Origin of the sequence: Fervidobacterium sp. (assembly GCA_026419195.1) — a bacterium.
Lineage (GTDB): Bacteria > Thermotogota > Thermotogae > Thermotogales > Fervidobacteriaceae > Fervidobacterium.
The window spans coordinates 173,014-230,684 of sequence record JANZZV010000001.1 but is presented as its reverse complement, the minus strand read 5'-3'; the positions used below and the strand labels follow the sequence as shown (position 1 = coordinate 230,684).

Below are 57,671 nucleotides of genomic sequence, written 5' to 3'. Positions count from 1 at the left end.
TGGTGGTTATTACATAGCAAGACCGTACAGTAGTGTTATACTTATATCTAAATAACAAGTCACATGAGGTGGTAAGATGAGTACACTGATTGCAATTTTGACTATAATAACTGGATCTTACTTATCAACAAGACTTGATAACCTTTTGATTTCACGTTTAACTGTTGCAGGTTTTCTTATAATAACCGGCTTTTTAGTACGAAATCCGATACTGTCAATATTTTTAACTATCTTACTATTATTTTCTAAAACATTACACTCACCTATAAAAAAAGATGTGATAAAAGATCTTCAATCCTACCTTTTCAATAAATTAATGGTCAGAAACCAAACATACCTAATGCTTGTCTTCACAGGAGGAATCTTTCTTGGTTTGTCGTTACCTGCCGTGAAAAACTACCCAGTGACTATAAGCATCTTCATTGTGCTCACAACGCTACTGATATACTTAGTCGAATATTCGAATAAGAAGAGCTTTGAAGAAAAAATAAGAAAATTCCAAAAAACGTCCGACCACTTAGAAGCTTTAAAAGAAGCATTTGAATTGATGTCACCTTTTAAACAAATAAACACAGAAGAGTTAATCAAAAACAGGTTAGAAGTTTGGAAAAACTACAATCAAAAACAGGCAAGCAAAAATTAGATGTTATTAAATTCAACACTCTACGATAAATTCCATTTCAACGGTAGCATTTTTTGGTAAACTTTGAACACCAACAGTACTTCTTGCTGGATAATTCTCTGTATAAGACTTAAAGAATTCTTCATACGCTTCATTTATCTTCGAGAATTCATCAAGTTTTGTTGTAAATACTGTTGTTTTTACAACATGTCTTGGAGAAAGTCCGATCTGTTCTAACATAACCAAAAGATTCTCTAAAATTTGCTTTGTTGCTTTCGCAATATCGTTTGTAACCACTTCACCTGTTTCTGGTATTATTGGAAGTATGCCGGAGAAAAATATCAGATTACCACTTTTAACAGCCGATGAATACGGTCCAATAGCCTTCGGTCCCTTATTGAACCTCAAAACTTCCATTAACACTCCTCCTTTCAATTTGAGATTTTTCCAAAATATAACGATTTTTGGCACTTTCTTTGTACAACCTGATTCCGTCTTTTACATCACCTTCAAACAATATCTTACCATCTTCCATGAAAATACATCTATCACAGATAGGAGCATATAAGTTAAGCTCATGTGTCGCTACGACTATACCTTTACCTATACTCTTCAACTTTTCTATAGCCATAAGTACCTCGCGCTTACCGTTTTTATCAAGCATCGCAGTAACTTCGTCAAGTAACAAAAACTCCGGTTCTAAAGCAAGTACAGAAGCTATTGCTAATCTTTGCTTTTGCCCTCCTGAAAGATAATAAGGATCATACTGTCGTAAATGATCCAGTTCAAGCAATTCAAGTACATAGTTTGCACGTTTTTCCATTTCATCCTTAGAAAGTCCTATGTTCTCAAGTCCAAATATAACATCTTCCCACACTGTGCTACCTATTATCTGTGTTTCAGGATTTTGAAATACATACCCGGTTAAAGCTGATAGGTCATTACTACCTGCAGATACCAAAATACTTCCAGAATACTCGAGTATACCTGCAAGAACTTTAAGCAACGTGGACTTACCTGAACCGTTGGGACCGACTATTAAAACTACTTCCTCACTCTTAAAATAAGTTGAAATAGAGTTTAAAATAATACGATTGTAAAAACTCACTGTAACATTTCTTAATATAATTTCCAAGCTTCATCACTCTCCAGATGTTATAATATCATACATGGGAATACAAAGCAACTTCAAACAAAAACTAATCAGAAGAAGGAGGGAAGTAAAAAATGAATATCAAAGAACAGATTAAGGAGTATATCCTATCAACTGTAGGGGTATTTTTGACAGCTCTTGGACTTGTCATATTCTTCATTCCAAACAACATAGCAGCAGGCGGAGCAAGTGGTATAGCTATGATATTACACAAATTTATCACAACTGTACCTGTTGGTGTATGGATGTATATTATTAACATATTATTATTCGTCTTAGGATTCATACTTGTTGGAAGAGATTTTAGTTTTAAAACAATTTACTCGACTTTTGCACTAAACTTTTTTGTGGATTTATTTGACAGGGTACTAAAAATACCAAAATACGGTGGTCAAGACCTTATGTTGGCGGTGTTTTTTGGTAACATCCTCGCGTCTATCGGAATGGCTATAGCCTTTGCAAACAACTCGTCAACTGGAGGAACGGACATCATTGCCAAAATAATATCCAAATATTTTCATACCCCCATTGGTACAACATTACTGATGGTAGATTTTACTGTGGGTATAATTGCAGGTTTTACATTCGATGCACACATAGGTATGTACGCATTGCTTGCCATAATAGTTAATGGAATTACTATCGATTTTGTGTTGAAAGGTCTTGAACTTTCAGCAACATTGCTTATAATATCAAGCAAAGTTGAAGAGATAAAAAAATACATCCTTGAGTCTATGGAACGTGGTGCAACAATACTGAAAGCAAAAGGAGCCTATTCTGGAAAAGACTTGGATGTACTTTACGTCGCACTAAAACGAAGAGAATTAGGAGAAGTTTTAGCTGCTATAAAGCACATAGACTCGGATGCGTTCGTCATAGTAACTGAGGCAAGGTACGTACTCGGTGAAGGATTCAAAAAAATAGATAAATTAATATAAAAAGCCCGAGAACTCCTCGGGCTTTTAGGTACTTTACATTAATTCTCAAACCTTGAATTTCCTTACCGATTCAACGAGTCTTTCAGCAACTTGATCAAGAGTTTCTGCTGTCTTTGCAACTGTACTAATTGCATCAACTTGCTGCTTAACTGCTGCTGTAACCTCACTCATTTGCTCTACCACACTTACCATCGATCTACTTGCACTGTCCATTGCACTGCTCATCTCTTGTGCTGCCGCACTTTGTTGTTGCGCACTCGCTGCTAAGTTCTCTACCATCTGTGACATTTTGTGAATACTGTTCATGATCTGTTCAAACTGATTCTTCACAAGACTTGACTGACCAGCTGCTTGATTTACTATCTCTACCGTCTCCTTTGTCGCTTCACTTGCCTTGACACTTTCATCTAATATACCTTTTAAAATATTGGCTATATTTTGAGTTGCTTGTTTACTTTCTTCCGCAAGTTTCCTTATCTCATCTGCAACCACAGCAAATCCTCTACCTGCTTCTCCTGCCCTCGCTGCCTCAATAGCTGCATTTAGCGCTAGCAAGTTCGTCTGCTCTGCTATTGAATTTATGGTATCCACTATCTCACCTATATTCTTTGCACTATTTGACAGTTTTTCAACTGTTTCGTAAGTAGCATTTGCCTTTGCCTTCGTTTGAACGATAACATTTGTGATATTATCAATAGCCTTTTGCCCTTCGTTGGCAAGATTCGATACCTTTTGTGCTTCCTCACTCAACTTTTGAGATGCGTTGGCAACATTCTGAGCACTAGCTGCAACTTCTTCTATTCCACTTGTGAGTTCTTCTATAGCTGCAGATGCATTGTTGATATTTGTGCCAACATTTTCAACCTGAGCTGTGAGTTCTTCTATGGTAGCACTAACTTCTTCAGACACCGCAGCAACTTGACCCGCTTCTTGTTTGACAGTACTTGAATCACCTTGAATCTGCTGAGCCATTCCTCTTAAAGCTGTTACCATAGTTTCAAGTGTTTTGCCAAGTATACCTATCTCATCGTTGCTATCTACTTTAAAACGAACTGTCAGATCTCCAGCTGATATTTGTTTTGCAACTTCGATTAGACTGTTGATAGGTTTAACAACGTAATTTCTTGATATAACGAAAGCTATCACCGCTGCCAATAAAACAGCAACTGCTATCACAACAGAAAACGTTAAGGTCATTCTGTTCACTTCTTTCATTAAGTCCTTTTCAAGTACTAAGCTTGCATAAATCCAGCCATTTGGTAAACGTTTGTAGCCTGTATGCCTTGCCTTTCCATCAAATATATACTTAAAAACACCACTTTCTGCACCGGATTGCCATTTTTTAAAAAAGTCCGTATCCTTTACGTTTTTACCAACGTACTCCTTTACACTGTGTAATATGATTGTACCATTGTTACTCACAACCGCGTTGAGATATCCCAGTTCTTTACCCTTTTGTAAGAGCTTACTTGCTAATTTTGAACACTCAAAATCAAGTCCAACTACACCCGTTATTCCCTCGTCAGTTTGTATTGTTTTCGCAATAGTTATTACAAGCTGACCAGTTGAAGCGTCTTCATAAGGTTCCGTAATGATTATTTGACCTGGATTTGAAACGGCATCTTTGTACCACGGCCTTGTTCGCGGATCATAACCTTCCGGCAACTTAGTTTCTGGTACAAGGTACATGCGACCATCTTTTAATCCAGCGTAAACGAAGAGTACGTTTGGGTAACTCTTGATTACTTTATCAAACAGCTTTTTCATCCACTCTTCTTCGTTGAACTCATTTTTAAAGACACCTGTCACGTTTGCATCTTTTGATAGTAAATCAACTAACTGAGTGTGAGCTTGTATGAAATTCCAAAACTCATCCGCACTGCCTTCTGCAAGAGATTTCAGGTTCTGTTCTGTTTTGCTGATAGTCTTGTTTCTAAGCTGAACCACAGCCAACACACCTATACCTACCATAAAGATAATTAGCACAATACTAATAAGTGTTATCTTCCAAAAAATGGGAACGTTTTTCATACAAAAACCTCCTTTCTTAATTTTTAGTGGTTTTACCTTTTAAATAGTTTGCAAACCGCACAATTTTCTTAAGTTGAGTTACGTGAGTATTATATCACAAATTCACGAAAATTAAGCAAATGTAGTTATTTTGGCGAAAGTCATAAAGTAGGATTTTTTAGAAAATTTGTTCGAAAGCCTTATTTACAAAGTGGATTCTTTTGTAATTTAAGTTATATTTATTTTACCTTATGTTTTATTACTTTGACATGGATACATACGAAATGATTTAATATGTATAGCAATAATGTGAAAGGTGATTCATGTATTATTTTAGTAATTGTGTGTTTGGACAAAACATTGCGAAACGGGAGGTGCGGTTATGGTCTATATTCTTGGTGCGAAAAGAACAGCCATAGGTACATATGGTGGTTCGTTGAAAGATATCCCAGCGACTCAACTTGGAGCGATAGCATCCAAAGCTGCGATGTCTCAAGCCGGTGTATCAGCAGAGGATGTGGATGAAACAATTATAGGTTGTATACTCACAGCAGGTCAAGGAATGGGACCAGGTAGGCAAGTTTCAATTTATGCTGGTGTTCCTGCAGAAAAGCCGGGATATACGGTAAATATGTTATGTGGTAGTGGTATGAAAGCTGTCATGATTGGAGCTACCGACATTGAATTAAACGAAGCTGATGTTGTGTTAGCAGGTGGAATAGAAAGTATGTCGCAAGCTCCTTTCATGTTAAGTTATAGGGCAAGATTCGGGTTAAAGTTTGGTTCTCAAGAGTTACAAGATCATATGATACATGATGGTCTTACAGATGTGTTCAATAAAGTGCACATGGGGTTAACTGCCGAGGCTTTGGCAGAGGAATTTGGTATAACCAGAGAAGAACAAGATGAATTTGCTTACAACAGCCAGATGAAAGCAAAAGCTGCCATTGAAGCAGGTAAGTTTAAAGATGAGATTACTCCTGTTGAAATTCCTGATAAGAAGGGAGTTAAAATATTTGATACCGATGAACATCCCAGATTTGATACAACACTCGAATCACTTGCAAAGCTGAAACCGGCTTTCAAACCAAATGGTACAATAACTGCCGGTAATGCAAGTGGTATCAACGATGGTGCGAGTGCGATTGTGATCGCAAGCGAAAGATACGTAGAAAAAAGAGGTTTAAAACCCATCGGAAGGATTGTAGCTTGGTCTCAAGCAGGCGTTGATCCGATGAAAATGGGAATTGGACCTGTGCCAGCTACCGAGAAGGTACTAAAAAAAGCAAACTTGTCGTTTCAAGATATAGAGCTTATAGAACTCAACGAAGCATTTGCCGCTCAAAGTCTCGCCGTAATTAAAGGTTGGGAAAAATTGTTTGGTGTTACAAGAGATTGGATATTACAAAGAACAAACGTTAACGGTGGAGGTATAGCACTTGGTCATCCCATTGGAGCAAGCGGAAACAGGATAATAGTAACCTTGCTTTATGAGATGAAAAAAAGACATGCAAAATATGGTCTTGCAACGCTATGTATCGGTGGTGGTATGGGCACAGCAGTTATTGTTGAAAACATAGAATAGTTATGCTTTCCATATACAACTGATGAAGGGGGAGTTTGTATGAGGCTCGAAGGTAAAGTATGTATTATAACAGGCGCAGGAAGTGGTATCGGAAAGGCAGCAGCCGAGTTATTTGCCAAAGAAGGTGCTACTGTAATTGCTTGTGACCTTAATGAGACAATTTATGACAATCCAAACATTCACTTTTATAAACTTGATGTAACAGACAGGGTAAGAGTAAGTGAAGTGGTAAAAGATGTGGTTGATAAGTTTGGAAAAATAGATGTACTTGTGAATAATGCTGGTATAACAAAAGATGCGTTAATTCAAAATATGACGGAAGAGGATTGGGATAAGGTTATAAACGTAAATTTAAAAGGTGTATTCAACATGACACAAGCGGTTGTACCACACATGCTCGAAGCCGGAAAGGGTAGTATAATCAATACATCTTCTGTTGTAGGAGTTTACGGGAACATAGGTCAGACGAATTATTCTGCGACAAAAGCAGGTGTGATAGGTATGACAAAAACGTGGGCTAAGGAATTTGCAAGGAAAGGAGCACAAATAAGAGTTAACGCAGTGGCTCCTGGTTTTATAAAGACACCTATGACGGAAAAAGTACCAGAAAAGATATTAACCGCTGTGGCCGAAAAGGCTGCGTTGAAAAGAATGGGAGAACCTATCGAGGTTGCATACGTTTACCTATTTCTTGCATCTGATGAATCATCTTACATCACAGGGCAAGTGATAGGGGTAGATGGAGGACTGGTGCTATAATATTCAAAAAATCGAAGAAACTCCCCGTAATCGGGGAGTTTCTTTATCTTATGTTTCCCACGTAACTCACAATAACTTGATTTATATAATTATTTTTAAGATTTCTTATCGTTTCGTTGATTTTTGTACTCAAATCCTTGTTCAAAATTATATAACCAACGTTTATTTTGTAAACAAGCTCTTTGTAAACTGTAAAACCATAATTTCTCGATAGATATAATGCGTTTATATAATCGAAAAATGCGGCGTCTATCTTTTTGGTCATCAGATTTGCGATTATCTCTTCGTTTGAGACAAAAGATGTATATTTGACATTCTTACCACTATTTATCCAATCTTTAACTATCCTTTCACCGGTGGCACCTTGTTTTACACCAAAAACAATCTTTTCAACATTACCGTTCCATTGCAGTCCCTTTTTAAGAACTATAGCAAGTCCAGATTCGGCGTATGGTACAGAGAATGTGTATAACTTTTGCCGCTCATCTGTCATGTGAATACCTCCAGCTACTATGTCTAATCCCAGTTTGTTCAAAATATCGGGTGCAAGCGCTGAAAAGGGTAACACATATACTTCCAATTGATACCCCATAACTTGTGCCACCTTTTTTAAGATGTCGTAATCTATTCCTCCGAAAGATTGCGCCTTCCAAAATGCATAAGGCAAGCCCAAAAGAAAACCAACTTTGAGAAATTGTGAAAAAAACTGACTCATCAACACTACTACAATTATTAAAATCATTAGCTTCCTCATATTTTCAGCCCTTTCCGCAAGATCGTAGTTATCACAATATTTTAGACCATTGCTTCTTAGAAATTGTTTTAAACAAATGCTAGAGATTTCTTCCTAAAAATAAACAACGAAAACCCCAGCACAAAACCTGGGGTTTTCATTGTTTGGTTAATATTTTGCTATGTGTCTATCAACCTATAACTGCTTTTTCCCATTTTTTCAATATTTCGTCGAGTCGATCGTTCACAGCAGGATTAACCTTTAAGATTTTTTTGAACGTTGGAACATATTTGAAAACTTCTGGCAGATCCACATTTATTACAGGTAGCATCCATTGGTTGAGAGGTACTTCTTTTTGGAAGTCAGGTGTAAGCATAAATTCAAGAAAGGCTCTTGCAAGTGCTGAATTTTTTGAACCTTTGATTATCGAAGCATATTCTTCAAGTACGTAGGCACCCTCTTCAAATATAACAGGCATGTATTTTATGGTACCATATCTGTACATACTGTATGCACCGTCGGTTGCGTAGCTAATGATCATTTCAGCTTCTCCACTTTCTAACATTTTAAACGCTGCACTCCAACCACTTGTAAACGTGAGAACGTTCTTTTTCAACTCTTTCCAGTATTCCATAGCCCCGTCTTCTCCCATAGCGGCAATTGTCCACATGAGAAATGTCAAACCTGTACTTGAAGTACGTGGATCTATCAAAACTATTTTACCTTTGTATTCAGGTTTAAGTAAATCTTTAAATGATACAGGAGGATTCTTGATCTTCTCAACATTGTAAATCATAGCAAGTGCACCATAATCGTATACAGTCCCATAATCTGTTACAAGTGCCCTGTAGGTTATGTTTTTTGAATTTACAGGTCTGTATTTTTCCAGTATACCTTCCTTTATAGCCTTTTGAAGTTGCTGAGGATTCAGCCCAATTATAACATCTGCCTTAGGTGCATTTTTCTCTGCAATTGCCCTTGCTAAGACATCCCCCATGGAACCAAAACTTACAACCTTCACTTTACACTTGTACATCTTCTCGAATTTTGGTATGACCACCTTCGCAATTCCACCTGCAAAACTATCCGATGTGTAAATCACAAGCTCAGCAGCAAACGAAAAAGTAAAAAGAGAAATCAAGAATACTATAAGGAAAACTCTTTTCATACTCCCACCTCCAAAAAATATAAAGCGTCCCTTTTGGAGGGACGCATTCTTATTGTAAGTCTTACGTTTTCCATCATCCAGTACTCATTTCGAGTAACCTGGTCCCTCCGCCGGCATTATCCGGATCAGGTTCGAAGGGTCGAAGGATTGACTCCTTCCTCTCAGCTCCGCGACATGGAGCTCCCCTCCAGGTATGAATTCTGTTTTCTAAATTTAATTATAACTCTTCAAAAACTATCACGTCAAGTGTTTAATTCCCAACGTAACCCTTCGTTGTCCCAGTAAAATCTCACCTTTTTTCCTTGTGTGATCTGTTCGTCTATTATGAGCTCTGCAAGTCTAAACTCTATTGTATTTTCAAAAAACCTTCTAAGAGGACGAGCTCCCATCGAAGGTACATAACCTTCCGTTGCTAAGTATTCCATAACTGATTCATCAAGGCTAACAACAATATTTTGATCCGATAATCTTTCGTTTAGCTCTTTAAGATATATAGATAAGATTTGCTTTATATGATCTTTTTTCAAAGGTTTGAAAATAACGGCTGCGTCTATTCTGTTTATAAGTTCGGGCTTGAAGTACCTTCGCATCTCTTCTTCAATATGTCTTGGTATAGCCTCCTCAATTCCTTCTTCGATATCCTGCATAATAACATCAGAACCTATATTGCTTGTCATTATTATGATTGTATTTCTAAAATCAACCGTTGTTCCTTTCCCGTCTGTTAACCTACCGTCGTCAAAAAGTTGTAAAAGTACATTGAAAACCTCAGGATGTGCCTTTTCTATTTCGTCAAGTAACACAACACTATATGGTCTCCGTCTAACTTGTTCCGTAAGTAGTCCTCCTTCTTCATAACCAACGTATCCTGGAGGTGCACCTATAAGTCTGGAGACGGAATGCTTTTCCATATACTCACTCATGTCTATTCTAATTAGAGCCTTTTCACTACCAAAAAGCACGTCGGCAAGACGCTTTGCAAGTTCGGTCTTACCAACACCGGTAGGTCCAAGGAATAGGAAAACACCCAGCGGTCTTTTTGGATTCCTTATGCCAGCCCTTGACATCTTAATAGCATTCGCAACTATCTTTACAGCTTCTTCTTGATCAACAAATTTTTCATGAATTATCTTCTCTAAATTTTTGATCTTTTCTTTTTCATCACCCATAATCTTCCCAACGGGAATACCAGTCCATCGTTCGATAACTTTCCCAATGTCTTCTTCGGTTATTATACTCTTTCCATCTATTTTAGCTCTTGCGGAGGCTTCGTCTACCAAATCAACAGCCTTGTCAGGTAAAAATCTGTCAGATATGTATCGAGCCGACATCTTAGCGGCAAACTCTAATGCTTTATCAGTTATATTGACTTTGTGAAACTCTTCAAATTTTGTTTTTAAACCCTTGAGAATTTCTATAGTTTCCTCAACTGTAGGTTCTGAAACGAATATGACCTGGAATCTACGGGCCAGAGCTTTATCTTTCTCTATGTGTTTTCTGTACTCTTCCACGGTTGTGGCACCTATTACCCTTAAAGTACCTCGTGCCAGTTCCGGCTTAAGTATATTTCCGGCATCGAGTGCACCTTCTGCCGCTCCAGCACCAACTACAGTATGCAACTCATCGATAAAGAGAATTACATCAGTTCTCTTCTTTAATACGTCGATAAGTTTCTTAAGTCTTTCCTCGAACTCTCCTCTAAACTTGGTACCAGCCACAAGTCTTGCAAGGTCAAGCTTTAGAATAGTTTTTCCTTTCAAAAATTCTGGCACTTGACCTTGCACTATCTTTTGTGCTAAGCCTTCAACTATGGCTGTTTTACCAACTCCAGGATCACCTATTAGTACTGGATTGTTCTTGAGTTTTCTACCTAAGATCTCTACCATTCTATCGATTTCGTTCTCACGCCCAACAACGGGCATTAACTGATTATTCTTTGCCATTTCAGTTAAATTTTCCGTAAATTTTGCGAGGATATCAATATTCTCTTCCTCGGAATAAGTTCGCTGCATTCGAAGTTGTTTTATTGCACTGTAAAGTTTGTCTTGAGTAACACCATACTTGGCTAACAATCTGTACGTTGTAGTTTCCGGGATAAGGGTCATGGCTAAGAGTAGATGATCTGTCCCTACTTTTTCATCTCCCATGCGCTTTGCCTCACGCTTTGCTTCGTTTACAACTTTTATTGTCTCAGGTGTAGTATAGATCTGGCCTGTGCTGGAAGTTCCAGCATAATAATAATATCCTCCCTTAGATGATATAATTCTCTCCAGATCTTTTCTGAGCGAATCAGTGTCCGTGTTAAGATACTTCAGAATATCTATCGCAGCGTTTTTCGGATTTTCGAGCATGGCTAATAAAATATGTTCAGGTGCAAGTTGGTTTTGCCTGTATCTACTGAGTACATCACTAACGGATTGCAATATTTCTTGAGCATTTTCAGTGAATTCTTCCATATTGAAATTCATGAGAATCACCTCCTCAATTTTGTCTAAGTGTATCATATCATATTAGCACTCGTTTGTCAAGAGTGCTAAGTTGATTGTACAAAAGATTGACAAAGAGTAAGAAAAAAGTCAAATACGAAAGCATTGTCAAACATTCTTATCGTGGTAAAATGAAACTGAAAGTTAGTAATGCGAATAATTCTTGTTCGAAGAAAATTTATTTTTGGCAGGTGGTAAGAACGTGTCGCAGCCTTTGCTTATAACCTTATTTACGTTTATGGACGGTATAGCACAGAGTGTTTATGGAACTTTGTTTAATTTAGCACTCCGAAAAGGTGGTATACCGACCAATGTTGTTGGTAGAATTACATCTTCTAATCTTTGGGGAGCGGCTATCTTTGGCTTGTTATTTGGATTGATAGCTGACAGATTTGATAAAAAGAAACTTATAATTTTGTCTCAATTGCTAAGTATTTTCTTTGGTAGTTACAGGGTTATTGTTAAATCGAGTTTTCAATTGAATATTACTTCTTTTTTCTTTGGAGGCTTTTCTTCTGCTGTTGCCATAGTACTCTCCACATTACTCGTTTTGAAAACAAATAAAGAAAATAGATCCAAATTCTTTGGGTTGAATTTTGGGGTTGGTATGTTTACTGGCGTCCTTGGGAACATAGTTGGCGGTATGTTAGGTGATGTATTTAACATAAGGTTGGTGTTGATTTTTTCAAATTTGACACGATTGTTTGCTCTAATTCCATTGATAAAGGTAGATGTGGAAACTGCAGCCACAGATTCGAATAGGATCAATATTCGCGAATTTTTCAGTACTTTCTTGCCAGGTAAATCTAAGGTGGTGTTTTATTATCTTATGTCTGTAATAAGTGTTGGATTTGGTGCAGGTTTGTTTGTAACATTTGGAAATGTGATATTTTACGATCTTTTCAAGTTCAGTTCAACGATTATAGGGACTATACTGTCACTTGCACAGCTGGCTACAAGCTTAGGCGCTGTTTTTTCGCATAAACTTGGCAAGAAGTTTGGAGATATGAACATTCTTGTTTTCTCCTACGTGTTTGTACCGATATTGATTGTTTTGCTTAGTTTCATCAGGGAACCAATTACATTTACTTTTGTGTACGTGTTGAGATTCGCCGTTATGAATATGGTTAGCCCTTTACTCAGCGCACTCATTTTTTCAAACGTACGAAAAAGTAGGCTGGCTACGGTTAACGGCGTAAGCAATTTTGTTAATAACGTTGCCAGAGCTCTGTCAGCTGAGTTATTTGCGTTTCTGACAGTGTTTCAAAACGGTTATACACTTATATTTGTTATAAGTTCCGTTTTTTACTTTTTGAATGCGTATGTGATGATAAAAATGTATAAACATTTAGGATATACTGGCTGATATGAGAGGAGATATTTATGGTATAATTGGTAAAAAGTTCTCTTGGAGGGTAAGTTTATGCAAATGGAGATACTCGTCATTGGTGGCAGTATCAGAGTACCGAAGAATGTCGAAGTAGCCTATTCAACCGCTTGTCTACTCACTACTAAAGATCGGCTCGTTCTTATAGACCCTGGAGACTATGTATCTTTTCACGCACTTGAAACTGAACTTGAAAAGAGGGGTATCGTTCCTGAAGACATTACAGACATCCTCTTAACACATCTTCACCTTGACCATGCCTATGCAACCAAGATTTTTTCAAACGCCACTGTATATATTCATCCTGCTTACAAAAACAAGCCGTATAGTAAATTTGGGATAATTAAAGGCAGGTTGTATACGGAGATCCTCCAGTCGTGGAAGGCTGTTTCTGAAATAAAAGCTGGGGATTTTTTATTTGAATGTGTAAAAGTTTTTCATACACCCTGGCACGCTAAGGAACACTGTTCATTTTTGATAGAGACCGAAAACATGGGGAAGGTGCTTTACACTGGTGATATAGTTATGAATAAAGTAGAATTTTATGATATAATAAGATGGTTAAGAAAAGATGACTGTGCACGGTTTATAAATAAAGTTGGGCGTGAATGTGATTATATAATCTTTACACACGATGAGTACGTGAAGGCAGCTGATTATCTTAGGGGGTGAAAATTATGAAGATTGCCATGGTTTCTTACGAAGTCTATCCATTCGCCAAAGTGGGTGGGCTAGCAGATGTTGTTGGGGCACTTCCAAAGTATCTTGAAAAGCTTGGAATAAATGTCGACATTTATATGCCATTTCACAAGAAAGTCAGACAAAATGCGGAAAAGAATGGATGGATTATTGAAAAGATAGCTTGTAGTGTTGATACGCCTGTTTTGAGAACAGATGAAAAATTTGATATCTATAAAACAAATCTACCCGGTTCTAAATCGGTAAATGTTTTCCTAATAGCAAATGAATATTATTTCAGCGCTGATGATGTTTACCAAGGTCCGAATCTTGCCGAGCAAGCGATATATTTTTCTTGTTCCGTACTTGAAGCAATAAGGAAATTGGATTTTGATTATGACGTAATTCATGTAAATGATTGGCAGACTGCTCTAATACCGGTCTACTTGAAGACCGTGTTCCGCGACGATCCTGCTTTTTTAAAGATGGCAAGCATTTTAACTATACACAATCTTGGCTATCAAGGGTTGTATGAGCCTGAGTATCTCAAATTTGCAGGATTGCCAGATTATCTTTACAACATTGATGGGCTCGAATTTTATGGAAAGATCAATTTTCTAAAAGGTGGTATAATATTTGCCGATATTATTAGCACCGTGAGTCCGACTTACGCGCATGAGATCCAGACAAAAGAATACGGTGAAAAACTCGATGGGGTTTTGAGGGTTAGATCTTCGGATCTATATGGTATACTGAATGGGATAGATTATGAAGAATATAATCCAGCAACTGATGAACGAATTTACGTTAAGTACGATTTGGAGAATATAAATAAGAAAAAAGAAAATAAAAGGATGCTTCAAAAAGAGCTCGGGCTACCCGAGAAAGATGTTCCACTGATAGGTATGATCAATAGACTTGTTGACCAAAAGGGACTCGATATCATGGCAGAGATTATGGATTATGTTTCTTTGTTTGACTTACAGTTTGTATTGCTCGGTACAGGTGATGAAAAATACGAGCAGATGTTCAGAAAGTTGGGAAGCAAATATCCAGAAAAATATTCTGTAAATCTAAAATTCGACATCGTGCTTGCACAAAAAATATACGCTGGTGCGGATATGTTCCTTATGCCGTCACGATACGAACCTTGTGGGCTTGGTCAAATGTACAGTTTAAGATACGGGACGATTCCAATTGTAAGATACACGGGAGGTTTGGTTGATACTGTAAAAGAGTATAACCCAGAAACAAAAGAAGGAAATGGATTTGGATTTGAAGGATTTGATCCTGCTCACCTACTAAAGGCTGTCGCAAAGGCACTGTATTTTTACAACAGTCCCGAGGATTGGAATCAGGTTGTAAACAATGCAATGAAGACTGATCTGAGTTGGGAAAAATCAGCAAAAGAATATGTAAAACTTTACCAGAGAGCAAAATCAAAAGTTCATAAGTGAAATGTTTTGATGTTGAGATAAATCGCACAAGGAGGAACTGATATGCCCGAGTATAGAAAGGATCCTGTTGTAAAAAGGTGGGTTATTATCTCCACCGAGCGTGCAAAAAGACCACACGATTTTCAAGTTCAACCTGAAGAAGTAAAAGTGGCATTCTGTCCGTTTGATTATGGCAACGAACATACGACCCCTCCTGAAATTTTGGCATTTAGACCTGCTGATACGCAGCCGAATACGCCTGGATGGTGGGTTAGGGTTGTTTCGAATAAATTTCCTGCAGTCGATCCAGAATTACCAGTTGACAGGTACGGACACGGAATGTACGATGCGATGACTGGATTTGGTTATCACGAAGTAATAGTAGAAACACCCGATCATAATTCAACATTTGCACTTTACGACTATAGGCAAACAGAGGAAGTTATTTGGGCATATTTGACGAGATACAGAGCTATGGCGCAAGATGAAAAAGTGAGGTATATACTCATATTCCGAAACCATGGAAAAGAAGGTGGTGCCTCGCTTGCTCATCCTCATAGTCAGATAATTGCAACACCTGTCATACCCAAGACAGTTCAAGAAGAACTTGATGGTTCAAAAGACTATTATTCTTATAAAGAAAGATGTGTTTTTTGTGATATGATAAACCAAGAAAGGATTGAATCAAGAAGAATAGTTGAAGAAAATGAGCACTTCATTGCATTTGAACCGTATGCTGCAAGGTTTCCGTTTGAAACATGGGTACTTCCAAAAAGGCATGCACACGATTTTGGAAGTATCACAGAACCAGAAGTCAGATCTTTTGCTCAAATTATGAAAGATACACTTCATAAGATTCATGTAGTATTAAATAACCCGCCATACAATTTCTTGATTCACACAGCGCCGGTTGGCGAAGAAGGAAAATTTCACTATCACTGGCATGTTGAGATAATACCAAGACTCACAAGAGTTGCAGGGTTTGAATGGGGATCCGGATTTTATATCAATCCTGTACCACCAGAAGATGCTGCTAAGTATTTAACGGAAAATTACAAAGAGATTCTCGAAAATCAACGATAAAGACTTAGAAAGGAGATTTAAAATGAATTTGAGGCTTCCAGAAGATCAGAAGATTAAAAGACTAAAAGAAGATGTTAAATATTTTGTAGCCGTGTTAAGTGGTAAGGGAGGAGTTGGGAAAACCACGATTTGTGTAAACTTAGCTACAGCACTTGCAGAGAGTGGGTACAACGTTGGAATACTTGACATAGATATTCACGGACCAGATATTGTTAGGATGCTGGGTGTTAATGCTAGCCCTTCTGTTGATGAGAATGAACGTCTGATTCCAGCCCATATATTCCCAAATTTGAAAGCACTTTCGATATCCATGCTCGTTGAGGAAGGTAAACCAATAATTTGGAGAGGACCATTAAAACACTCAGCTATAAAGCAATTCTTAGGTGATGCAGAATGGGGAAAACTTGATTTCATGATTTTTGATTTGCCCCCAGGAACAGGTGATGAAGCGTTAAGTCTCTTTCAAACGATTGGAAAAATAAATGGTGTGCTCATCGTTACAACACCTCAAAAAGTAGCATTAGACGACGTCAGAAGAGCTATTACTTTTGTCCAAACAATGAATCAACCAATACTTGGTATCGTTGAAAACATGTCTTATATGAGGTGTAAAGAAGAAATCATCTACCCGTTTGGAAAAGGTGGAGCTGATAAGCTATCAGAAGAATACAATGTACCTGTGCTTGGTAGAATACCAATGGATCCAAGAGCACTTGAACTTCTTGATGAGGGAAAACCTATAACTATTTATTACAGAGAAAGCGAGATAGAACACGCATTTAAACAGTTAGCAGAAAATGTAGCAAAAAGTGTTGAAAAAGTACAAAAGTAACTTTAAGGATGTGAAAGTGTGCGTATTGAACCACCTTCCAACGATCCTAAGTTAAAGAGCGGTGCTATCAAAGGAAAAAAAACACATAAAAAGGAAGAAGTGTCGCATAAAAAAGAAGCGGCATTTTTTGGTATTTTTGAAGAAGCCGAAGAAGAAGCTATTAGAAAAACCATTGAAGAGATGGTTTCTGATGTAATCGAGGCTGGAAATGACTTTGTACGTTCCCCTACACCAGACAATCTTAAAAAATACAAAGAACGTATTAAAAACGTACTGAAATACATAGAGAAAAACTTATATAAGATATCTGGTAAATATGATTTCTCTCTTTCTCAACCTAGATTACATATTGTTGCAGAACAAATAGATGAAAAATTACTTCAAATTTCCTCTTTACTTATGGAAGCTGAAAAAGATACGATAAAGCTCGCACAAAAAGTTGGGGAAATAAACGGACTTTTGTTTGATCTTTATAGATAATCGAGCAATAAAAAGGAGTGAGCTTTTTGAAAGAATTTCTCTTAGGTGTTGTACAAGGGTTAACAGAATTTCTACCTGTTTCAAGTTCTGGTCATCTTGGACTTTTCTCAAAACTTATGAGCTTACCATCTGATTTGGCACTCTTTGCGTTTTTACATCTTGCTACTTTTTTGGTCGTCTTGATCTTTCTGTGGAATGATGTCTGGACTATAATCTTAGGGTTAATTAGATTACAAAAAGATTCTTGGCAATTGGCATTTAAAATTATCGTTTCTTCTGTTCCAGCAGGTGTGATTGGATTGCTTTTTGAAAAAAAAATCAATGAGGCATTGTCGTCTCAAAAGTTAATTGGTCTGTTCTTCATCATAACTGCCGTCGCACTTTGGTATTCCGATAAATTCTCTGGAAAAAAGACAATGGAGACATTGAGTTATATAGATGCACTAACAATAGGACTTTTCCAAGCAGTAGCAATTTTACCAGGTGTATCAAGAAGTGGACTTACACTTGTGGGAGCGTTAATTGTAGGTATGGCAAGAACCGACGCGTTTAAGTATTCTTTTTTAATGAGCATACCAATAACCTTGGCTGCAGGACTTTTTGAGATGCGACATATTACGTTCACTCCATTGATCTTCTCTGGATTTGCAGGTGCGTTTTTCTCAGGTCTAATTGCGCTTGTTATAGTAAAAATGTTAACAATTTCTGCTCACTTGAAATATTTTTCTATTTACCTCATAATACCTATTCTTTTAAGTTTTTTCCTATAAGTAGATTCAATTTAGTAACAAATTATATTTAACCTTGCTTTCCCGGGATTTTCCCGGGATTTGTTCTTTCTCCGAAACTTATCTTATGATATTGTGGTATAATTATAATTTAGAAGTGCATCATTTTTTTAAGGGGTGATGTGTTTGAGAAATTTACAGATAACGGCTACATTAGTGTTTTTACTCATAGTAATCATTCCCCATCTCAATTTTCCAGTGCAGTTTTTCTTCAACACAAAGGAAGGAATGGGAATATATGGAAAAATAGACGCAATCGAGTATATTGTTGGATATCCGTATTCTGAAATAGGATTCGCAACCGATATGGATAAAGATGGATATTTGAGAATAGGAATTTACAGTGGAGTTGACTTTTTAAGTAATTCTTACCAGCTATCAGTAAAACCAACGGTTGATATAACCACATTTGAACTGAGCTTTCCACTAACGATGATCGTACGAAATACAATAACGAACGAAGCAACAGAAGTTGGAAGAACGTATATATCCATTGTGCCTTCATGGACGCTCCAGAATAAGTTTAAGGTACAGTTTGCTATGCATTACTCAGCATTGTATCTTTGGTACGATCCAGCTTTTGGAGTTAGTATCCCCACCGTGAAAACCGATCAGTTACTAAGGACTAAAATTGATTTTAAACTAACTTATTTTAACGAATTTCTATCACTCTCAATTGGTTACAGTGCATTAATTAGGTGGTTATCTTATAGGAGTACTTTTATAACTGGCGACAACACAGTGTATTTTGAGGGTCGATTTAAAATTTCGTTCTAAAGTTGATTTGATCGAAAGGTGGAGTACGTTTGAAGATCGACGATAAAATAGACAGTGCTTTGGGAAATCTGATCAAAAAGAACGCCTTTTACGCTTATTTGCTAATGGGATGCAAATTCAAAGAAGCTAATGTTAAAAATATTGCACTGACAATAACAAGAAATGGAGACCTTCTTTTCCTTTACAACCCAGTTAGTTTGTACCTTAAAAATCCATCAATTATTGAAGGACTCCTTTTGCATGAAATAATGCACGTTATCAATAGACATCACCTTATAAGACCAAAAGACAAAAAGGATATGATGATCTGGAATCTTGCAAAAGACGCGGCCATAAACCAATTTATTCCAGAAATTGATGCTTTAAGCGTACCTTTGAATGTACTGATAGAAGAAGGACATGGAACAGATAATGATCTTATATTCGTAGGTCCTCCCGCAAATATGTTAAATAAAAGTGTTGAAGAATATTATGAATACATTTTAAACGAATTCATCAAAAAGGGGAACTTTGATGTTGAAGCGGTTGCAGAAAGGTTGCCAAATAATCATACTTTTGAAAGTGATGTACCCATTGAAATGATTGTTGAGATTACCCAAAAAAGGCTTGAAAAGGCGTTCAACCTATTTGGCAGTGAGTTACCCTCTGGACTCAGACAAAATGTGAGTCTGAGCATATCGAATCCTATTATAAACTGGGAAACAGCGTTGAAAAAATTTGTTGGTTTATCTCAACGTGGTGATAAATATTCCACACCTTTAAAGCCAAACAGGAGATATGAAGATCAGCCTGGTTGGAAATTCGTATACGAACCTAAACTTGTAGTTATTTTGGATACAAGTGGAAGCATAATTGAAGAGGAATTAAACTGTTTTATAAGCGAAATAGACTCAATTGCTAAGAATGGAATAAATTTCACGTTGATTCAAGTTGACAAATCAGTGACTTTTGTAGGGGAATACCGATTTGGAGGTTGGAGAAACTTAGAGATTTTCGGAGGAGGAGAAACAGATTTACAACCTGCAGTTGATATAGCTCAAACAAAATTCAGATGTGAGGGTATGGTAATTTTCACAGATGGCTACGTTGATGTACCAAAAATACAACGAAGGGTTTTGTTTGTACTAAGCAAAAAACATAACCCAGAATTTTATTTAGATGCCAAGAAAATCTATGGTAACGTATTTGTGTTAAGGTAAATAATTTATAACTAACGGAGGAATACGAATGGAAAATACAACAGACAAAAAGCTTAATTACTTGCAAAACTTAAGAAAAAAAATCGACTACAATGAAGTATTAGAAACTTACAAACGCTATTGTTACTCTTCCTTAGGAAAAGAATACCTTGAATCTTTGAATCCTTACAACTTAAATGTGCAGCAAGAACTGACTTATCTCTCCGAACTTACAGATTTTGTTAAAAACAACGGATTTCCAGATCCTGATGGATTTGCTGATGTGCGACCTTTATTACAAAAAGTTGAAAATGGACTTTTATTGGAAGGCACTGAGTTCTTGCAGATACTCAAATTTCTTGAAGGTATAAAACGAATTAAGCTCATGTTCAAAGAGCAGAGAAATTCTATTTTTCAATCTGGCATTTCCAATCTTGTGTACAAATTAAACACCTACGAAGAAATTATAGAAAATATAAAAAAAGTCATAGATGAAAATGGAAATGTTAAAGATAGTGCTTCTATTTTACTCAGAAAGATCAGAACCGAACATACGCAGCTAACAAAGGAATTAAGACACAAAGCAGAGCGTTTTATTTTGCACAATCAGAATCTCTTACAAGAATTAAGCTATACTATAAGAAACGACAGATATGTGTTCCCTGTTAAATCAACTGAGCGCAGTAAAATAAAAGGAATTGTACATGGTACGTCCTCTTCAGGTTCTACAGTTTACCTCGAACCCGAGGAATTTATTCAGTTGAACGACAAGATAAAGATTTTAACTGAAGAGGAAGCAAAAGAAATTTCAAGGATCCTCAGGGAGTTAACAAGCAAAGTTTTTGATAAATTACCAACGATAAAGAATGATATAGAAGTTCTTAAGCGATTGGATGGATTGTTTGCAAGAGTCAAGTATATCTTGGAAAAAGGTGCTTCTATAATATTCCCCGAGTCTAATTACCTTAAACTTTCAAAAGCAATGCATCCGCTGATACCGGAGGATAAGGTTGTACCTATAGACGTTGAGCTACCATCAGACAAAGTAGGGATCGTTATTACAGGACCCAACACAGGTGGTAAAACTGTCTCTTTAAAAACTATAGCACTTTCGATATTGTTAGCAAGGAGTGGTTTCCCATTACTAGTTGGTGAAAGCTCACGAATTCCGAACTTCGATGTTTATGTAGACATTGGAGACAGTCAAAATATATTAGAAAACTTGAGTACATTTTCTGGACATATAGTTAATATCGTCAAGGCTTTGGAGCTTGCCGACGAAAATTCTTTGGTGCTTATAGACGAGTTAGGTTCAGGTACAGACCCTTACGAGGGTAGTGCTATAGCACTCGGAATAATAGGTGAGTTGATCTCCAGAAACATAAAATTCATAGTTACAACACACTTAACACCTGTAAAACTTTACTCAATGTCTCACGATAAGCTAATCAGTGCATCTATGGAATTCAATCCAGAAACTCTTTCACCTACATACAGAATACTTATGAACATCCCTGGTGCATCCCATGCATTTGAAATTGCAAGGAAATACGGGCTCTCGGAGAATATACTACAAGAAGCACAAAAGCATCTTGATGAAGAACACATAAAAATAGAACAGCTTATAAAAGATTTAAATAAACATGTTAGTGAACTTGAGATAAGAAAAAGAGAACTTGAAAACACGCTGAGGGAATATCAAAAGCAAAAACGTGATTTTGAAGAAAAGTATAAATTATTAAAACTTAAAAGGATAGAACAGTTTGATAAGGAACTTAGAGAAGTTTACAAAGATATTCAAAAAGCAAAGAGAGATTTACAGATATCACTTTTAAGTAAAAAATCTGAAAGCGAGGAGTTGATAAGGAAGCGCTTGAAAGAAATGGAAAGTGAAGTTAAACAACTTGAAAAGATCCAGGAGAAAGTCGAAAAGGTAATTTACGAAGCTAAAGTGCCCCGAGAAAGTCGTTCAATTTCCTTAGGTGATCATGTTAAGTTGATCGAAGGAAATGCAGTTGGAAAGGTTATTGAAATAAAAACAAAAGGTTATTTAGTCGACTTTAACGGTATAAAGATAGAAGTAAAACCAGAAAAGCTTGTTAAAATATCACCTACTGATAAGCGTGAAGATTTAAAAAACTCAGAAAACAACACAAACATCTCGACAAAAGTTATAACCAGTAGTATATCAAAAAATGAAATCGACGTAAGAGGGTTAACAGTTGAGGAAGCAGTTGAAAAGATTGATGAGTTTATTGATCAACTGATTTATTCTGATTTTTCAACAGGTTACATTATCCACGGTAAAGGCACAGGAAAATTGGCAACAGGAATCTGGAACTACCTTAGACATGATAAGAGAATAAAGAACTACCGCTTTGGTCGACCTGATGAAGGCGGTGTAGGTGTGACTGTTGTGGAGATTTGAAGCAGTTGAGGTGAAAAACGTGTGGAAAAAGGAAAAACTAAGATAATTAAATTAGGTAATTATGTATCAAGGTATTATCTGAAAACGGTCTTTATCGTTGTTGGAATCTCGCTAAGCATTCTTGCAATTTCAAGTTACCTTGTCTTTCAAGTTCTTTCAAACTCGATAACAGGTTCTATCTTGAGAACCGTATCTTCAATATTCTCAAACATTAACGAAAAAACAAAACTGATTGCATATAGATACAACGAAAAATTCATACAGACCATCGATCTTGTGGAAAAGCTGATAGAAAAGGGAGACAAAAACGCCGTATCCGATTTCCTCAGTCAAGAACTGAAAATGAATTACGAACAAGATTTTACAAGGATAAATTATTACATAATTTCCCGGGATGGAACTATTATAGAGACAGATTATGAAACAGACACAGGTTTGAATTTATCTATTTACGAGACTTTTTGGAAACTGCTTAACAAAGAGCTTGATCAATCGAAATATTACGTACAAAGTGTCGGAAGTGAACTGAAGACAGGAAGTAGGAGGATATTTGTTTACAAAAAAATGACGAATGGTCAAATTCTTGAACTGGGATTTGCAATTAATCCTGATCTATTTGAAAATGATTTCAGAATAGTTAAAAGTATTTCAACTTTTGTTGAGCAAGTAAGCATATTGTTTAACGGAATACCGATTTCTCCTATATTTGAAACAGCTTCAAACAAGAAAGCATCCGGATTTTCTTACTCAAGGTTGTACAAAAAAGAACATTTGATGACGTACTCTATTATAGATGGATTAATTTCACAAAACTTTGAGATTTACGTTCGTACGAATTTTCGTGGAATTTTCTTGGTTATAGAATTAATAACTGTCGTCGGTACGTTAATTGTTGTGTCAATATTGTTTTTTAACGCAAAACTTTCAAAAACGTTAGCTAAGGAAATTGACAAAATAGAGGAGGCTATAAACGAATATGGAAATACAGGTTTTTACAATACTCATAGGGAATCTTTCATTGAAGAAGTTAACGACACCTTAATTGCCTTTTCAAACCTATCGGAAATCATAACCGCAAATGTTCAAGAAATCAACGCTTCGAACCAAGAACTGGAAGCCTCTTACAAAGAAATTCAAAAACTTTCATTGGAAATAAAAGAAGCTTTCCATGATTTTTCATTGAGATTATCTTATATCGTCGAAGGTTTCGAAGAAGGAACAGGAAAGCATCTTCATCGAGTCAAATTTATCGTTGAAAAGCTGTGTGACAAACTTGTTGGAGATGCTTATCTGAAAGAAGATATAATTTATTTTTCATCCTTGCACGATATAGGCAAAGTCTTTATTCCACAAGAAATACTTAACAAACCTGGTCCTTTAACTCCAGAAGAATGGGAAGAAATAAAAAAACACACCATTTATGCAGAACGTATACTTAGTCATCCGAGGTTCAAAGTAGCTTTGAACATAGCAAAGTATCATCACGAAAATTACGATGGCACGGGTTATCCGTTTGGTTTAAAAGGTGAAGATATACCACTTGAGGAAAGAATAGTAAAGATAGCGGATGTGTACGATGCTTTAGTATCAAACAGACCTTATAAACATCCTTATAACAAAGCGGAAGCACTGAGAATAATATTCGAAGGAGATGGAAGAGTTAATCCTGAACATTTCGACCCAAAAGTACTCCAAGCTTTTAAAGAAATTATCGATTATCTATGAGCAGCCAATAGAATTGAAAAAGATGTAGCCAATTCATATGCGGAGGTGTGAGTATGGTATTTGCGCTTGATATTGGAACAAGAAAAATAGCTGGACTACTTGTAGATTTAGACGAAGACGATAAAATGGTTGTTCACGATGTTGTAATAAGGGAACACGAACATCGTGCAATGCTTGATGGTCAGATACATGATGTTGAAAAGGTTGCAAAGGCAGTTTCGATCGTTAAGAGGCAACTAGAGGAGAGAAACAACATAAAGTTGGATAAGGTGGCTGTAGCACTTGCAGGTCGATTTTTGAAAACTTATGTGGGCGAAAACACCGTTGAATTTGATGAACCTGTTGAAATAACAAAAGATATGGTAGTGCGCATGGAATTAGATGCGGTAGCAAAGGCAACAGAGAATATTGAACCAAATATGTACTGTGTCGGATATTCTGTTATCAGGTACGAGCTGGATGGTATGTGGTTTAAAAAACTTGAAGGCTTGAAAGGAAAAAGTGCATATATAAAGGTTGTAGCAACATATTTGCCAAGCCATGTAGTTGAGGCTATGTTATCGGTACTCAAAAAAGTCAACCTTACGATAACACATCTTACGCTCGAACCTATCGCTGCCGTTAATGTAACAGTCCCTGAAGATTTAAGAATATTGAACTTGGCATTAGTTGATGTTGGAGCAGGCACGAGTGACATAGCTATATCAAAAGATGGTACAATAATTGCTTATGGAATGGTACCACTTGCGGGTGATGAAATAACAGAAGCAATAACAAAAAAGTTCTTACTCGACTTTTCGACAGCAGAATATGTGAAAAGAAACATAGAAAATTTCGAGGTAATCAAGGTAAGAAACATTTTAGATAAAGAGAAAGAAATCACTCGTGAAGAACTAATAAACACAATTTCCGATCCTGTGGACAAGATAACCAAAAAAGTAGCCGAAGAAATAATACAGCTAAATGGAGATAAACCTCAAGCTGTGCTTATTGTTGGCGGTGGTGCCAAAGTCCCTATATTTGCAACATACCTTGCGAAAAACCTCGGAATGGATGAAGAGGTAGTATCACTTAAGATGGCAAAAAATTTGGATTTTATTGATAACACAAATACAATACACGGAAGTGAATTCATAACTCCACTTGGAATAGGATACACTGCCTTACACAAAACAGGCGCTGTTTTTGAATCGGTAACTGTGAATGGTGAAACTATACAGCTAATAGGATTTAAAGGTACGTACACAGCATGGGAAGTACTTGTCCAATCTGGAATAGAGATGAGAAAATTAATTGGGAAACCAGGAAAGTCTATAGTTGTAGATTTAAACGGTGAACCGGTTGTCATTAAAGGTAAAATGCCCGTTCCTGCTTTGGTGAAGATAAATGGTAAAGAAGGCACTTTACGGGATGCCGTTAGGCATGGTGATACCATTGAAGTCGGGCAAGCAATTGATGGAGAAGACGCTAAAGCGACTTTGTACGATGTGATAAAACCTGTGAGGTTGAAATCTATGGAAAGCGAGCAGATAATTGAATACTATCCAAAGGTCTTACTAAACGACATAGAAGTCAAGGGAAACGTTGAACTGAACGACGGAGATAAAATAAAATTTGAGAAGATAAAAATCAAGGAAATTCGAGAATTTCTCAGTACTGATCTAATAAAGATTGAGTATTCCATAAACAATGTTTACAAAGAAACAATTGCTGGAGAGGTTAAAATTTTTAAAGGTGAGTTGGAGTTATCAGACGAAAACATCGTAGAACCAGGTGACGAGATCACATACGCCTTAGTTTTCAAATATCCTAAAGTAAGGGAATTACCTGAAATGGAGAAAATCAGTATTATCGTTAATATAAATGGTCAACCGACTTTAATTACAAAAGACGGCACACTCGTCTGGGTCAATGATCAACTTGTTTCTCCCGAATACGAAATAAGAAACGGAGACAAGATAAGAACTCAACTTACTGATGACCAAGGGTTCATCGTAGCTGATATACTCAAAGTAATTAACTTTGACCCAAGAAAAATTAAAAATTACACACTTTACAAAAACGGCAGAAAAACCGGATTTACAGACTCACTTGAAAACGGAGATGAAATAGTATTTGAATATGAATTAATGGAGGAAGAAGCTTAAAATATATTAGAAAGCATCCGATTACCAATCAGAGCTTTTAAAAGGTAAGGAAACCTTTTAAAAGCTCTGATTTTTTTACTTGGGTTAATTTTGAACTTTGGTTATATAATTAAGACAAGCTTAACAATGATGTTGTAACATTAAATAAAGGCTCTCAACGACCACAACTTTCTGGGGAGGTGTTGTTATGAGAAAGCTTTTTATCTTCTTGCTAATTTTTGTTACGGTTATTTCCCTTGCAAAAGTCAAGATTCAATTTTGGCATGCAATGGGAGGCTGGAGAATCGAGCTAATCCAAAACATGGTCAATGAGTTTATGAAGGCTAACCCGGATATAGCCGTTGAAGTTCAATACGTTGGCAGTTACGAGGAGATCTTAGCAAAGACTGTGGCTTCATTGCAAGCTGGTACACCACCACATGTTGTACAACTAAATGAAATAAGTACCAAGAAGATGATTGATAGTGGAGTTATTGTACCAGTTGAAGATCTTATAAAAAAAGATCCATCTTTCGATAAGAACAAATTATTACCACAAGTAAGAAATTATTACAGTATCGGTGGTAAACTGTACTCAATGCCTTGGAACAGTTCAACACCACTTCTTTTTTACAACAAAACCCTTTTCAAACAAGTAGGTTTGGACCCAAACAAACCACCAAAAACTTTCAGTGAGGTAATAAATTACTGCAGAAAACTCGTTAAGAAAGATGAAAAAGGCAACATAATAAGAACAGGCATTACATGGCCACTTTATGCGTGGTTTTTTGAACAGTGGATGGCTGAGCAAAACAAGCTCTTAGTTGATAACAATAACGGAAGAACAGGAAACCCAACAAAGGTTCTCTTTAACAATGATGCTGGACTGAAGATTATGGAATTTTGGAACACGCTTACAAAAGAAGGACTAATGATTAATACAAAGAAAGGTGATTGGACTGCCGCACGTCAACTCTTCATTTCACAAACTGTGGGTATGATTATTACTTCTACTTCGGACGTTGCTTTATTAACATCGGAAGCTCAAAAACAAGGATTCGAAATAGGAGCTGCTTATATACCTATTCCAGATGGTGTCCAAAGAGCTGGTGTTATAGTCGGTGGTGGAAGCCTTTGGATAATAAAGCAAAAGAACCAGGAAGAAATTGATGCAGCATGGAAGTTGGTAAAATATCTGGCAGATGTTGAACCTCAAATAGTATGGCATAAAGGTACAGGCTATTTCCCAGTGAGACTTGAAGCAAAAGAGAAACTAGAAAAGGAAGGTTATTACAATACAAACCCACTGCACTATGTGGCTATAAAGCAGTTACTTGAAACAATTCCATCCTATGCAACCATGGGAGCTGTTGTTGGAGCTTTTCCAGAAATAAGGACTGCAATCGAGAATGCTGTAGAAAAAATGATAAATGGTCAGTTAACACCAAAACAAGCTCTCGAAGAAGCTGAAAGGGAAGCAAACAAGGCTATAAGGCAATATTTCTAAGAACTAACGTAATAAGAAAAAGAGGCTGGCTTTTCAGCCAGCCTCTTTTGATGTAATTCTGACATGCGAGGTGAAATTGAATGAGAAGATGGATTCCTTATGTATTCTTACTACCAACCTTTCTTATAATAACAATTTTTATATATCTTCCCGCTTTCAATTCCTTTTACCTTAGCTTTTTCAAGGTCTCCGTTTTTGGTAACAGAAAAATATTTGTGTGGATTGACAACTATGTTGAGATATTTTCAGATCCTAAATTCTTAAATTCGCTTAATTTCACATTAACATTTACTGTTGTGACAGTTCTTATCTCGGTATTTTTGTCGTTTTTCATCGCCTTACTACTCAATCAAAAGGTCCCAGGTATAAGAATCTTTAGAACACTTGTTTTTGCACCATATGCTGTCTCAACTGCTGTCGCGGGTGCGCTTTGGGGATTTCTTCTTAACCCGGTAGTTGGCCATGTCAACTATCTAATGGCACGTTTATTTGGAGTTCAGGTTAACTGGTTAACTACTGCTCCTTACGCTGCTTACGCCGTAATAATAGCTGCTATATGGAAAACATTACCTTTTAATATTATTTTTTACCTTGCAGGTTTACAAAGCATACCTGATGAGCTCATAGAAGCAGGAAAACTTGACGGCGCTAATGTGTGGAACAGGATTTGGAAAATAATATTTCCTTTATTATCACCAATTACTTATTATTTAATCATAATGAGTATTATAAATGCAATGTTTCAATCATTTGCAATAATAGATGTAATGACAAAAGGTGGACCTGGTGATTACACGACGAACGTAATATATAGAATATATCTTGACGGATTTAGATTTTCCAAAACGGGTCCTGCATCAGCGCAAAGCATAATTTTATTTCTAATAATGGTTATAGTAACCTTTGTGTACTTCAAATTGGGCAGAAAAAGTGTACATTACCAATGAATGATGACTTAGGGGTGAGTTAAAATGACTAAAAGAGCAAAAAAGATAATAAACACAACTTTAATTGAAATAACATTGTTTATGTTTTCAGTATTCATGTTTGCTCCGATATTCTTAGCACTTACGATGAGTTTGCAGCCGTCAGAGTTTGTATTTTCTTACCCACCAAAAATACTCCCAAGGGGATTCAATCTCAAAAACTATACAGATGCGTTTAAGATAGTCCCATTTGGGAAGATGATATTTAATAGTTTTGTTATATCTATTTCGATAACCTTAGGTAAACTATTCACCGGAATACTTGCCGGTTATTCTTATGCAAATTTCAGATTCAAAGGAGAGAGGGTTTCTTTTGGAATAATATTCGCTACATTGTACATACCTGCAGAAATTTTGTTGATAGTACCACTTTTTCAAATAATCAGTAAATTAGGATGGGTAAATACTTATCAGGCAATGATAATTCCATTTACAGCAAGTGCCACGAATGTGTTCTTATTTCAGCAACATTTTAAAACTATTCCCAAAGATTATGAAGATGCCGCTTTGATAGACGGTGCAACACCTATACAATACCTTATTAAAGTAGTGTTACCGCTTTCAAGACCAGTTATTGGTGGAGCTGCTATTATCAATTTTACGTACGCATGGAATATGTACTTATGGCCCATGATAGTTGGAATGAAAGATGATATGAAAACCGTTCAAGTTGCTATAAATATGATAATAAACGCGGAATCTTCAAACAATTGGGGTATAATCATGGCTGCGACAATGATCGCACTATTCCCAACGCTTTTACTATTTTTCTTATTGCAGGATTTGTTTGTTAAATCACTAGTTGGAAGTGGCTTGAAAGGTTAGTTTAAGCGAAATAATGTCTAAGATATTTGGTTTTTGGTTAGTTTATTGATATAATATAAATGCATTTTAAAAAGGGCAACTTTATGGGGGGTAGAATCTGATGAAAAAGATTTTGCTTTTTGTGGTTTTGATATTTGCAACCATGTTTTTTGGTTACAAAGTAACATTTGTAGTCGAGGTACCGGACTATACTCCAAAAGATAGTAAGTTGTACATAGCTGGAAATTTCAACAGTTGGAACCCAGGGGATGTAGATTACCAATTGAGGAAAGAAGAAAACAGATTTGTTGGAACATTCGATTTTAGTGGCAAAATAGAATTCAAGTTCACGAGAGGATCTTGGGAAAGTGTTGAAAAAGGAGCGAAAGGTGAAGAAATCCCCAACCGGATACTCGAAGTGAATAGTGATGTTACGCTGAACATAAAAATCTATCATTGGAGGGATTTTGTGGAAAAGCAAATGGCTGGTTTAAAATCAACGTATACTGGAAACATAAAATTAATCAAAGATTTCTACTCCCCTGAACTTAATAATTCTCGGAATATAATTATCTATCTTCCTCCAAATTACGATTCTTCTAACGAACGTTACCCAGTTTTGTATATGCATGATGGGCAAAACATATTCGATGCTTCAACATCATTCAGTGGTATAGAATGGAGTGCTGACGAAACAACCGAAAGTTTTATTAAGGAAGGATTAATAAAGCCTATAATTATTGTTGGAATATATAACACAGGAAATGATAGAAGAAATGAATATTCGCCATGGGTTGACAAGAACTATGGCGGTGGAAAGGGTGATCTTTACGCAGAATTCATCGTTAAAACGCTAAAACCATACATAGACAAAAACTTCAGAACACTACCAGATAGAGACAACACAGCTATAGCAGGTTCCTCACTTGGCGGACTTATTTCACTTTACATAGGATTTAAATACAACAACGTATTTTCAAAAGTGGGTGTTATGAGTCCTGCATTTTGGTTTGCAGATAAAAAAATATTTGATTTCGTCACTTTTACTGAAGTGCCATATCCTACTAAGATTTATATGGATGTTGGAACTCGAGAAAGTTCAAATCCAGAGATTTATGTGATCGACGCTCGCAACATGTACAAGTTACTTCAGAAGAAGACAAATGTACAACTCGTTTATATGGAAGATCAAGGCGCTATACATTCAGAAAGTGCATGGGCTAAAAGGTTTCCGGAATTGCTGCTGTATTTTTTCGAGCAGTGATTTGAGTAAAGTAAATTAAATAGGGAGGAAAAGACTATGAAAAATTTTACAGTTTTAATTGCTTTGGTCTTGTTACTTTTTCAGACTATAGTGTTTTCTTGGAGTGGTCATGAAGCTTACACTTATTTGGTTATCAGCTCGACTAACATAGACAAAGAAAGATTGGTCACAGTTACTCCATATTCTTATAAGGAGACAAGAGTTTACAATTCAGAGTATTATTACAAAGAAGATTTTGCAGGTAAAAGAAAATTTTTCGATGATCTCGGAGATGGGATATTTCCACCAGATCCTATACCTACCAATGGTAAGCTTCCAGTTTGGCAAATACTTACAATTTATGCTCAATTTCCTGATTTTGGAATGGATGAAGGTTTAAACCTTTCTTTATTACAGGCTTTAATAGGTAACAGCCAAGGTGTTAGACACATGCGATACAAACTCGGTATTATAGAAGCCTTCGAAGGCGACAAATCTTTCTTGTACTTTGTAGAAATGTCAAAACAAGCATTTGCTAAGAACGATGAGTATTGGGGATATCGGTTTCTTTCTTATGCTCTTCACTATATGCAAGATCTTTTTCAACCATACCACGAATGTCCAGGAACTTTCTGGGAAGTTTTGACAGGATTGTTTGATAAAACGACTATGAAGATGCTTAACAATGCTCACTATACTTATGACAATTATCTTCTTTATTTAATGTTTTATTCAAAACATAAGGAAGAAATAAGGAAAATTATCCAACAAACTCCTGAAAGGTTTATTTCAAATAATTATGAACAGCTTGTAAATGAAATCATGATGTACGGATATTCTAAATTTCCTCAAGTCCACTCAGAAATGAAAAAAGCATTTGGTGAGGTTTTGTATAATAGAATCCCACAGATGGGGGATTTTAAAGATCTTGAAGAAGCTGGTAAACTTGAAGGTTTATATACAGTAACAAAAGAGATTGTAAACACCATGACCAGCACAATCAAAGGATTTTTAACAGAGTACCTTAAAAAATATCAAAAATAAGTATTAATAAATTTTGATGTGTAAAACTTTAAAAACATACTTATTTTCAATTAATCGTGGGGTTTTTAAAACTCCACGATTTTTTTGATATAGGATATAATTATTTTGAGAACTACAGTTAAACATGCTAAGATCGCATAACTTGATTTATTTAATTTCTCTGAATTCTAACTTATTCATTTTAGATTATGAAAAAAAAACATCTGGAGGTGTTGATTGTGTGGGAGTTTGTAAAGCAAGCTGATCCAGAGATATACGAAGTAATAATTAAAGAATTTGAAAGACAAGAGTATGGTCTTGAGTTGATAGCTTCGGAAAACTTCGTCTCGCCAGCAGTTATGGAGGCAATGGGGAGTGTATTAACAAACAAGTATGCGGAAGGTTATCCAAAAAAAAGGTACTACGGTGGTTGCGAATGGGTTGATGTGGCAGAAACACTTGCAAGAGAAAGGGCGAAGAAGCTCTTCAACGCAAAATACGCAAATGTTCAGCCACACTCAGGTTCACAGGCAAACATGGGAGCTTATTTTGCATTGGCAGAACCCGGTAGTGTATTGATGGGAATGTCATTAAGTCACGGGGGACATCTAACGCATGGAGCTAACGTTAACTTTTCCGGTCAGATCTACAAAGTGGTCCAATATGGCGTTAATCCACAAACGGAAATGATAGACTATGAGGAAGTTAGAAAACTAGCACTTGAACATCGTCCAAAGATTATAGTTGCAGGTGGTAGCGCTTATTCGCGAATTATAGACTTTAAGAAATTCAGAGAAATTGCCGATGAAGTTGGTGCATACCTTGTAGTTGATATGGCACACTTTGCTGGTCTTGTTGCGGCTGGTATTTATCCAAATCCAGTTGAATATGCCCATGTTGTTACGAGTACAACGCATAAAACGCTTAGAGGACCACGTGGCGGTTTAATTCTTACTAACGATGAGGAGATTTACAAAGCTATAAACAAAACCATCTTCCCGGGTATCCAAGGTGGACCACTTATGCACGTAATTGCAGCTAAGGCAGTATGCTTTAAAGAAGCATTAACAGAAGAATTCAAAGAATACCAAAAACAAATAGTTAAGAATGCAAAAGCACTTGCAAATGCACTTGAACAGAGAGGATTGCGAATAGTATCAGGAGGAACTGATACACACCTTATGCTTGTTGATCTCACGCCACTAAACGTTACTGGTAAAGCGGCTGAGACAGCCTTAGGATATTGCCACATAACGGTTAATAAAAACACTATACCAAACGAAACGCGATCACCGTTTGTTGCAAGTGGAATAAGACTTGGTACACCAGCACTTACAACACGAGGTATGAAAGAAGAGCAAATGGAAGAAATAGCGGAACTTATAGTAACAGTTTTGAAAAACGTGAAAGATGAAGAAGGCAACGTTGACCAAGAAATCTCTAAGGTAGTCACAGAAAAAGTACTCAAACTGTGTGAGAAATTTCCGCTTTACAAAGGTAAGATAACTTTGTAATTTAAGGGAGGGAAAAAACATGGTTGTGAGACCATTCAGAGCGCTGAGACCTACAAAGGATATGGTAAGCAAAATAGCAGCAAAACCTTACGATGTTGTTACCGAAGAACAGGCAAGGGAAGTTGCAAGAAATAACCCTTACACATTCTACAAAGTATCAAGACCGGAAATTAACTTTGAATATTCAGCAAACACACATGATCCAAAAGTCCTGGAAACAGGTAGAAAACATCTTGAGTGGCTTGTGAATGAAGGATTTATGTTCCTTGACGATAAACCAGCCTTTTATATTTATCAGCAGCACTGGAAAGACCATGTCCAAACAGGAATCTTTGCAACTTTTTCTGTTGATGAATATATAGAAAATAAGATCAAAAAACACGAGCTTACAAGAAAAGACAAAGAAGACGAGAGGGCGTTGCATGTAAAAGTTGTGAAAGCTCACTCTGGTCCGGTCTTTCTGATGTACAAATCTAACCCAGAAATAGACAACTTGATATTCAGAAATGCAAAAGGACAACCAGAGTATGATTTTGTTAGCGAAGCTGGTGTAAGGCATATTTTGTGGATAGTCAAGGATGATGAAGAAATTAAAAGAATATCGGATGCTTTCAAATCTGTCGAAGCTTTTTACATAGCTGATGGGCATCATAGGGCTGCCGCGGCAGTTAGAGCAGCTATTGATTATAGAAATGAAAATCCCAACTACACTGGAGACGAAGAATTTAACTACTTTTTGGGAGCCCTTTTTCCACACAATCAGTTAAGAATACTGGATTACAACCGCGTTGTAAAAGATTTGAATGGGTATTCTGAAAAAGAGTTTATTAGCAAAGTTCGCGAAAAATTTGATGTAATACAAGTGGAAGCAACTTACAAACCCGAGCATAAGCATACAATAGGCATGTACATCGACGGTAAGTGGTATAAACTTGTTCCAAAACCAGATACTTATAACGAGAACGATGCGATAGATTCTCTTGATGTTTCCATTCTTCAGAATAATCTGCTTGCACCAATTCTTGGTATAGAAAATCCAAGAACTGATAAAAGGATAGATTTTGTTGGCGGTATACTTGGGATAGAGGAGTTAGTAAGATTAGTTGACAACGGTTCCTTCAAAGTAGCATTTGCTATGTTTCCCACATCCATTGATGATCTACTAAAAGTTTCTGACGAAGGGAAGATAATGCCTCCAAAATCAACATGGTTTGAACCCAAACTGAAATGTGGAATAGTGGTACATTTGATATAGTAAGTATCCGGAGTCTGAATTTTCAGACTCCGGTTATTAAATTCCTTTTCTCATCTGCTTTAATGTTCTTATTATCGTCTTTGCCCTTTTTCTACCTATACCTTCTACTTTTTGCAAATTACTTGCATCAGTTTTCATCAAGTTTGAGATATTTTGAAAAGATCTAACAAGATTTTGAGATATGTTCATTGGAATGTGTATTTCTCGTTTCAAAATTCTATAACCCCTTGGACTTACAATTGTTTCTGAAACTTGTTGTTGATTACTCAAATCATATCCAAGAGCCTTGGAAAAGCTTAAAATTCTATGTTCCGATTTTGTAAGTACGTCAAGCAAGATCTTCGCATTTTCTTCACTTATCTCATTTTTTGAGTAATCCATGATAATAAGTACCAGTATATCGTTAAGATCTTTCAAAACTTCCCTAAGTCTTAAAGAGGCCAATCTACCTTCATTTCCAAGTTCCACTATATGAACAAGGATATTGTTGGAAATAACCTTGATTTCAACACCACGTATTAGTACCTCACAAACAAAATCGAGAGGTACCCCACCTCTCAATTCCATTTTATCTAAATAATCAAGATTTTTATCGAGTGATTCTCTGAATCTCTCAAGTGCATTAATTGTTTGACCAACTTTTGTTAATACAAAATTTATGTCTTCAAAAATATATTTTCTGTCCTTATAATAAAGTGTGAACACATTCCTACGCTTGGATATGGCAATCACCATTTTTCCAAGTTGTTTTGCAACACGCTCTGCTGTCCTATGCCTTGTGCCCGTCTCATTCGTTGGAATGGAAGAATCTGGCACAAGATGAACATTTGCAGCAATTATTCTATTCACAGATTCGTCAATAACAATTGCACCATCCATTTTTGACAACTCGTACAGTTTTTCGGGTGTAAATGGACAATCTATTTTAAAGCCGGATTGAAAGATACTATGTCTTGCTTTTATTTCATCTTCGTTTATAAACACTATTAAAGCTCCTACGTGAGCATCCATTATATCATCAATAGCTTTTCTAAGTCTCGTACCTGGCGAAAGCATTCTAATCTTATCTAAAAACTCCTGGTCAAATATTTCAGCCATCTTCGACCACTCTCCTGAAATTTTCTCAAGAAATCTTAGGGTAGAATTTACAACCTTTACAAATTATATTATACACTAATTCCGGAACATATGTTATAATGAGTAAGGTTATTGTGATAAGAAAAAACATTTTTAGGAGGAGTAATTTATGCATGTAGTAGGTATAGACCTGGGAGGGACCTTCTTTAAAGTAGGACTCGTCGAAGTTGAAACTGGGAAGATCAAAAACAAAATTGAGCAAGAAACTAACGTTCAAGAGGGAAGAGAAAAGGTCATTGAAAGAATGGCAAAGGCAGTGTTAGATATAACGAAGGGTAGTGAGTATCTTGGTGTAGGAATCGGTTCTCCGGGTTCTATTGATCATGATAAGGGTATTGTAAGATTTTCACCAAACTTCCCTGATTGGGTTGACTTTGAACTTGGTGAAATGTTATCAAGTAAACTTGGTAAACCTGTGTACGTTGAAAATGATGCTAACGCCTTTGTTTTAGGCGAAAAGTGGTTTGGTGCAGCTAAAGGACATAGCCATATAGTAGCCTTGACACTTGGTACTGGAGTTGGTGGTGGAGTTATATCACATGGCATGCTCATAACCGGACATAATGGTATTGGAACCGAATTAGGACATGTTATCATAGAACCTAAGGGACCGCAATGTGGTTGCGGAAATTATGGTTGTTTAGAATCCTTAGCCAGTGCTACAGCAATCCGTAGAATGGCAATTGAAGGGCAAAAAAAGTTCCCAGAATCGATCATTTTTAAATCAGAAAAGATAGATGCAAAAGCCGTTTTTGATGCAGCTAAGCAAGGAGACTTGCTCGGTAAATCGATAATTGAGATAGTGATAAACGCACTTGCAATAGGAATCTCAAATTTTATACATATATTCAACCCAGAAGTTGTGGTTATTGGTGGTGGTGTTTCGAGAGCAGGCGAAATTCTTTTCAAACCATTGAGGGAAAAAGTTGAGCATTTGGTTATGCCTTCTTTCAAAGGTACATATGAAATAGTGCAAAGTCCACTATTCGAAGAAGCCGGAATACTTGGTGCAGCTTCTGTAATATTGCAAAACTTAAAATAGTACATAAAAAACTGGAGGTGTTTTGGTGATGAAAAAGTATTTGTTTCCTATCTTAGTTTTAGTTTTAACCATTTTAGCCGTTGTGGTTAGCACAGCTGCAGACTCAAAAACAGGTCCCAAACTTGCTTACATCGATCCAAATAAAGTACTTCAAAACTACGACAAGTGGATTAATTTCCAAAAGCAAATGCAAGATGAGATAGCAAAGTATCAAGCAGAGTTGGACAAGATTAAAGATAACACTCAAAAACAACAAAAATACCTCGAATACCAGCAAGCAATAAACACAAAAATAGCGCAAACTCAACAGCAAATAGAAGCAGAAATACTTGGTAAGGTTAAAGAGTACGCAGAAGTAATGGGATACGACTTTATTTTCAACAGCACCACAATGGCATATGGAAGTCAAGCTTACAACATTACTGATGCATTCATAAAATATCTAAAAACGTCGAAGAAATAAATTCCAAACATTCTATGAAAGACAGAATTTTGTGTGAAGGTATATTCAAAAAATTTGGTAAAAAAGTGGTTTTGAACAACGTATCCTTAGAAGTTAGTACAGGTGAGGTAGTAGGATTGCTTGGTCCAAATGGATCAGGTAAGACTACTTTATTCAACATAATCTTAGGTGTGGTTGTTTGCAATAAAGGAGAGATTTATTTCAATGAAAAGAAGATTACAAACATGCCTATACACAAAAGGGCAAGATTGGGTATAACCTATTTGCAGCAAGAAACTTCTGTTTTCAGAGAGCTAAGAGTTGAGGAAAACTTGAGAACAATTTTAGAATTTCAAAAATTGAGAAGGAAAGAAAAAGAAGAGATAATCACAGAGGCATTAAGTGAGTTTGGTATAGAGGATTTAAGAAAGCAATTTGCCTATTCACTTTCCGGTGGTGAAAAGCGCAGATTAGAACTTGCAAGAATGATGGTGCTAAAACCGAAATTTGTACTACTTGATGAACCTTTCATAGGTATTGACCCAAAGACAGTAAAAGAAATCCAGAAAATAGTGATAAACTTAAAAGAACGTGGTATTGGTGTTATAATAACAGATCATTCCGTGGAAGCTTTAAAACCCATAGTTGACAGACTTTACGTTATTCATAAAGGTGAAGTATTAGCATCTGGAAATCCTTCAGAAGTTCTTGAAAATGACTTGGTTAAAAAAGTTTATCTCGGTGAATAACAGTCAAAGATTACGGAGGAGATATGCAAATTATAATACACTTCAAAAAAAAGGGGCTCATGAGATATCTATCTGCTATAGAATCGGCTAATGCAGTAATAAGGGTTCTTAACAGAAGCGGTTTAGAAATGCAATTTTCAGAAGGATTTCACCCTTCGCCTAAGGTCTCTTTCTTGGATTCAACACCTACAGGCATGATCGACCTTGCTATGTATGTATCTGTTAAATTAAGGAATGAAATTACCGAGTTTGATAGCCTCAAATTTTTAGAAAAGCTCAAAATGCTTTCACCAAAAGGAATAGAGCCCACTAAGGTATTTAAAAGTGAGGTTAATCTAAACAAAATTGTCGACGCATATGAATATTTATTGTTTTCCGAAAAAGAACTTTTCCTTTCAGAACCTGTTTTAAAGCATTCAGGAAAAACTTTTATCCCTGCAGAAGTTATGAAAAATCTTGAAGTTGTTTTGAAAAGAAATATATTTGTGATAAAATATACTATCGATAGGGAAAAATTATTTAACCCATTTTTATTAGAAGGCACTTTTTTGGCAGTACGCAAAAAAGCACTCTCTAAAGGGGAAGATGTCTCTAAAATACTGGAGGGACAAGAACATGAAAGTTTTAGTTGTAGATGATTCGGACGTCTTGAGAAAGATAACAGTCTATAACCTGCGAAAACTTGGAATGGAAGTTGAAGAAGCGGTAGATGGTATCGAGGGACTCGAAAAGATGCGTTCTTGGCACCCAGATGTTGTGATATTAGATATCATGATGCCACGAATGGACGGTTTTACAGTACTTAAAGAGATGAAAAAAGATGAATCTATTAAGGATATTCCCGTGATCGTTCTAACTGCAAAAGGTGGTCATAACGATGAACAGATAGCACTTTCGCTTGGTGCAAAGAAAGTTATGACAAAACCTTTCAGTCCGACTCAGTTGGTCGAGGAGGTAAAACTGATTGTTGGATAAAGACAGTGAGAAAAAGATCGTAGATTGTATAAAAAGCATTGCAAAGTTGTTCGAAAAAGACGTTGAAGAAGTTACCTCTATAGAAGATTTGATAAACAGATGCGATGAGTTGGCTCAACACATAAAAAAATGGATGTTAGATCAAAAGTCGAATAACGAAGCGCTTCAACAATTAATAGATGCACAGTTGGAAGAACTATCTGCTGCATATGAAGGTTTATCTGCTCTCTTTGAGATAAATAAGATCATATCATCCATTGAAGAACCGTGGTTAATATTAAAAAGTATTCTAAAACTTTTAAAAAATGCAGTAAATTATACAATAGGTATTATAAAACTCGTGATAAACAACCAAATTTTCCTTGAATTTCACGGTGGTGCAGAAGAAGATGTTAATGAATTAGCTGATTATTTCGAAAATCAGCTCAGTGAGAATAACGAACTGATATTCGTAGACTATGAACCACAAAAGGGTGGTTACATTTTAATACCTATTTCTTCAGAATTTGGAGAATATGGCTATCTTGCTCTTTCAAATTATCATTCGAGTAGGTTTTTTACAGCCGGTGACAAAAAGATCGCAGAAGCTGTTGCACAGCAAATTTTGACGGCTGTTAACAGATATATAATGATACAAAGGGAGATAGAGAAGAAAAGAATTGAAGAGCAATTACAAATAGCAAGGAGAATTCAACAGGGGCTCCTTCCTAAGCAATTTCCAAAAAGCAACTGGCTTGATATAAGTGCAGATAGCATATCAGCAGTACAAGTTGGTGGAGATTACTACGATGTTATAGAATCAAAAGATGGATCAATAGTCTGTTGTGTTGCCGATGTTTCTGGTAAAGGTTTACCTGCAGCGCTTATTATGTCCTCCTTCAGAAGTATGTTCAGACTTTCAGGTAGCATATCAAATGACCTTAGAGCTCTCGGTTCACAATTCGACAAGATGATACACGATGATTTTGAAATCGGCAGATTCATAACGTCAATAATCATGAAAATACATCAAAACGGCTTGGTTGAGATTTTGAACGCAGGACACGATCCCCTTTATGTTGTGAGAAACAACAAAATAATAAAAATAGAATCAACAGGGACACCTTTTGGTATACTTGGTAACGGAGTATACGATATTGAACATTTTCAGGCACAAAGTGGAGATATTTTCGTTGCGTTCACAGACGGAGTTGTAGAAGCAAGAAATATAAATGGAGAGGAGTTTGGTTTTGAAAGGTTTGAAGAGGTAATATTGAAAAATAAATACTCAAAGGCTGCAGACATAGTAGGTAAGATAATAAATGCCGTATTTGAGTTTTCTCTCGGCACCACTCAACATGATGACACCACTGTCTTGGTTGTGAGGTATGAATAATTATCAATTGTTATCAATAATATAAAACGACTTGGAGGTGTGCGGATGATAGAAGTAGGAGATCTTGAAAAAGGTATGTACATTAAGTATGAAGGCGACATATACAGAGTTATCGATGTTAACAAACATTTCAGAGCGCGTGGCTCTGGCTTGATAAGAACAAAACTAAAAAATCTTTCCACAGGATTGATTCGAGATGCAAACTTCTCCAGCGGTGAAAAAGTAGAAGAGGCGGAACTTTCATTTAGAAAAGCCGAATATCTTTACAATGATGGAGAAAATTATTATTTTATGGATATACAATCATACGAACAATATGCAATTCCAGAAGTGGAAGTTGATGAAGCAAAGTACTACCTGATTGAAAACACGCAAGTAGATCTTGTTATGCATGATGAAAAACCAATTGGTATCCAATTACCAACAACTGTTGTGCTTCAGGTGATAGAAACAGAACCTAACTTTAAAGGCGATACAGTTTCAGGTGGAGGTAAACCAGCTGTTCTTCAAACAGGTTTAAAAATCACAGTACCATTTTTCATAAATGTCGGTGATAAAATAAAAGTTGACACCAGAACAGGTGAATATATTGAAAGAGCTTAACGACCATAAAAGTTCTAGATTAATGAAGAGAGGTGAAAAAATGGGAAACATAACTGTTTCAGATAACGTAATAATAGAAATAACCTACAGAGCTATCTGTTCTGTTTACGGTATTGAACCAGATGATAGGGATTTCAAAAAACAGCGGAAAAACATAAATGTTGAACGAACACCCGAAGATAACATAATAATCAACATCAAACTCGACGTACCTTACGGAGAAAACATCGTCGAATTTTCCAGAAACGTTATGAAAAATGTTAGTGAAAACGTCTCCCAAATGACAGATAAAATTGTCGAAGCTGTTAACATTACAGTGAATAACGTATTTGAAAACAAAACATGATTTGAACATCGTTTAATTAGACAGGAGTGGAACTAAATTGGTATCTAAAAGAAGGGTACTCAGAGAAATAGTAGTCAAAATCTTATTTCAACTTGATTTTAGGCCAAGTGAATTCGAAGATATTTTAAACGAACTTAGTAGTAAGATAAAAGAATCAAAACTCAAAACAGATGTTGAGAGATACGCAAGAGGAATTTATGAAAGATTGGACGAACTTGATTCTATCATTTCTCAGCAGCTCATAAATTGGGATTTTCAACGTGTTTCTCATCTTGAGCGCAGCGTTTTAAGACTTGGAACTTACGAATTGATGTATGAAATGGATGTACCTATTGAAGTAACACTTGATGAAATGATAGAAATATCCAAAAAGTATGCTTCAGAAGAGAGCGGAAAATTTGTTAATGGAATTTTAGACAAAATAGCAAAATCATATGCACCAAAAGAAAAATTTAATCTCTGAACACTTTAATTGTGATCTTACTATCCATATTGTTTACTGTTCTAGTTTATTTCTCAAGTATCTCGAGGGGGTAGGGGTTCATTTTCATGAATTATATCGAACTGCTTGTTGTTATTGTTGTTTCCACGTTGATTTTGATATCTGCTTTAGATACACTTAGCTATGTTATCATCCACGCAAATCATGTGTTATTGAGAAACAGCAGAGAATTGAGAACATTTCATATATTGAACTATATCAGATACGACTTTACAAAACACGCACTTGAAAATCCTAAGATAAGAATTTCAAATCCACGTTCTTCGGAATCAAAGTTTACATTTGACGAATACATTGATGAAAAAGTTAAAAGAGTAACTTACAGAGCCATCGCAATTTCACCAGAAAGCTATCAAGTTTTCAGAGATACCTATGTACACAACGGATTTTACTACGAGTTTGCAAATAGAAGAACGTTCCAAATAAACAGTAAATTAGAATTTAAAGAATCTTCCGATAGAAAATTCTTAGTAGTTTCAAGTGCTTTATATGGTGACGTAATGATCCCAAAAAATCCGCCTTCTGTTTTTATAAAAGGTATAGAGATAAGAAAAATCAGAGAAAAGTAAAGAGGTGTGAAAATGGACTTATCAAAACTGCTATCACCTCAAAGAACGGTTGTAATGGGAATCATAAATATGACACCTGATTCCTTTTACCCGAACAGTCGAGTGGATGAATTTAACTTACTAAAAAAGGTAGAAGAAATGATAAATTATGGGGTGCAAATAATAGATATCGGTGGTGAAAGTACGCGACCAGGTTCCGAACCTGTTCCTCTCGAAGAAGAACTTAAACGAGTAATACCTGCAGTAAAAGCGATCAGAAAGCATTTTGAAATTCCAATCTCCGTCGACACGTACAAATCAGAAGTAGCAAGACAATCTTTGGAAAACGGTGCAGACATAATCAATGACGTAAGTGCTCTTAGAATGGATGAAAACATGGTAAATATAATTGCACATTACAAATGTCCAGTCATTTTGATGCACATGAAAGGTACCCCAAAGACAATGCAACAAAACCCGCAATATAATGACGTTGTGAAAGAAATAATCGAGTTTTTCAAAGAGCGGATAGAATTTGCCCACAAAAATGGTATAAAAGACATAATAATTGACCCAGGAATCGGTTTTGGAAAAAACTTGGATCACAACCTGGAAATTTTAAAAAATATTGATAAATTCAAGACACTTGGTAAACCAATCCTTATAGGTGCAAGCAGAAAATCAATGATAGGTGCGATTCTTAACTTACCGACTGAGGAAAGGTTGAATGGTACGCTCGCGATAACTGCTTACTGCGCAATGAAAAACGTGAATATCGTAAGAGTACATGATGTAAAAGAAAACGTTGAAGTTATAAAAATCATTGAAGCAATTAAGAATGCCAATTGAAATTTCTAAAATTCTCGTACATGATTTGTGCGAGCCACCGAGAGGAAACGAAAATGGATAAGACAAGACTTGACAAATTTTTGTCTAACGCACATGTTGGAACACGAAGCGAGGTCAAAAAATACATAAAGCAAGAAAGAGTCAGAGTTAATGGAAAAGTGATAACGGATCCTTCGTATCACATAATGTCATCCGATGTTGTAACGTTCGATGGAGAAAAAATAGCTCCACACCGCAATGTTTACATCATACTGTATAAACCTGCTGGTTTTGTTTCAACAACATCAGAGAGAGAACCAACTGTAATGAATCTAGTAGTTCATCCTTATATCAAAGAACTACACATAGCCGGTAGGCTCGATAAAGACGTTGAAGGATTACTTATATTAACAAATGACGGGGAATTTACACATAAAGTAATTTCACCGAAAAGCCATGTGGAAAAAGAATATATAATACAATTTCAAAATCAGATAACAGTGACTGAACATATGAAAAATACGATACAAGAAGGTCTGTATATACAACCTGGAATAAAAACGTTACCTGGGAAAATAGAGCAAGTGGACGAAAGAACTGTCTCAATTGTCATCGTTGAAGGTAAGTATCACCAAATAAAACGTATGTGTGCCGCACTTGGTTTGAGCTCGTGGGAAAAGATTACAAGAATCAGAATTGGAAATTTAACTCTCCACGGTCTTGAAAAAGGAGAATGGAAAGAAATCGAAAAAAAGGATATAGAATACGCGATATTTGGATGATTTTGTCATAGCAGACAAAATGGAAAGCCCCCAATAATATGGGGGCCTTTTGGTTTTCAGTTTTTAGTAAGTAACATTTTCTAATTTAGTATATTTCTTTGTGGTTCCAGCCTCGAAAAATACTTCTATAGTATGGGATGGAGCTGAAGAATCGCTTTCAAATGCAACTATCCAGGAAGACTCAACATATTCCACAATTCCGAGAGCAGTTAAATCAACATTTCCATAAGAATCTGTATAAGTTATAACCCCTCCTGTTTTTTGACAAATCTCTCTTGGATCATTCTCGGCAGAAAAACTTGAGGCAGATGTTGAATAAAAGGAACCCGGTACAAAAGCACCGTGAATCGTAAAATACCCAACAAGATAAGGTAACAGCTCTGATTTAGTAAAATGTGCAAACGAAGTTCCATCACCTTTGTAATGAGCGGGCGCATCAGTGATAATAATCATCGATTTTTGCGAACCCACTCTCCATTCAAGAGCAGTAGCTGCAAACATAATAGCATCGTATGGATTTTCAGGAGTATCACCCCCGAATCCAGCATAAAGCTCCGAAACATAGTCTTTAGCTTTGTCTGGAGAGGAAAGATCAAGATACGGGAATTCTATTTCGATATCACTCGGTGGATTTACGTAATCATCGAAAGGTACAACACCTATTCTAACATCTAGACCACTATCTTTAAGAGCCTGTGAGAATGCTATTATGCTGTTCTTGGCTCCTTGAATTGATGGAGACATACTACCTGTAACATCAAGGATTATTGCTATATCTATCTTATTTTTTACCGTACTCTCTTTATAGACTACAAACCCTTGCTCTTTATTATCTTCAAAAACTCTAAAATTAGATGGAGATAAACTTTCAAATCCTGGTACACTAACACGGAGCTTAACGTAATCAGGAACCGCTATGGGTAGTAGTGTTGGTTGTTTATCAACAACTGCGTATATCCCTATCGTCGAGTAACTGGACACATTCGGTTTAGTTGTTCCAGCAGGATCCTTTGGTATTGTAGATGGCGCAGTTGGTATATTTGAACAACTATACAATATTAAAATCGTAGTAACAAAAATGATACAAAGTATAATACTTTTCTTCATTTCCATTCACCTCCTAAAATCCAATACCTATGCCCGCGCTAACTGCATAGATGCCAAGAGTTTGAAAAGAAGTTGTCAAAGAAGTCATACCTTCAATGAAAAATACTATACCTTGTCCAAATCTAAGTCCTGCTTTAACATGAAATAATTCCATTGAATAAAGTAAGAAATTTAAATTTTGCACGTCAAATATAATTATTGGAGCTACTCCAATATAAATTAGATTGGTGAAGAGAGGAAAGGCTAAGTAAATATAAGGATCAAGTTCTAATAAGTTTATTTCTCCTATGTTTATCTCTTCAACCTCTTGAAAACTACCTAACGGATAATATGACTCAAGCATGAACGAAATTCCAGATGACAACGTACCAATCCTTGCACCAATGTATGGTCTACTTCGTCCTCCAAGTTCCATACCACCCAGTACCGATAATTCAAAACTCATACCAACCACCACTGCTAGAGTCAAAACTAATGCCAATATCTTTTTCATAACCATCACCTCCTTGTTTTTTGAATCTTAATCATTTTGACCTTGCAATAAATATATTAGTTCAAATTTATATATTAATTTTTAACTAGCATTATAACATTTAATTAAAATTAAGAAATCTAAAAATAAAACAAAAATCCCCTGCTTTTTAAAGCAGGGGATTTTTAACCTATTGTTAACTTATTCAATTTTGATTTCAAGAGCTGGTTTTTCCTCTTTCTTCTTTGGCATTTCTAATGTCAGAACACCTTCGTTATATCTTGCTGTAATGTGTTTCACATCAACATAATCAGGTATGATGAACGATCTTTCAAACTTTCCAAAGCTTCTTTCGATGATTCTGTAGTTCCTACCTTTTTCATCTCTTTCCCTCTTCTTTTCTCCACTTATTTTAAGAACTCCATCTTCGACTGTAATCTTAAGTTCTTCCTTCTTTACACCCGGAACTTCAAGTTCGAGTACAACTTTATCTTGAGTCTCATAAGCATCTACCCTTGGGTAGAATTCGGAGTCTGTTCTCAGAGGTTTCATAAACTCACTAAAAAGTCTGTCAATCTCTTTTTGAAGTTCCATAAATGGTTCAAAGAAATCTTTTCTTGCCAACATACTCCCACCTCCACTATCTAAGTTTTTTGATTCTCACACTTACCACTTGTATTATATATAATTAGCACTCAATTGTCAAGAGTGACAGTACAAATAGCGAGAATTGCTATAGTAGATTTGTCAACGGTAACTTATTGTTGTAAATATATATGTAACTAAAAATTATAGCACTCGTTACTTATAAATGACAATAAAACTGTTGTGAAAAAAACGGGTGCAATCGCACCCGTTCAGAAAGTTTTTGCCTAATTATCTTAGTGGTAAAAATTAAGTTGATAGTTCTTTTATTAACCTATCGACGAGAAGGATCCCAACTCTTTCTTGTGCTTCGTATGTTGATGCACCAATGTGTGGTGTCGCAACTACATTTGGTAGAGACAAGAGTTTTTGTCTCAAGTCATCTGTTGGTGGTTCTACTTCGAAAACATCGAGCCCCGCTGCGTATATCTTACCACTTGTTAAACCCTCATACAAGGCCGCCTCATCTATAATACCACCGCGTGCTGCGTTAACTATTATTACCCCATCTTTCATTTTTGAAATTGATTCTTTGTTTATCAAGTTCTTAGTTTCTTGAGTTAAAGGTACATGTATTGTTATGTAGTCACTTTCTCTGTAAATTGTTTCAAGGTCAACTATTTTCACGTTCATATCTGTTTCCTTTATATATGGATCGTAAGCTAAAATTTTCATATCGAATGCAGACAATCTTTTAGCAACTTCTTTTCCTATGTTTCCAAATCCAATTATTCCCACTGTTCGGCCAAACAGTTCATGACCCTCGAGTTCTTTCTTAGTCCATTTGCCATTCTTTAGGTCATTTGTACCCCTTGCTATATGTCTGGAACAAGCGATCATTAAACCTATTGTAAGCTCTGCAACTGATATGCTGTTAGCTCCCGGCGTATTTATTACTTTTATTCCTTTTGATTCGGCAGTTTTTACATCAATGTTGTCAAGTCCTGTGCCTGCTCTACCGATTATCTTAAGGTTTTTACCAGCTTCAATTATTTCCGCAGTAACCTTAGTTGCACTCCTTACTATAAGCACTTCTATTTCAGGCATGATTTTTATTAATTCGTCTTTTTCATAATGCTGCGATGTTAGAACAATTCCGGGAAGACCTGCAAGCTTTTCGGTCGCTTGCTTATCAAGTGGATCGTTTATATGAATCCTCATTTTACTTCACCAACCCTTTGAAAAGCACTTCCTCAGCTGCCAATACACCTTTTCCAAGTTCTAGTTTGTACCCAAGTTCGGCAAGTGTAAACTCGAGGGCAGAAATACCAGTTATTATATCAAATGGACTCACCCAACCAAGATGTGAGATTCTGAATAATTCATCTTTCATAGGTTCTTGTCCAGCAGCAATTGTTACACCATATTTATCACGCATAATTTTTGTTATTTTGCTTGCTGGAATACCTTCTGGAGAATTTACAGCTGTGAGAACATTACCTGGCCTTTCTGAGAAGAACGTTAATCCCAATGCCTTTATTGCAGCCCTTGTCGCTTCACCTAAGAGTGCATGCCTTGCCCAAACATTTTCAATCCCTTCTTCTTTCAGCATTTTAACAGCCTTGTTAAGCATATATATAAGATTAACAGCGGTTGTCCATGGATTATCTGGAGAACTTTTTTTATACCTTCTAAGGTCAAAATAATATCTGTTGTTTGTGCACTTTTCGACCTTTGCGTACGCCTTGTCATTAATCGCTATGAACGCAAGCCCAGGAGGTAACATCCAACCTTTTTGAGCACCTGATACGACAACATCAATACCCCATTCATCCATCTTCAGCGGCTCTGCCAATAATCCGCTTACAGCATCCGTTACAAGAATTATGTCCGTGTCTTTTGTGAGTTTTGCGATATTCTCAATGTCGATAACAGTACCTGTTGATGTTTCGCTGTAGGTCGTAAAGACTACTTTTGCATCCGGATTTTCTCTTATAGCTTTCTCAATCATTTCCGGTGTAACTGCTTTACCCCACGGAAGCTTAATCTCCACAGGAATAATACCGTATGATTTTGCTATCTCAACCCATCTTTCACCAAATTTTCCTGCATTAACTATAATTGCCTTCTCGCCGGGATTGACAAGATTGACCATAGCAGTTTCAAGTGCGCCGGTTCCTGATGCTGTCAAGACATACACAGGATGTTGAGTTTGAAACACGTACTTGGTCAATTCAAGCGTTTCTTCCAGCATCTTTACAAATTGCGGTGTTCTGTGGTGAATAGTGTCCCTTGCACCTTCAAGAAGAATATCAGGCGGAACCGGAGTTGGACCAGGTGCTAAAAGTAGGTTCTTTTTTACCATACCTTTACCCTCCTTTATTTTATATTCCTAAGACAACAAATGAACAAAATAATAAAACACTAACTACAATTATGTAACCACCTTGTCTTGTTTGTTGTCAAAGTCATTTTACAGTAAAATTTGCAGCTATTAATTGACAGAACAGAATTTTCTGTACGTAACTGTCATTTTTTCAGTTATGTTTGGCAAATTAACTACAGATGATTAAGTTGCCTAAAATTCTATTGATTGCAAACTTTTGCATGCAATAGGTTGCAATATTGTCAGACACTCATTTTTATTTCTTGCTCTTTAAAAAACAATGTAGATGCATTTTCCACTACACATTCGAGTATGGCATATGTTTGCTAAAATACCTTTGGAATACACATAAAAAAGGAGTGAGTTAAGCATGGACTTAGAAAGCAAGCTTTCTGAAGTTGGTAAGAGCATAAGGTCATCGCTTATTAGAGAGTTACTTAAATATGCGTCTGTTCCTGGCTCCATTTCTTTTGGAGGAGGAGTTCCAGATCCAAATACATTTCCAAGACACGAGCTTGCAGAAATTGCAAAAGAAGTTATAGAAAAGGACTATGCTTATACACTACAGTACAATACCACTGAAGGTGATGAGGAACTTGTAAGACAAATTTCTAAACTTCTTCAGAAGATGTATGGAATTGAAGGAATAGGAAGAGAGCATCTGTTGTTCACAACGGGTTCTCAACAAGCTTTGGATCTTATGGCAAGGATTTTCTTAGATAGGGAAAGTATATGCTTTGTTGAATTTCCAGTTTATCTGGGTGCGGCAAGTGCTTTCAGAATGACATTTACTGAATTTGAAACCATCCCTCTTGAGGAAGATGGAATGGATGTTGATTATCTTGAGAAAAGATTGAAGATTTTGGATGAAAAAGGACTTATCCCAAAGGTTAAATTCATTTACACCGTCCCAAATTTCCATAATCCAGCTGGTGTCACAATGAGTCTTGAGAAGAGAAAGAGGCTAGTAGAAATTGCAGAAAAATACGATTTGCTTATTCTTGAAGATGATCCATACGGGATGCTTAGGTTCGAAGGTGAGCATCTGCCATCATTGTTTAAAATGGCTGGACAAGATAGGGTCGTTTTACTTAACACCTTTAGTAAAATCTTGACTCCGGGACTTAGAATCGGAGTGATCGTTGGTAGACCTGATCTCGTCAGAAAAGCTACTATGGCAAAGCAGGCTGCAGATTTGTGTAGTCCAAGTTTAAATCAAAGGATTGCTGCGAGATATCTTGAAAGATACGATTTATTCGAACAACTTAAACCTGGAATAGAACTTTACAGAAGGAAGAAGAACACAATGATAAAGGCTTTGGAAGAAAATTTTTCACATATAAAAGGCACAAAATGGGTCAATCCACAAGGCGGTTTATTTGTGTGGATGACTCTCCCAGAAGGTTTCGATACAATGGAGATGTTTGAAACTGCGAAAGAGAAAAAGATATATTATATACCCGGTGAAGCATTTACTATAGACGATAGCAAATCTTCTTCGATGAGATTGTCTTTCTGCTTGCCACCAGAAGAAAAGATAATTGAGGGTGTGAAGAGATTAAGAGAAGTAGTTGAAGAATATGGAAGAAAGAAAGGGTTGATGTGATATGAGAATTTTTGTAATAAATCCTGGTGCAACAAGTACTAAAGTAGCTGTTTTTGAAGGAAAAAATAAAATCCTGCAGGAAAATCTCTACCACACCGTTGAAGAACTTGAAAGATACAAAAATATAATAGAGCAAAAAGAAATGAGGAAAAATGCTATAATTACTTTTCTCGAGAAAAACAATTTATCTTTAGAGGACTTCGATGCTATCGCAGCACGTGGTGGAATACTTCCACCGGTGGAAAGTGGTACATACTTGGTTGATGAGAATATGGTTGATTATCTTTTGAATAAGACAAAGGTTCAACACGCTTCTAATTTAGCTGCAGTAATAGCTTATGAACTTGCAAAATCTTGCAATAAAGAACTTCCAGTTTATATAACAGACCCTGTTAGCGTAGATGAAATGATTCCAGAAGCGAGACTGTCAGGTATTAAGGATATACAGCGAAAGAGTTTGTCACATATATCAAACATGAGAGCAGTAGGTATCAGAATTGCTGAAGAGCTTGGAAAAAGGTTTAGTGAGCTTAACATGGTAATTGCGCACCTTGGAAGTGGAATATCTGTCGCACCTTTTGAAAAAGGACGTATGATAGATGTGAACAACGCAAATGATGAAGGTCCGTTCAGCGTTGAGAGAACGGGTGAGTTGCCAGTTGGTGATGTTGTAAAGCTATGTTACTCGGGAAAATATACAAAAGATGAAATTAAGAAAATGTTCATTGGGCGTGGTGGACTTGCTGCGTACCTCGGTACAAATGATCTTAGGGAAGCTTTCAAATTGGCAGAAGATGACCCGAAAGCACTCGAGGTTATCGAAGCTATGGCTTATCAAATTGCTCAAGAAATTGGTGCCATGTGCGTGGCCTTGAAAGGAAAAGTTGATGCCATCGTGTTTACTGGCGGAATGGCTTACAGTGAAAGATTTGTTAATATGATAAAGGTTTACATATACAAATTTGGTCCAATTTTTGTAGTACCTGGTGAAATGGAAATGGAAGCACTTGCATACGGCGCCTTACGTGTTTTGAATGGTGAAGAAAGCATAAAAGTGTGGGGTGAAGTAAAATGAAGAAACTTATCGAATTACTCGAAAAGGCGAAAAGAGCTGGTAAAAAAATAGTCTCTGTTGCAGCTGCTGATGATGAGGTAGTTTTAAAAGCCATCGAAATGGCAAGGAGAGAGGGTATCGTTGATGCGATTCTCTTTGGCAATGAAGATAAAATAAAGATTGCTGCCGATCAAGTGAATGTTGATTTATCCAATTATGAATTGGTTGATTCAAAAACTCCAGCCGATGATGCCGTAAAATCAATTGTTGAGAAAAGAGCTCACTTTCTAATGAAAGGAAACATCAAAACTGGTGATTTGATGAAAGCAGTTCTCAAAGACGAATATAATTTGAAAACAGGTAGGACTATGTCGCTTGTAAGTATTTTCGAAACACCTTTATATCACAAGCTACTGGTGGTAACAGATGCTGGTATGACTATCGTACCAGACCTTGAGCAAAAAATTCATCTTATTGAAAATGCGGTACTTGTAACACGGAAGGCTCTCGAAATAGACAAACCAAAAGTTGCCATAGTTGGAGCTATAGAAGTTGTCAATCCAAAGATGGAAGCAACTGTACATGCAGCACTTTTATCTAAAATGAACGAAAGAGGACAGATAAAAAATTGTTTGGTCGATGGACCTTTCGCACTTGATAACGCAGTTTCAAAAGAGGCAGCTGAACATAAAGGTATAGTAAGTCCTGTCGCAGGTGATGCAGACATAATCTTAATGCCAGACATAAATGCAGGAAATATTTTCTACAAAAGTATGGTTTTCTTAGCCGGTGCTAAAGTAGCTTCTGTTATCGTTGGTGCAAAATGTCCCGTTGCCTTAACTTCAAGAGCTGATAGCGATGAAACAAAATTACTTTCGATAGCCTTAACCTGTCTTATGAGCGAATAAAAATGCTTTAAGCTTCTAGTGAAAGGATGGTGTAATGATGAAAATACTTACAATAAATCCCGGGTCAACAAGTACAAAGGTTGCTGTCTTCGAAGACGAAGAACTTATATCCGTTAAAACTTTGAGACACTCAACCGAAGAACTCGCACCGTATAATAAACTAACAGAGCAATTCGAATTTAGAGCAAAAATAGTTGAAGAGTTTCTACACGAACTTGGAATAGCTCCTACAGAACTCAATGCTGTCGTCGGTCGAGGAGGACTTCTGGACCCTATACCTAGTGGTACTTACAAAGTTACGGAAGATATGCTCAAGGTACTTTACGAAGGCAAAAATGGCGAGCATGCATCAAATCTTGGTGCTTTGATTGCTTTTGAATTTACCAAGAAATACAATATTCCATCATTCATAGTGGATCCTGTTGTTGTGGACGAACTTGAACCGTTGGCGCGATACACAGGTCATCCAATGTTTAAGAGAAAGTCTATTTTTCATGCTCTTAACCAAAAAGCAACAGCGAGAAACGCAGCCGCTCAGTTGGGCAAGAGGTACGAAGATACAAACCTGATAGTTGTTCACATGGGTGGTGGTATATCAATAGGTGCACATAGAAAAGGGAAGGTCATTAACGTAAATAACGCACTCGATGGAGACGGACCATTTACACCTGAAAGAAGCGGTACGTTACCACTAACTCAATTGATTGACCTATGCTTCAGTGGAAAGTACAACATAGACCAAATGAAGAAAAAAATCAAAGGTGCTGGCGGGCTGGTCGATTATCTGGGTACAAACGATGGATTAACTGTGCAAAATATGATAAGGCAAGGAAATAAAGAAGCGGAACTTGTGTACAGAGCAATGGCTTATCAAATAGCAAAATGGATAGGTAGAATGGCAACAGTTTTGAAAGGTGAAGTAGATGCTATAGTACTCACTGGTGGTTTGGCTTATGACAAGGAATTTATGGTTAAATGGCTTACTGAATATACAAGTTTTATAGCCCCAGTTCTTGTCTTTCCCGGCGGAGATGAAGAAAGAGCACTTGCTATGGGAGCGTTAAGAGTTCTCAGAGGACAGGAAGAGGCAAAGATTTATTCGGAAAACAAATTAGAAAAATGAAAGACTTTGAGTTGAAAAAAGTGAGGTTGCAAACGAAATGGCAAAAAATTATGCATTCATAGGTTTATTTGGTAGCGGAAAAACGGAAGTTGCTATAAATTGGGCGTTAAAGCTCAGGAATGATTATGACAAAGTAGCAATAATCGATGGTGATATAATTTCCCCGTATTTTAGAACCAGAGATGTTGCTCAAATTCTTGAAAATATGGGACTGGTCACAGTTTACCCAAAAGGAGCTCTGAAAAACGCAGATCTACCGATCATAACTGGTGGAGCAATCGGATACTTATCAAACAAAGAATACAAGACGGTCATAGATGTTGGTGGCGAAGAAAACGGTATAGTAGTACTTGGATATCTGAAACCCTACCTTGGAGATATTGAAATCAGTATGGTCGTAAACATTGCAAGACCTTTTTCATCAACGGTAGATTCAATCATTAGAGCATATGATCAATTGAGAAAAGTTGCGAGAATAAAGGTGGATTATTTGATAAACAATGCAAACCTTTCCTACGAAACAACTGCCGATTTAATAAGAAGAGGCGAGGAGATACTAGGTCAAGTCTCAGAGCAGATAGAAATACCCGTAAAATTTACAGTAGTACCTGAGTTCATAAGCGAGGATAATTTCAAGTATCCTGTGTTCAAGATCAAAAGATTTATAAAAATGGAAAATTACTAAGGAGGAGAGAAGATGCCAAAAGTCAAAGGTAGGATAGAAATCGATCAAGAAAGGTGTAAAGGATGTGGATTGTGTATCAACGTATGTCCTATGAAAGTAATTGAATTTTCCGAGGGATTCAATTCAAAGGGTTATCACCCTGCGGAGGCAAAATACGTTGAAAAGTGTATCGCATGTGGTTTTTGTTACAATATGTGTCCTGATGTATGTATTACCGTATACAGAGAAGTAGAAAGTGCATAAAATGGGAGGGAATATTAAATGAGCGAAAGGGTACTTGTAAAAGGAACAGAAGCAATAGGAGAAGCAGCAATCAGAGCAGGTTGTAGACTGTTTTTTGGATATCCTATAACACCACAGAATGAATTACCTGAATATATGTCAAAAAGGATGCCAGAAGTAAATGGTACATTCCTTCAAACGGAAAGTGAAGTAGCAACGGTAAATATGTTGTATGGTGCTGCGTGTACAGGTACGAGGGTTATGACTTCAACTTCTTCCCCTGGATTTAGTCTTATGCAAGAAGGTATTTCTTACATGGCATGTGCTGAATTACCAGCTGTACTTGTCAATGTCGTGCGTGGTGGACCTGGATTAGGTGATATCCAACCTTCTCAAGGAGATTATTGGCAGGCAACAAAGGGTGGGGGACACGGAGATTACAAACTTATCGTACTTGCACCATCAACTGTTCAGGAAGCCGTTGATTTAACAGTTCTTGCATTTGATTTAGCTGATAAGTACAGAACACCCGTGGTTATAATAGCTGATGGTGTTATCGGTCAAATGATGGAACCTGTTACATTTCCAGAATTTAGAGATTTAAATACACTTCCAAAACACGAAGACTGGGCATTGACAGGAGCGAATGGAAGAGAAAAGCACATAATAGTTTCGTTTGACATAGACCCACACGTCCTTGAAAAGATGAATTTAAAGCTTATTCAAAAATACAAGGAGATTGAAAACACAGAGAAACGCTGGGAAGAGTATAGGCTTGACGATGCGGATATAGTCATTACAGCGTTTGGTACGGTAGGTAGGATTGCAAAAAGTGTTGTTGAACAAGCAAGAAAGGAAGGTATAAAAGTAGGTTTGTTCAGGCCTATAACGCTTTGGCCATTTCCATACGAAACACTTGAAGAAATTTCAAAAGGTAAAAAATTAATATTCGACGTTGAAATGAATATGGGACAGATGCTTGAAGATGTAAAATTGGCTGTCAAAGACCACGCACCAATCGATTACTATGGCAGACTTGGTGGTGTTGTACCAACACCAGAAGAAATTCTGAACGTTCTGAAGTCAAAAATCGGGAGGTAATAGCTATGGCATTTCAAGTAATTTTCAAAAGACCACAAAGCCTAACGGAAAAAGAATTTACCTATTGTCCTGGTTGCACACACGGAATTATACATAGACTTATTGCCGAAGTACTCGATGAGCTTGGTATAAGGGAAAAAACAATAGCAGTTGCACCTATTGGATGTTCTGTTTTTGCATATCAATTTTTCAATACTGACGCAACGGTTGCAGCACATGGAAGAGCACCAGCTGTTGCAACCGGAATAAAAAGAGCAAGACCTGACCTTTACGCCTTCACATACCAAGGTGACGGTGACCTTGCAGCAATAGGTACAGCGGAGATTGTTCATGCTGCAAATAGAGGAGAAAAAATAACCACAATATTTGTTAACAACGCTATCTATGGAATGACCGGCGGTCAGATGGCACCAACAACGCTCCTAGGGATGAAAACCACGACAACACCGTATGGAAGAAGTGCAACAAACGATGGTTATCCATTGCACGTAGCCGAATTAATAAAAGAAACAAAAGGAGTAGCGTTTCTTGCCAGAACAAAAGTTAATACACCACAAGATGTACAGAAGACAAAAAGAGCTATAAGAAAAGCATTTTTAGCGCAGGTAAAAGGTATAGGTTTCGGGATGGTGGAAGTATTATCAACTTGTCCAACAAACTGGGGTATCGATCCTATATCTTCCCTTAAGTGGCTTGAAGAACACATGGTACCTGAATATCCTCTTGGTATTTTCGTAGACAAAGTAGGTGATGAACAATGACAACAAGAATGATTTTTGCGGGATTTGGTGGACAAGGTGTAATGTTAATGGGGCAGATCATATCCTTAGCTGGTATGTTTGAGGGAAAACATGTTACATGGATGCCATCATATGGTCCTGAAATGAGAGGAGGTACTGCAAACTGTACAGTTGTAATTAGCAGCGAAGAAGTTGCTTCACCAGTTACGGACAAAGCAGAAGTTATCGTCGCGATGAACATACCTTCATTACTAAAATTTGAGAAATACGTTGTAGAGAATGGATTTTTCTTACTAAATCAATCAGTTATAGATAGAGAAGTGACAAGGAAAGATATTAAAGTAATAAAAGTACCATGTAATGAAATAGCAGATGAATTGGGAAATCTAAAAGTAGCCAACATGGTAATGCTTGGTGCTGTTGTCGGAGCAACTGGTGTTGTAAGAGTCGATAGCGTGTTTGACGCTCTCGAGAAAAAACTAAGTGGTGGCAAAGCAGCTTTAATAGAAATAAACAAAAAAGCCATTGTGAAAGGATACGAATTGGTAAAAAAATAACTAATAGGCTGATAGGCTCAAAAAGGCGGATGAGATAAACCCAGCATTATGCCGGAGACAAGTCTCCGGCTTTTTTTGTATTTACACTTAAAAGTGGTATAATTTAATTATCCAAAACAAGGAGGTGTTCTTATATGAAAAGGTTTAAGATAACTTTCTTACTTATCGTTTTGTTAACAGGAGTGCTTTTTTCCCAATTTTACCTTAACGTTGGAACAGTTAAAGTAAACGACGTAAATTACATGGTCTATGAATTTGGTCCAGAATTCACTATAGGACCCGTTTTGCTTGGTGTAACATTGCAGACTTATACAAGCGATCTTTCAACAGGCCAGTTTTACTTTGGCGCTCCCGGTTCTCAGCCACCAAGTACAAATATCATAGATGGCATAAACATAGTTTCGTTTGGATTAGATTTGGGAGCCTTCTGGTTCAGATACGGTTCTATGAAACAAATTACATACGGTATGGGATTCGTTTTCAACGGATACTTTGTACCGAACACTCACGTTTTAGACGCAGGACTTAGACTTGGAAATTTGAATACCTCGGTCCATGTTCCTTATCGACTAAAACAACTTTCCAATTTTTCGTTTGAGCAATCGGATTCTTTGTACACGGCAAATGTATCTACAAAACTTTTGTTTTTTGATCTATCTTTGTTCGGAGGTATGGAAGTTGATGAAGATGCGGCTTTCCAATACATTGCAGGTGCTTCTTTAACAGTTCCATTTCTTGGTTTTTCACTTGGAACGGAAGCAGACATACAAATGTGGCGCAATGGTAAGATAGGTTATGGAGCGTTTGGTGGATTGTTCGGTGATTTCGGTGTACTTCAAATTGTAGCTGGACCTTATTATGCTTCAGATGGATTTTTACCTTGGGCTTTAGGAAAAAATTATCCTAATATCAGAAAATCAGCTGAGTTTAAACCGGAAAATTACAACGAAGAGATGGGGTACATAGTAAAGATCGGCTTCACACTTGAACCTTACGGAAAGATCCTTGCTGGACTTAAAGGAGATTTTCAAGGTAATTGGCTATTAAATGGAGAAGGAGTAATAAAAATACCTGCGGTTGCTGGTACGAATG

Annotated in this window: 58 protein-coding genes and 1 riboswitch (2 of these 59 only partly in view); of the genes, 46 read left to right on the top strand and 12 right to left on the bottom strand. The window is 36.6% G+C overall.

Going from position 1 to position 57,671, the window contains the following annotated elements; genetic code table 11:
- Together glgX and N2Z58_01075 are read left to right on the top strand one after the other, a co-directional pair.
- Positions 1-55 carry the final stretch of a glycogen debranching protein GlgX gene (glgX, locus tag N2Z58_01080; GenBank protein ID MCX7653264.1) on the top strand. It extends 2,102 nt beyond the left edge of the window, so 55 of the gene's 2,157 nt are visible here — the last part of the coding sequence; its start codon lies off the left edge, out of view; it ends in the stop codon at positions 53-55.
- 21 nt (positions 56-76) lie between these two features.
- The gene (locus tag N2Z58_01075; protein MCX7653263.1) at positions 77-643 is read left to right on the top strand and encodes a hypothetical protein; all 567 of its coding nucleotides are present in this window, start codon (positions 77-79) and stop codon (positions 641-643) included.
- A 12-nt stretch (positions 644-655) separates the two neighbouring features.
- Here the strand turns inward: N2Z58_01075 and N2Z58_01070 are convergent, their stop codons facing one another.
- Both N2Z58_01070 and N2Z58_01065 read right to left on the bottom strand, forming a co-directional pair.
- On the bottom strand, positions 656-1,039 hold the full coding sequence (locus tag N2Z58_01070) for a Rid family detoxifying hydrolase (GenBank protein ID MCX7653262.1): 384 nt from the start codon (positions 1,037-1,039) through the stop codon (positions 656-658).
- A complete protein-coding gene (locus N2Z58_01065) occupies positions 1,017-1,757 on the bottom strand; it encodes an energy-coupling factor ABC transporter ATP-binding protein (GenBank protein MCX7653261.1) in 741 nt (246 codons plus the stop codon). The genes N2Z58_01070 and N2Z58_01065 overlap by 23 nt, the downstream gene beginning before the upstream one ends.
- Positions 1,758-1,849: 92 nt before the next feature.
- Here N2Z58_01065 and N2Z58_01060 point away from each other — a divergent pair, with 92 nt between their 5' ends.
- Complete coding sequence (locus N2Z58_01060; protein MCX7653260.1) at positions 1,850-2,713, top strand: YitT family protein; 864 nt, start codon at positions 1,850-1,852, stop codon at positions 2,711-2,713.
- Positions 2,714-2,758: 45 nt separating this feature from the next.
- Here the strand turns inward: N2Z58_01060 and N2Z58_01055 are convergent, their stop codons facing one another.
- Positions 2,759-4,744: a methyl-accepting chemotaxis protein gene (locus tag N2Z58_01055; GenBank protein ID MCX7653259.1), complete on the bottom strand. Its 1,986-nt coding sequence runs from the start codon at positions 4,742-4,744 to the stop codon at positions 2,759-2,761.
- Positions 4,745-5,105: 361 nt separating this feature from the next.
- On the opposite strand from N2Z58_01055, the gene N2Z58_01050 reads away from it, so the two are divergent.
- Together N2Z58_01050 and N2Z58_01045 are read left to right on the top strand one after the other, a co-directional pair.
- Positions 5,106-6,308: an acetyl-CoA C-acetyltransferase gene (locus N2Z58_01050; protein MCX7653258.1), complete on the top strand. Its 1,203-nt coding sequence runs from the start codon at positions 5,106-5,108 to the stop codon at positions 6,306-6,308.
- A 39-nt stretch (positions 6,309-6,347) separates the two neighbouring features.
- Positions 6,348-7,067 carry a beta-ketoacyl-ACP reductase gene (locus N2Z58_01045; GenBank protein MCX7653257.1) on the top strand — a complete coding sequence of 240 codons (720 nt, stop codon included), beginning with the start codon at positions 6,348-6,350 and terminating at the stop codon, positions 7,065-7,067.
- 43 nt (positions 7,068-7,110) lie between these two features.
- On the opposite strand, the gene N2Z58_01040 is transcribed toward N2Z58_01045, so the two are convergent.
- The 3 genes from N2Z58_01040 to N2Z58_01030 all read right to left on the bottom strand — a co-directional run bounded on the left by N2Z58_01040 (position 7,111) and on the right by N2Z58_01030 (position 11,436).
- Complete coding sequence (locus N2Z58_01040) at positions 7,111-7,821, bottom strand: transporter substrate-binding domain-containing protein (GenBank protein MCX7653256.1); 711 nt, start codon at positions 7,819-7,821, stop codon at positions 7,111-7,113.
- A 169-nt stretch (positions 7,822-7,990) separates the two neighbouring features.
- Complete coding sequence (locus N2Z58_01035) at positions 7,991-8,968, bottom strand: thiamine ABC transporter substrate-binding protein (protein ID MCX7653255.1); 978 nt, start codon at positions 8,966-8,968, stop codon at positions 7,991-7,993.
- An 85-nt stretch (positions 8,969-9,053) separates the two neighbouring features.
- Positions 9,054-9,165: riboswitch (TPP riboswitch) on the bottom strand.
- Positions 9,166-9,210: 45 nt separating this feature from the next.
- Complete coding sequence (locus tag N2Z58_01030) at positions 9,211-11,436, bottom strand: ATP-dependent Clp protease ATP-binding subunit (protein ID MCX7653254.1); 2,226 nt, start codon at positions 11,434-11,436, stop codon at positions 9,211-9,213.
- Positions 11,437-11,638: 202 nt separating this feature from the next.
- On the opposite strand from N2Z58_01030, the gene N2Z58_01025 reads away from it, so the two are divergent.
- From N2Z58_01025 to N2Z58_00935, 19 genes are all read left to right on the top strand, one after another.
- Positions 11,639-12,820, top strand: a complete 1,182-nt coding sequence (locus tag N2Z58_01025; GenBank protein MCX7653253.1) for an MFS transporter — start codon at positions 11,639-11,641, stop codon at positions 12,818-12,820.
- A gap of 57 nt (positions 12,821-12,877) precedes the next feature.
- Entirely contained in the window at positions 12,878-13,513 is a 636-nt protein-coding gene (locus tag N2Z58_01020) for an MBL fold metallo-hydrolase (GenBank protein MCX7653252.1), read from the top strand.
- Between the two features lie 5 nt (positions 13,514-13,518).
- The gene (locus N2Z58_01015; protein MCX7653251.1) at positions 13,519-14,976 is read left to right on the top strand and encodes a glycogen synthase; all 1,458 of its coding nucleotides are present in this window, start codon (positions 13,519-13,521) and stop codon (positions 14,974-14,976) included.
- A gap of 42 nt (positions 14,977-15,018) precedes the next feature.
- Complete coding sequence (gene galT, locus N2Z58_01010) at positions 15,019-16,038, top strand: galactose-1-phosphate uridylyltransferase (GenBank protein ID MCX7653250.1); 1,020 nt, start codon at positions 15,019-15,021, stop codon at positions 16,036-16,038.
- 22 nt (positions 16,039-16,060) lie between these two features.
- A complete protein-coding gene (locus tag N2Z58_01005; GenBank protein MCX7653249.1) occupies positions 16,061-16,870 on the top strand; it encodes an Mrp/NBP35 family ATP-binding protein in 810 nt (269 codons plus the stop codon).
- Positions 16,871-16,888: 18 nt separating this feature from the next.
- A complete protein-coding gene (locus N2Z58_01000; GenBank protein MCX7653248.1) occupies positions 16,889-17,350 on the top strand; it encodes a YaaR family protein in 462 nt (153 codons plus the stop codon).
- A 17-nt stretch (positions 17,351-17,367) separates the two neighbouring features.
- The gene (locus N2Z58_00995) at positions 17,368-18,120 is read left to right on the top strand and encodes an undecaprenyl-diphosphate phosphatase (GenBank protein ID MCX7653247.1); all 753 of its coding nucleotides are present in this window, start codon (positions 17,368-17,370) and stop codon (positions 18,118-18,120) included.
- 144 nt (positions 18,121-18,264) lie between these two features.
- Entirely contained in the window at positions 18,265-18,915 is a 651-nt protein-coding gene (locus N2Z58_00990) for a hypothetical protein (GenBank protein ID MCX7653246.1), read from the top strand.
- A gap of 29 nt (positions 18,916-18,944) precedes the next feature.
- Positions 18,945-20,114, top strand: a complete 1,170-nt coding sequence (locus N2Z58_00985) for a VWA-like domain-containing protein (GenBank protein MCX7653245.1) — start codon at positions 18,945-18,947, stop codon at positions 20,112-20,114.
- A gap of 28 nt (positions 20,115-20,142) precedes the next feature.
- Complete coding sequence (locus tag N2Z58_00980; protein MCX7653244.1) at positions 20,143-22,521, top strand: endonuclease MutS2; 2,379 nt, start codon at positions 20,143-20,145, stop codon at positions 22,519-22,521.
- Positions 22,522-22,542: 21 nt separating this feature from the next.
- Positions 22,543-24,246, top strand: a complete 1,704-nt coding sequence (locus N2Z58_00975; protein MCX7653243.1) for an HD domain-containing protein — start codon at positions 22,543-22,545, stop codon at positions 24,244-24,246.
- Between the two features lie 53 nt (positions 24,247-24,299).
- Positions 24,300-26,393: a cell division protein FtsA gene (locus N2Z58_00970; GenBank protein MCX7653242.1), complete on the top strand. Its 2,094-nt coding sequence runs from the start codon at positions 24,300-24,302 to the stop codon at positions 26,391-26,393.
- Positions 26,394-26,580: 187 nt separating this feature from the next.
- Entirely contained in the window at positions 26,581-27,879 is a 1,299-nt protein-coding gene (locus N2Z58_00965) for an ABC transporter substrate-binding protein (GenBank protein MCX7653241.1), read from the top strand.
- An 80-nt stretch (positions 27,880-27,959) separates the two neighbouring features.
- Entirely contained in the window at positions 27,960-28,826 is an 867-nt protein-coding gene (locus tag N2Z58_00960) for a sugar ABC transporter permease (protein MCX7653240.1), read from the top strand.
- A gap of 24 nt (positions 28,827-28,850) precedes the next feature.
- Positions 28,851-29,690: a carbohydrate ABC transporter permease gene (locus tag N2Z58_00955; GenBank protein ID MCX7653239.1), complete on the top strand. Its 840-nt coding sequence runs from the start codon at positions 28,851-28,853 to the stop codon at positions 29,688-29,690.
- A gap of 100 nt (positions 29,691-29,790) precedes the next feature.
- Positions 29,791-30,933, top strand: coding sequence for an alpha/beta hydrolase-fold protein (locus N2Z58_00950; protein MCX7653238.1), 1,143 nt, complete (start codon positions 29,791-29,793; stop codon positions 30,931-30,933).
- Positions 30,934-30,969: 36 nt separating this feature from the next.
- Complete coding sequence (locus N2Z58_00945; protein MCX7653237.1) at positions 30,970-31,956, top strand: hypothetical protein; 987 nt, start codon at positions 30,970-30,972, stop codon at positions 31,954-31,956.
- A 188-nt stretch (positions 31,957-32,144) separates the two neighbouring features.
- A complete protein-coding gene (locus N2Z58_00940) occupies positions 32,145-33,449 on the top strand; it encodes a serine hydroxymethyltransferase (GenBank protein ID MCX7653236.1) in 1,305 nt (434 codons plus the stop codon).
- Between the two features lie 19 nt (positions 33,450-33,468).
- On the top strand, positions 33,469-34,704 hold the full coding sequence (locus tag N2Z58_00935) for a DUF1015 family protein (protein ID MCX7653235.1): 1,236 nt from the start codon (positions 33,469-33,471) through the stop codon (positions 34,702-34,704).
- 36 nt (positions 34,705-34,740) lie between these two features.
- Here the strand turns inward: N2Z58_00935 and disA are convergent, their stop codons facing one another.
- Positions 34,741-35,802 (bottom strand): DNA integrity scanning diadenylate cyclase DisA, encoded by a 1,062-nt coding sequence (gene disA, locus N2Z58_00930; protein MCX7653234.1) that lies wholly within the window; start codon positions 35,800-35,802, stop codon positions 34,741-34,743.
- Between the two features lie 148 nt (positions 35,803-35,950).
- Here disA and N2Z58_00925 point away from each other — a divergent pair, with 148 nt between their 5' ends.
- The 12 genes from N2Z58_00925 (at position 35,951) to N2Z58_00870 (ending at position 44,033) form a co-directional block, all read left to right on the top strand.
- Positions 35,951-36,883, top strand: a complete 933-nt coding sequence (locus N2Z58_00925; protein MCX7653233.1) for an ROK family protein — start codon at positions 35,951-35,953, stop codon at positions 36,881-36,883.
- A gap of 28 nt (positions 36,884-36,911) precedes the next feature.
- Positions 36,912-37,346 carry an OmpH family outer membrane protein gene (locus N2Z58_00920; GenBank protein ID MCX7653232.1) on the top strand — a complete coding sequence of 145 codons (435 nt, stop codon included), beginning with the start codon at positions 36,912-36,914 and terminating at the stop codon, positions 37,344-37,346.
- Positions 37,347-37,360: 14 nt separating this feature from the next.
- Complete coding sequence (lptB, locus tag N2Z58_00915) at positions 37,361-38,074, top strand: LPS export ABC transporter ATP-binding protein (protein ID MCX7653231.1); 714 nt, start codon at positions 37,361-37,363, stop codon at positions 38,072-38,074.
- 23 nt (positions 38,075-38,097) lie between these two features.
- Positions 38,098-38,712 carry a TIGR03936 family radical SAM-associated protein gene (locus tag N2Z58_00910; GenBank protein ID MCX7653230.1) on the top strand — a complete coding sequence of 205 codons (615 nt, stop codon included), beginning with the start codon at positions 38,098-38,100 and terminating at the stop codon, positions 38,710-38,712.
- A complete protein-coding gene (locus N2Z58_00905; GenBank protein MCX7653229.1) occupies positions 38,690-39,049 on the top strand; it encodes a response regulator in 360 nt (119 codons plus the stop codon). Before N2Z58_00910 ends, N2Z58_00905 begins: the two co-directional genes overlap by 23 nt.
- Complete coding sequence (locus tag N2Z58_00900) at positions 39,042-40,424, top strand: SpoIIE family protein phosphatase (GenBank protein ID MCX7653228.1); 1,383 nt, start codon at positions 39,042-39,044, stop codon at positions 40,422-40,424. Before N2Z58_00905 ends, N2Z58_00900 begins: the two co-directional genes overlap by 8 nt.
- A 45-nt stretch (positions 40,425-40,469) precedes the next feature.
- Positions 40,470-41,027: an elongation factor P gene (efp, locus tag N2Z58_00895; GenBank protein ID MCX7653227.1), complete on the top strand. Its 558-nt coding sequence runs from the start codon at positions 40,470-40,472 to the stop codon at positions 41,025-41,027.
- A 40-nt stretch (positions 41,028-41,067) separates the two neighbouring features.
- Entirely contained in the window at positions 41,068-41,373 is a 306-nt protein-coding gene (locus tag N2Z58_00890; GenBank protein MCX7653226.1) for an Asp23/Gls24 family envelope stress response protein, read from the top strand.
- A 37-nt stretch (positions 41,374-41,410) separates the two neighbouring features.
- The gene (gene nusB / locus N2Z58_00885) at positions 41,411-41,836 is read left to right on the top strand and encodes a transcription antitermination factor NusB (GenBank protein MCX7653225.1); all 426 of its coding nucleotides are present in this window, start codon (positions 41,411-41,413) and stop codon (positions 41,834-41,836) included.
- A gap of 86 nt (positions 41,837-41,922) precedes the next feature.
- Positions 41,923-42,444 carry a hypothetical protein gene (locus N2Z58_00880; protein MCX7653224.1) on the top strand — a complete coding sequence of 174 codons (522 nt, stop codon included), beginning with the start codon at positions 41,923-41,925 and terminating at the stop codon, positions 42,442-42,444.
- A 12-nt stretch (positions 42,445-42,456) separates the two neighbouring features.
- The gene (gene folP / locus N2Z58_00875) at positions 42,457-43,272 is read left to right on the top strand and encodes a dihydropteroate synthase (GenBank protein MCX7653223.1); all 816 of its coding nucleotides are present in this window, start codon (positions 42,457-42,459) and stop codon (positions 43,270-43,272) included.
- Between the two features lie 53 nt (positions 43,273-43,325).
- Positions 43,326-44,033, top strand: a complete 708-nt coding sequence (locus N2Z58_00870; GenBank protein ID MCX7653222.1) for an rRNA pseudouridine synthase — start codon at positions 43,326-43,328, stop codon at positions 44,031-44,033.
- Between the two features lie 63 nt (positions 44,034-44,096).
- Here N2Z58_00870 and N2Z58_00865 read toward each other — a convergent pair whose 3' ends face one another.
- The 5 genes from N2Z58_00865 to N2Z58_00845 form a co-directional block, all read right to left on the bottom strand.
- Positions 44,097-45,140: a VWA domain-containing protein gene (locus N2Z58_00865; GenBank protein ID MCX7653221.1), complete on the bottom strand. Its 1,044-nt coding sequence runs from the start codon at positions 45,138-45,140 to the stop codon at positions 44,097-44,099.
- A 13-nt stretch (positions 45,141-45,153) separates the two neighbouring features.
- A complete protein-coding gene (locus N2Z58_00860; protein MCX7653220.1) occupies positions 45,154-45,633 on the bottom strand; it encodes a hypothetical protein in 480 nt (159 codons plus the stop codon).
- 180 nt (positions 45,634-45,813) lie between these two features.
- On the bottom strand, positions 45,814-46,239 hold the full coding sequence (locus N2Z58_00855; protein ID MCX7653219.1) for an Hsp20/alpha crystallin family protein: 426 nt from the start codon (positions 46,237-46,239) through the stop codon (positions 45,814-45,816).
- 267 nt (positions 46,240-46,506) lie between these two features.
- Positions 46,507-47,418: a 3-phosphoglycerate dehydrogenase gene (locus N2Z58_00850; protein MCX7653218.1), complete on the bottom strand. Its 912-nt coding sequence runs from the start codon at positions 47,416-47,418 to the stop codon at positions 46,507-46,509.
- Between the two features lies 1 nt (position 47,419).
- The gene (locus N2Z58_00845) at positions 47,420-48,562 is read right to left on the bottom strand and encodes an alanine--glyoxylate aminotransferase family protein (protein ID MCX7653217.1); all 1,143 of its coding nucleotides are present in this window, start codon (positions 48,560-48,562) and stop codon (positions 47,420-47,422) included.
- Positions 48,563-48,953: 391 nt separating this feature from the next.
- On the opposite strand from N2Z58_00845, the gene N2Z58_00840 reads away from it, so the two are divergent.
- The 10 genes from N2Z58_00840 to N2Z58_00795 form a co-directional block, all read left to right on the top strand.
- Positions 48,954-50,189 carry a PLP-dependent aminotransferase family protein gene (locus N2Z58_00840; protein MCX7653216.1) on the top strand — a complete coding sequence of 412 codons (1,236 nt, stop codon included), beginning with the start codon at positions 48,954-48,956 and terminating at the stop codon, positions 50,187-50,189.
- Between the two features lies 1 nt (position 50,190).
- Positions 50,191-51,264 carry a butyrate kinase gene (gene buk / locus N2Z58_00835; protein MCX7653215.1) on the top strand — a complete coding sequence of 358 codons (1,074 nt, stop codon included), beginning with the start codon at positions 50,191-50,193 and terminating at the stop codon, positions 51,262-51,264.
- A complete protein-coding gene (locus tag N2Z58_00830; GenBank protein ID MCX7653214.1) occupies positions 51,261-52,151 on the top strand; it encodes a bifunctional enoyl-CoA hydratase/phosphate acetyltransferase in 891 nt (296 codons plus the stop codon). Before buk (N2Z58_00835) ends, N2Z58_00830 begins: the two co-directional genes overlap by 4 nt.
- 34 nt (positions 52,152-52,185) lie before the next feature.
- Positions 52,186-53,274: a butyrate kinase gene (buk, locus tag N2Z58_00825; GenBank protein MCX7653213.1), complete on the top strand. Its 1,089-nt coding sequence runs from the start codon at positions 52,186-52,188 to the stop codon at positions 53,272-53,274.
- A 37-nt stretch (positions 53,275-53,311) separates the two neighbouring features.
- The gene (locus tag N2Z58_00820) at positions 53,312-53,959 is read left to right on the top strand and encodes a cobalamin biosynthesis protein CobQ (GenBank protein MCX7653212.1); all 648 of its coding nucleotides are present in this window, start codon (positions 53,312-53,314) and stop codon (positions 53,957-53,959) included.
- 12 nt (positions 53,960-53,971) lie between these two features.
- Entirely contained in the window at positions 53,972-54,202 is a 231-nt protein-coding gene (locus N2Z58_00815; GenBank protein ID MCX7653211.1) for a ferredoxin family protein, read from the top strand.
- An 18-nt stretch (positions 54,203-54,220) separates the two neighbouring features.
- Complete coding sequence (locus N2Z58_00810) at positions 54,221-55,282, top strand: 3-methyl-2-oxobutanoate dehydrogenase subunit VorB (GenBank protein ID MCX7653210.1); 1,062 nt, start codon at positions 54,221-54,223, stop codon at positions 55,280-55,282.
- Positions 55,283-55,287: 5 nt separating this feature from the next.
- Positions 55,288-56,043: a thiamine pyrophosphate-dependent enzyme gene (locus tag N2Z58_00805; protein ID MCX7653209.1), complete on the top strand. Its 756-nt coding sequence runs from the start codon at positions 55,288-55,290 to the stop codon at positions 56,041-56,043.
- Positions 56,040-56,579 (top strand): 2-oxoacid:acceptor oxidoreductase family protein, encoded by a 540-nt coding sequence (locus N2Z58_00800; GenBank protein MCX7653208.1) that lies wholly within the window; start codon positions 56,040-56,042, stop codon positions 56,577-56,579. Before N2Z58_00805 ends, N2Z58_00800 begins: the two co-directional genes overlap by 4 nt.
- Positions 56,580-56,713: 134 nt before the next feature.
- Positions 56,714-57,671, top strand: partial view of a hypothetical protein gene (locus N2Z58_00795; GenBank protein MCX7653207.1) — the 5' portion only. It continues 191 nt past the right edge of the window; only the first 958 of its 1,149 coding nucleotides appear in the window; the start codon lies at positions 56,714-56,716; the stop codon falls past the right edge of the window.

What these genes read in the sequence shown, in the direction of transcription:
- N2Z58_01075 (MCX7653263.1), top strand. Translation starts at nt 77, where the DNA reads ATGAGTACACTGATTGCAATTTTGACTATAATAACTGGATCTTACTTA.
- N2Z58_01070 (MCX7653262.1), bottom strand. Translation starts at nt 1,039, where the DNA reads ATGGAAGTTTTGAGGTTCAATAAGGGACCGAAGGCTATTGGACCGTAT.
- N2Z58_01060 (MCX7653260.1), top strand. Translation starts at nt 1,850, where the DNA reads ATGAATATCAAAGAACAGATTAAGGAGTATATCCTATCAACTGTAGGG.
- N2Z58_01055 (MCX7653259.1), bottom strand. Translation starts at nt 4,744, where the DNA reads ATGAAAAACGTTCCCATTTTTTGGAAGATAACACTTATTAGTATTGTG.
- N2Z58_01050 (MCX7653258.1), top strand. Translation starts at nt 5,106, where the DNA reads ATGGTCTATATTCTTGGTGCGAAAAGAACAGCCATAGGTACATATGGT.
- N2Z58_01045 (MCX7653257.1), top strand. Translation starts at nt 6,348, where the DNA reads ATGAGGCTCGAAGGTAAAGTATGTATTATAACAGGCGCAGGAAGTGGT.
- N2Z58_01040 (MCX7653256.1), bottom strand. Translation starts at nt 7,821, where the DNA reads ATGAGGAAGCTAATGATTTTAATAATTGTAGTAGTGTTGATGAGTCAG.
- N2Z58_01035 (MCX7653255.1), bottom strand. Translation starts at nt 8,968, where the DNA reads ATGAAAAGAGTTTTCCTTATAGTATTCTTGATTTCTCTTTTTACTTTT.
- N2Z58_01030 (MCX7653254.1), bottom strand. Translation starts at nt 11,436, where the DNA reads ATGAATTTCAATATGGAAGAATTCACTGAAAATGCTCAAGAAATATTG.
- N2Z58_01020 (MCX7653252.1), top strand. Translation starts at nt 12,878, where the DNA reads ATGCAAATGGAGATACTCGTCATTGGTGGCAGTATCAGAGTACCGAAG.
- N2Z58_01015 (MCX7653251.1), top strand. Translation starts at nt 13,519, where the DNA reads ATGAAGATTGCCATGGTTTCTTACGAAGTCTATCCATTCGCCAAAGTG.
- galT (MCX7653250.1), top strand. Translation starts at nt 15,019, where the DNA reads ATGCCCGAGTATAGAAAGGATCCTGTTGTAAAAAGGTGGGTTATTATC.
- N2Z58_01005 (MCX7653249.1), top strand. Translation starts at nt 16,061, where the DNA reads ATGAATTTGAGGCTTCCAGAAGATCAGAAGATTAAAAGACTAAAAGAA.
- N2Z58_00980 (MCX7653244.1), top strand. Translation starts at nt 20,143, where the DNA reads ATGGAAAATACAACAGACAAAAAGCTTAATTACTTGCAAAACTTAAGA.
- N2Z58_00970 (MCX7653242.1), top strand. Translation starts at nt 24,300, where the DNA reads ATGGTATTTGCGCTTGATATTGGAACAAGAAAAATAGCTGGACTACTT.
- N2Z58_00965 (MCX7653241.1), top strand. Translation starts at nt 26,581, where the DNA reads ATGAGAAAGCTTTTTATCTTCTTGCTAATTTTTGTTACGGTTATTTCC.
- N2Z58_00960 (MCX7653240.1), top strand. Translation starts at nt 27,960, where the DNA reads ATGAGAAGATGGATTCCTTATGTATTCTTACTACCAACCTTTCTTATA.
- N2Z58_00955 (MCX7653239.1), top strand. Translation starts at nt 28,851, where the DNA reads ATGACTAAAAGAGCAAAAAAGATAATAAACACAACTTTAATTGAAATA.
- N2Z58_00950 (MCX7653238.1), top strand. Translation starts at nt 29,791, where the DNA reads ATGAAAAAGATTTTGCTTTTTGTGGTTTTGATATTTGCAACCATGTTT.
- N2Z58_00945 (MCX7653237.1), top strand. Translation starts at nt 30,970, where the DNA reads ATGAAAAATTTTACAGTTTTAATTGCTTTGGTCTTGTTACTTTTTCAG.
- N2Z58_00940 (MCX7653236.1), top strand. Translation starts at nt 32,145, where the DNA reads ATGAAAAAAAAACATCTGGAGGTGTTGATTGTGTGGGAGTTTGTAAAG.
- N2Z58_00935 (MCX7653235.1), top strand. Translation starts at nt 33,469, where the DNA reads ATGGTTGTGAGACCATTCAGAGCGCTGAGACCTACAAAGGATATGGTA.
- disA (MCX7653234.1), bottom strand. Translation starts at nt 35,802, where the DNA reads ATGGCTGAAATATTTGACCAGGAGTTTTTAGATAAGATTAGAATGCTT.
- N2Z58_00925 (MCX7653233.1), top strand. Translation starts at nt 35,951, where the DNA reads ATGCATGTAGTAGGTATAGACCTGGGAGGGACCTTCTTTAAAGTAGGA.
- N2Z58_00920 (MCX7653232.1), top strand. Translation starts at nt 36,912, where the DNA reads ATGAAAAAGTATTTGTTTCCTATCTTAGTTTTAGTTTTAACCATTTTA.
- lptB (MCX7653231.1), top strand. Translation starts at nt 37,361, where the DNA reads ATGAAAGACAGAATTTTGTGTGAAGGTATATTCAAAAAATTTGGTAAA.
- N2Z58_00910 (MCX7653230.1), top strand. Translation starts at nt 38,098, where the DNA reads ATGCAAATTATAATACACTTCAAAAAAAAGGGGCTCATGAGATATCTA.
- N2Z58_00905 (MCX7653229.1), top strand. Translation starts at nt 38,690, where the DNA reads ATGAAAGTTTTAGTTGTAGATGATTCGGACGTCTTGAGAAAGATAACA.
- efp (MCX7653227.1), top strand. Translation starts at nt 40,470, where the DNA reads ATGATAGAAGTAGGAGATCTTGAAAAAGGTATGTACATTAAGTATGAA.
- N2Z58_00890 (MCX7653226.1), top strand. Translation starts at nt 41,068, where the DNA reads ATGGGAAACATAACTGTTTCAGATAACGTAATAATAGAAATAACCTAC.
- N2Z58_00880 (MCX7653224.1), top strand. Translation starts at nt 41,923, where the DNA reads ATGAATTATATCGAACTGCTTGTTGTTATTGTTGTTTCCACGTTGATT.
- folP (MCX7653223.1), top strand. Translation starts at nt 42,457, where the DNA reads ATGGACTTATCAAAACTGCTATCACCTCAAAGAACGGTTGTAATGGGA.
- N2Z58_00870 (MCX7653222.1), top strand. Translation starts at nt 43,326, where the DNA reads ATGGATAAGACAAGACTTGACAAATTTTTGTCTAACGCACATGTTGGA.
- N2Z58_00865 (MCX7653221.1), bottom strand. Translation starts at nt 45,140, where the DNA reads ATGAAGAAAAGTATTATACTTTGTATCATTTTTGTTACTACGATTTTA.
- N2Z58_00860 (MCX7653220.1), bottom strand. Translation starts at nt 45,633, where the DNA reads ATGAAAAAGATATTGGCATTAGTTTTGACTCTAGCAGTGGTGGTTGGT.
- N2Z58_00855 (MCX7653219.1), bottom strand. Translation starts at nt 46,239, where the DNA reads ATGTTGGCAAGAAAAGATTTCTTTGAACCATTTATGGAACTTCAAAAA.
- N2Z58_00850 (MCX7653218.1), bottom strand. Translation starts at nt 47,418, where the DNA reads ATGAGGATTCATATAAACGATCCACTTGATAAGCAAGCGACCGAAAAG.
- N2Z58_00845 (MCX7653217.1), bottom strand. Translation starts at nt 48,562, where the DNA reads ATGGTAAAAAAGAACCTACTTTTAGCACCTGGTCCAACTCCGGTTCCG.
- N2Z58_00840 (MCX7653216.1), top strand. Translation starts at nt 48,954, where the DNA reads ATGGACTTAGAAAGCAAGCTTTCTGAAGTTGGTAAGAGCATAAGGTCA.
- buk (MCX7653215.1), top strand. Translation starts at nt 50,191, where the DNA reads ATGAGAATTTTTGTAATAAATCCTGGTGCAACAAGTACTAAAGTAGCT.
- N2Z58_00830 (MCX7653214.1), top strand. Translation starts at nt 51,261, where the DNA reads ATGAAGAAACTTATCGAATTACTCGAAAAGGCGAAAAGAGCTGGTAAA.
- buk (MCX7653213.1), top strand. Translation starts at nt 52,186, where the DNA reads ATGATGAAAATACTTACAATAAATCCCGGGTCAACAAGTACAAAGGTT.
- N2Z58_00820 (MCX7653212.1), top strand. Translation starts at nt 53,312, where the DNA reads ATGGCAAAAAATTATGCATTCATAGGTTTATTTGGTAGCGGAAAAACG.
- N2Z58_00815 (MCX7653211.1), top strand. Translation starts at nt 53,972, where the DNA reads ATGCCAAAAGTCAAAGGTAGGATAGAAATCGATCAAGAAAGGTGTAAA.
- N2Z58_00810 (MCX7653210.1), top strand. Translation starts at nt 54,221, where the DNA reads ATGAGCGAAAGGGTACTTGTAAAAGGAACAGAAGCAATAGGAGAAGCA.
- N2Z58_00805 (MCX7653209.1), top strand. Translation starts at nt 55,288, where the DNA reads ATGGCATTTCAAGTAATTTTCAAAAGACCACAAAGCCTAACGGAAAAA.
- N2Z58_00800 (MCX7653208.1), top strand. Translation starts at nt 56,040, where the DNA reads ATGACAACAAGAATGATTTTTGCGGGATTTGGTGGACAAGGTGTAATG.